Genomic DNA, 47,817 nt, shown 5'->3' with positions numbered 1-47,817 from the left:
CCTATAACCGGTGTGTGTCGGCAGCCGTTAGTGCTTCAGCACTTATGGATGCCCCACCCTGCGCCACGCGCAGGGTCTTGAGACCACATGCACAGGTTGAGATCGATGTTGTGCCTCGAACAACACAACTCCCTCTGGTGAGCATCACCAGAAACTACTTCTTCCCGATTGGTTGTGTTGACGAAGTCAACGCAACAACAAGTCATGCCTGATGACCATAGCGAGTCGGTCCCACCCCTTCCCATCCCGAACAGGACCGTGAAACGACTCCACGCCGATGATAGTGCGGATTCCCGTGTGAAAGTAGGTAATCGTCAGGCTCCCCAGCAGCAACAGAAACCCCACCCCGAAAAGGTGGGGTTTCTGCGTTTACGGCGCAGAAACGCGTATCTGGAAGCATCGCCACCGTGCGACTTTGCCCGACGCGCTCCGGTTCTTCCGCTGTCACTCCTTCCCGATCCGCAGCGCGTTCGCGTAACCCGTCAGCTCCAAATAAGCACGTCCGACGTCCGCGCCGTCGCGGCTCACCCGAACTGCACCTTCCCAATACACTGCGCCGGTCGATTGACGGGAATCGAGTTCCTGGTCGTCCATCAACGGATCGAGACGCCACGTAAGCGCGCCGGTTTTGACCGTCATCGAGACGGGATACAACGTGTTCGTGCGGGGCGAGCGCCATGTGCGAACCGGAGTGAAATCGACCTGATCGCGGCCGAACGTCGTCACCTGACCGTCGCGATTTCTGAGTGCCGCATGTGCCCATACCGCGTGTCCGTCGCGACTGCGGATCTTAAAAGCCATCAAGGCTGAACCATCCGTCAGATTGGCGCCGAGCCAATCCCATCCGACCGCGTCGGTATCGAGCAGCGTGCTCGACCATTCGTGATCGAGCCACGCCGCGCCGGTAACGGCCGTTTCGCCCGTCGATTTGCTGCCTGTCGCGACCGGTCGAACTACGCTGCCGGTCACGCGCAATTGCGGCTCGCTGTAGTAATAGCTTGCCTGCTCGGGCCGCGGACCTTTGCGGGAGTAGCCGCGTTCGCCCTGGAGCAAGGGCGCTTGTGTCGGTGTCAGAGAAAGATGTAGCGAGAAATTCCCAGCATCGACTTCAACGTCGTAGTGCCCGTCGCTGGCGCGGATGAGTTTCCATGCGTCGAGTTTGACGTCGGTATTGTCCGGCTTCGCATACGCCAGCCCGAAACCCTGGCGAGCAATGCGCTGATCGTGCGTCAGATGACCGAGTGCAGGATCGCTTAACGCGGCATGAGCAATGATCAATTGCGACGGTGCGAACGCACTCGGGTCCGCTGGGTCGTGACCGGTTGCCGAGCGAAAGAAGGTGATCTGGAAACCGAGCGGCTGATTGTCCGGTGTCATGAGCCAGCCTGTTGCGTACCACCACTCGGTGCGAAAAGCCGCGTGTGCGCCGGTGTCTTGCGGCAGCACGATCGGATGATCCAGCGCGACCGCTGCGAACTCGGGTGTTGCGGCGACCGCAGACGCGGTAGCCATCAAACCCATGCAAAGTAAAGCTGCATGAATCGTAGCGCTCAGTCGCCGTGCACTTGCCAAGCGGGGCAGCGCAGCCGATGACTTGCTTGGTATGCTGTGCGCCAGACAGGCGCGGCCGGCTCGATAAGAGCGCGCCGTCACTTGATACGTCGCTTGATACTTCGATCCATGCGCCGCGTCATACACCGATTCTCGTGCCATCTCACGCGACCACATGTCCATCACCAATCCTCCTTCACCGCGCGCACCGCATCCACCGATACAGCGCCTCGTCCCGCAATCACCGCCGTCGAACACGACGAAGCCAGCATCACCAATGCGACCGTGCCGAGCACGGTCCATGGAACGTGCAGCGACATGCTCCAGTGAAACGACTGCGGATTGACGACGAACACAAGGATCAGACTGATCGCGAATCCGAGAATGAAGCCCATCGCGATACCGCAAGCGGTGAGCATCCCGCCTTCGAGTGCGAGAATCGCGAGAACCTGCGAACGGGTCACGCCCACATGCCGCAGCATGCCGAACTCACGGGCCCGTGCGAGTGTCTGCGCAGAAAACGTCGCCGCGACGCCGAACAGGCCGATGACGATCGCCACCCCCTCGAGAAGATAAGTGACGGCAAAACTTCGATCGAAAATAACCAGCGTACGCGCGCGGATTTCTCCCGGTAGCGACAGGTTCAGCGATGCACCGAAGGGCAGCGCACGCAGGCCGGTAATCACGCGTTCGGCGCTCGTTCCCGGTTGAATGGTGACAGCCACATCCGTCGCGCCGGTGTCGGCAGTTAGGCGCCGGTAATCCGAAAGCCGTATCTGAATCGCGCCGGTCTGCCGCACGTAATCGCGCCATACGCCGGCTATAACGAACACGTGGCCGCGCTCGCCGAGCGGCAACTGCACGCGCTGGCCAAGCTTATATCCATACAGATCAACCATTGCTTCGGATACCCAAACAGGTGTCTCGCCCTCATGCGATGCGGAAGGAGGCAGCACCGCCCCGGTCATCTGCAGATTCGCGCCTGGATCGGCGGCGTCGATTTCACGCGCGAGCACGGCGACGTCGGGCCGTGCAGGGTCGAGCGTGAGATGCGAGGTGCGGGCAAACGCGGCGGTCTTGATGCCGGGCACGCTGCCCAGCAGAGTCTGTTCGTCGGGGCGCAAGCCGCCGGTGTCGCCGTTCGGTGCCACCCGAACGTACAGATCGGCCGAGAGCAGGTGACCCAACCAGTCTTCGACAGAAACACGGAAGCTGGCCACCATGATCGCCATCGCGACGATCAGCGCGAAGCTCGACAGCACGCCGCCCATCGCGATCGATGCATGGCCCGGCGCATTCGCGAGACGCGCCAACGCGAGTGTGCTGGCCGCGCCGGCGCGCCGCCGCGCGCCGAAAGCACGACTCGCCGCGCCGAATATGAACGCGGTCACACGCGGCATCAGCGCTATCCCGCCGACCAGTAACAGCGCAACGGCCAGATAGCCGCTGATAGGCGCATCGAACAACGGTGGCACCTGGGTGAGCACGCCGGCAACCAGCAGACATGTCAAAGCGGGCCACGGTGTAGCGAGCCGTGCCAGTGCGCCTTCTTCGGCGCCGGCTTTGAGTGCTGCCGCGGGCCGCGCATGCGCCGCCTCCACGGCGGGGGCAAGACTGCCTAATACCGACGCAGCGATGCCGAGCGTCAGAAATAGTGCGGTCGCCAGCGGTTCGAAACCGACGTGCGGTTGCACGCCGGGAAAGTAGCCGCCGCCCAGATCGCTGCCGAAAAAGTGCAACGCACCGCTCGCCAGCGCATAGCTGAGCGCGAGTCCGGACAGCGAACCGAGCAGGCCGAGCAGCGCACCTTCCATCAGGATCTGGCGCAACAACTGGCCGCGCGTCAGTCCAAGCACGCGCAGCATCGCGAACTGTGCACGGCGCCGCACGACACTCAGCGCCTGTGTCGAAAAGACAAGAAAGGCACCGGTGAAAAGCGCCACCAGCGCGAGCACGTTCATATTGATCCGATAAGCGCGCGACAGACGATCGGTGCGGCTTTCGGCATCGCGCGTCTCGGAGATCACCCACCGGCTGCCGAGCCGCGCTTGCAGGCCACGCTTGAAGCGTTCGCGATCGACGCCGCGTTCGAGTTGCACGTCGATGCGTGACAGCTTGCCCACCTTGCCGAACTTCCACTGAGCGGCAGCGATATCCATCACCGCGAGCCGCTGACCCGGCCGCGTTCTCACGAGACCGCCGGCCACGCGAAAGTGCACGATCGACGTGCCGCTTTGCAGCGCGATGTCATCGCCGATCTTCACCTTCAACCATTGCTGCGCCGCCGCCGAGAGAAACACCGTATCGGCCGCGAGCGTATCGAACGGCCGTTCCGGCGACGGCACGCCGATCAGGTCGGGTGCAATGCGGCTTGCTTCGAAGACGTCGATGCCGAGCACAGGCAGCGCAGCGCTCTGATCCGGCACGGTGACATCGAGAGCAAGTACGGGACTCGCCAGCGCTACACCAGGCTCGGTCGACAAGCGCGGATAGATGGACTCGTCGAATAAAGGCTGTGCACCGCGCACCTGCAGATCGGCCTCGCCCGAGAGGCTGCGAGCCGCCGCCGAGAATTCATTGAAGGCTGCGCTGTTGATCAATTGAACGGCGTAGCCAAGCGCGACGCCGAGCGCGATCGTTGCGATTGCAACCAGTGCGCGTCCTCGGTGACTGCGCCACTCGGCGCCCAACAGCCAACGCGCGAGCCTGCGATGACCTCGCATTCGCTGCAGCGGGTGTGGGTCAGCGTGCATCATCGGCTGAACGCGCAGTGGATCGAGAGTCGGGGGACGAACCGGAAAAGGCATTGCGTCCGGACGATGCGTGCAAACCGCCGTCGCTCAGAATCAGGATGCGGTCCGCCACCGCCGCGGCTGCCTCCGAGTGCGTGACCATGATGGTGGCCGCACCGGTTGCCTTGCTTTGCGCGCGGAACAGGCCGAGTACCTCGTGTGCGGTATCGGGATCGAGATTGCCGGTGGGTTCGTCGGCGAGAATCAGTTTCGGGCGATGCACGAGCGCCCGCGCAATGGCGACGCGTTGCAACTCGCCGCCCGACAGCTGCCGCGGAAAATCATCGCCACGGCCGCTCAAGCCGACGGCCGCGAGCATATCGAGCGCGCCGGCCGTGGGTAGCTCGTTTAGCAGCAGCGGCAGAGCGACATTCTGCGCAAGTGTCAAATGGGGCAGTACGTGAAACGCCTGGAACACGAAGCCCAGTTTTTGCCGGCGCAAACGCGTTGCCGCGTTGTCATCCAGACGCGAGACCACGCTGCCGTCGATGATCACGTCGCCGCTGTCCGCGCTGTCGAGCCCTGCAATGAGATTGAGCAGTGTCGATTTGCCGACGCCGGAGTCACCCATGATCGCGACGAATTCACCCGGCGCGAGCGTGAAATCGAGGTGCGCCAGCACGATTCGGCCGGCGCCGTAAGCCTTGCCAAGCTCGCGGCATTCGAGCGCGGGAACAACACCTTCATCACGAAGCACCATGCGGTATCCGATAAGTCTGGCTGGCGAGGGCGGCGTTCAATCGTGCGAAGAAACTACCGTGCTGCGCACGAGCGTCGGCCCCTGAACCGCCGAAGTATATTCGGGTTCTGTAAGGCTCGCAGGCATAGACCGCCATCGCCCGATACCCGTCTGAAAGCGGGCAGGTAAGTGGATCGCGCGGGTCTTTTCGGGTGCCCACTGACGCTTCTTTAGAGTGCCGGATCAAAAAAATTTCTGTTCGCGGGCACGCTAAATTTTTGCCGGTTGCTCGAAATCGGCCTTGATGGTGCGTCATGCACCCGCATGAACCATTCCAGTGTAATCATTGTGCGGAGGTGTTCGCGCAAGAGTCGCTAATCGCCCGCCAACTGCTTTCTTCTACATGCAAAAAACATGGAGCATATCCTGTTCGGATGAATTTGTGCGTCTGCACATTTTTCGGCGTTTCGCAAGGCCGCGCGTGGCAAGAATGCATTGCCAAAGGCGTTGCAGCATTGTTGCGCTGCAAAAGTATTCTTATCTTGGTAATCTCCCACCCTTGGTCATTCGACTGCGGGTAAACGTGAAGCGCGCAGCACCGCTTCAACGTCAATTTCAGCGAAATCCAGCCTACATATCCGTTTCAATGCTTTCGTTTTTGAAGGTGTTGAAGCGGCGTTTTGTATTTCAAGTTTTCAACCGAACACATGCCATTGCCTCCGCTTCTTAGCCTACTCATCTGGATCCCTATTGTCGCCGGCCTGGTGGTTTTGCGTGCCGGATCTGACGCGGCACGTAGTCGCACGCGATGGCTCGCGCTGATCGGCGCAGTCGCGGGTTTCCTGCCGGTGATTCCGCTCGTGTCGAATTTCCGCAACGACGTGACGTCGATGCAGTTCGTCGAGAACCTCCGCTGGTCGCCCACGTTCGATATCGCGTGGCATGTGGGGGTGGATGGGATTTCGCTGTGGCTCGTCGCGTTGACCGCGTTGACCACGATCATCATCGTGGTCGCTTCGTGGGAGTCGATCACCGAGCGCACCGCGCAGTACTTCGGCGCGTTCCTGATGCTGTCGGGTTTCATGCAGGGCGTGTTCACCTCGATGGACGGCATGCTGTTCTTCATCTCGTTCGAGGCGACGCTGATTCCGCTGTACCTGCTGATCGGTACGTGGGGCAATTCGAACCGCTCGTATGCGGCGGTGAAGTTTTTCTTCGTCTCGTTCCTCGGCTCGCTGATGATGCTGATGTCGATGCTGTACCTGTACAGCCAGACGCACAGCTTCGATCTCGCGCTGTGGCGTGAAACTCACCTCGGCACCTGGGCGCAGGTTTTGGTCTTCCTCGGCTTCCTTGCTGCGTTCGGTGTCAAGGTGCCGATGTGGCCGCTGCATACGTGGCTGCCGGACGTCCACCTCGACGGCCCGACCGGCGCCGCCGTGATGATCGGCATGCTCAAGCTGGGCGGTTACGGTCTGCTGCGCTTCGCGCTGCCGATCGCCCCGCAGGCCAGCCATTTCTTCGCGCCGATGATGATCACGCTGTCGCTGATCGCGGTGATCTATTCGAGCCTGCTGGCGCTCGTGCAGACCGACATGCGCCGCTTGCTCGCGTATTCGACGATTGCGCACATGGGTCTCGTGACGCTCGGCCTGTTCGTTTTCAACCGTATCGGCCAGGCCGGCGCAATCGTGCAGATGCTGTCGTACGGCGTGGTTTCCGGTGCGATGCTGCTATGCACGGGCATGCTCTACGACCGCACGAAGACCGCTTCGATCGCCGAATACGGCGGCGTCGCCAATACGATGCCGCGCTTCGCCGCGTTCGTGATGCTGTTCTCGATGGCCAATATCGGCCTGCCGGGCACCTCGGGTTTTGTCGGCGAGTTCATGGTGTTGATGGGCGCGATCCGTTTCAATTTCTGGATCGGCGCAATCGCGGCCTCCACGTTGGTCCTGAGCGCGGCCTACACGCTGTGGATGTACAAGCGCGTGATCTTCGGCGCGATTGCCAACGCACGCGTCGCGAAGCTGCAGGACCTCGGCAAGCGCGAGTTCGTGTTGCTCGGCGCGATGGCTTTGCTGGTGCTGGCCATCGGCATCAATCCGAAACCGTTCACCGATGCGATCGACCCGTCGGTCGGTACGCTGCTGGCTCAATCGGAGCGAAGCGCGCATCCTTCGGACTCCGCACCGGCTGACGGTGGCGAGCACCTGCAGGCGGCGGCGCCGGCAGCCGTCGCGGCACGCACGCCGGGCTGATCAAAACGAAGCGCGCCGCGGGTGCAGCATTCATCTCTCGGATACTGCCTTTGCTGACGCGTTTTTTCGCATCGGCACGCGTCCATTTTTGAGCATCTGACGCGGCGCAACCATTCAGGTCGCGCTGCGTTTTAGCGCTTATATAAAGGGACTTTCGTGATCCGGCGACTCCGCCGGTACGTTGCAATAGAGCATTGCAAACCCTCACGTGCGCACAGGCGTGCGGCAACGTGTCGCACGGTGTTGCGGTGTAATAGATCGTTGCTAAATCCAGTGTTTATATCCAGTTGACGACCCCTTATTATGCGATCGCTTATTAAGGGAGAGCGGTCGAATGACGTTCGTCGAAGTCGTAAAAGAAGGGCAATGGATATGAAAGGAAAGACTCTGCGAGGGTCGACAGGTTTCCTTTCCGCCGGCCTCATGTTGTTGCTCTCGGGTTGCAGCAACCTCGATATTTTGAATCCGAAGGGGAGTGTGGGTCTGGCGGAACGTGAGCTGATTGCCACGTCGACCTGGGCCATGCTGATCGTGGTCGTTCCGGTTATCGCGCTCACGCTGCTGTTCGCATGGCGCTATCGCGCTTCGAACAAGAACGCCGAATACCGTCCGGGCTGGGTGCATTCGACCGGTATCGAAATCGCCATCTGGACGATTCCGACGCTGATCATTCTGTTCCTCGCCGTGCTGACGTGGAAGAGCACGCATGAGCTCGATCCGTATAAGCCGCTCGAGTCGCAGGTGAAGCCGATCAACGTCGAAGTCGTCGCGCTCGACTGGAAGTGGCTCTTCATCTATCCGGACCTCGGCATTGCATCGGTGAACCAGCTGGCGTTCCCGGTCGGCACGCCGGTGAACTTCGTCATCACGTCCGACACGGTGATGAACTCATTCTTCATTCCGCAGCTCGGCGGCCAGATCTACGCAATGGCGGGTATGCAAACGCGTCTGCACCTGATGGCCGACGAAGCCGGCAACTACGCCGGCACCGCGGCGAATTTCAGCGGCAAGGGTTTCTCGGATATGAAGTTCCGCGCACTCGCCACGTCGCCTGAAGAGTTCAATGCGTGGGTCGCCAAAGTACGCGGCTCGTCCGACCGTCTCGACATGGACCGCTACCACGCGGTATCGGCGCCTACGGAGAAGGAGCCAGTGCGGTACTTCTCCTCGGTCGATCCGAAGCTCTTTCACAACATCATTGCCCGATACAACAACGGTAACGTCCTCGACAACATGAAAGACGCTAACTGTGCGCCTAAGGGTAAGGGGTAACGCATGTTCGGAAAACTTACGCTCGATGCGATTCCGTATCACGAGCCAATCATCGTCGGTGCGGGCATCTTCATGGCGCTCGTCGGGCTGGCCGTGCTCGGCACGGTTACATATCTCGGCAAATGGCGCTACCTGTGGACGGAATGGCTGACCTCTGTCGACCATAAGAAGCTCGGCATCATGTACATCATCGTTGCGATGATCATGCTGCTGCGCGGCTTCTCGGACGCGATCATGATGCGTCTGCAACAGGCGCTCGGCAACATGAGCCCAGGTTATCTGCCACCGCATCACTACGACCAGGTGTTCACGGCACACGGCGTCATCATGATTTTCTTCATGGCGATGGCGTTCATGATCGGCCTGATGAACCTGATTGTGCCGCTGCAGATCGGCGCGCGCGACGTTGCGTTCCCGTTCATTAACTCGTTGAGCTTCTGGATGACCGCGGTCAGCGCGATTCTGATCAACGTGTCGCTGGTGATCGGTGAGTTCGCGCAAACGGGCTGGCTGGCTTATCCGCCGCTGTCGGAATTGCAGTTCAGTCCGGGTGTTGGGGTCGACTATTACCTATGGAGTTTGCAGCTCTCCGGTATAGGCACCTTGCTCACCGGCGTGAACTTCTTCGCGACCATCGTGAAGATGCGCGCCCCGGGCATGACCTTCATGAAGATGCCGGTGTTCACGTGGACTGCGCTCTGCACCAACGTGCTGATCATGGCGTCGTTCCCGATCCTGACCGTGACGCTCGCGTTGCTCGGGCTGGACCGCTACCTCGGCATGCACTTCTTCACGAATGACGGGGGCGGCAACGCCATGCTGTACGTGAACATGATCTGGGCATGGGGTCACCCCGAGGTGTACATCCTGATCCTGCCGGCGTTCGGTATCTTCTCGGAAGTCGTGGCCACCTTCGCCAAGAAGCCGCTGTTCGGCTATAAGACGATGGTGTGGGCGACCTGCGCGATCATGGTGCTGTCGTTCCTCGTGTGGCTGCACCACTTCTTCACGATGGGTTCGGGCGCTGACGTCAACGCGTTCTTTGGTATCGCGACGATGGTGATTGCGATTCCGACCGGCGTGAAAGTGTTCAACTGGCTGTTCACTATCTACAAAGGCCGTCTGGAATTCACCACGCCCGTGCTGTGGACGATCGGCTTCATGATCACGTTCACGATCGGCGGTATGACCGGCGTGATGATGGCGATCCCGGGCGCGGACTTCGTGCTGCACAACAGCCTGTTCCTGATCGCGCACTTTCACAACGTGATCATCGGTGGCGTGCTGTTCGGTTATCTGGCCGGTTTCAACTACTGGTTCCCGAAAGCGTTTGGTTTCAAGCTGAACGAGAAACTCGGCAAGGCCGCGTTCTGGTTCTGGCTGGTCGGTTTCTATGTCGCGTTCATGCCGCTGTATGTGCTCGGCTTCATGGGCATGACGCGCCGTCTGAACCATTACGACAATCCGGCATGGCATCCGTGGCTGATTCTCGCTGCGTTCGGCGCAGGGCTGATCGCTATCGGCATTGCTTGCCAGCTGGCGCAGCTGTACGTCAGTATCCGCGACCGCAATCTGCCGCAAAATCGCGACGTCTCTGGCGATCCGTGGAACGGTCATACGCTGGAATGGGCGATGAGCTCGCCGCCGCCGGTGTACAACTTCGCGATTATCCCGACTGTGCGCAAGCTGGACGCGTTTACCGACATGAAGTCGCGTAAAACGCAGCAAACAGAGCCGGTGTATCGCGACATTCATATGCCGTCGAATACGTCAGCGGGTCTGTTGGTGGGGCTGTTCTCACTGGCGCTCGGCTTTGCCGGTGTATGGCACATCTGGTGGCTTGCGATCGTCGGCCTGGTCGGTGCAATCGGCACGGTGATCGTCTATAGCTTCCAGGATAACGACGGCTATTACATCCCGGCCGACACGGTTGCGTTGATTGAAGAAAAGCGCGCCGGCGCTGGTGCCCACATTGCGGTAGAGGTGGACTGATGCTACAGAAGACTATTGCGGTCCAACCGCATCTCGCGCCGGATCATGTGCCGTCGCAATCGGTATTCGGTTTCTGGCTGTACCTGATGACCGACTGCATCATCTTTGCCGCGCTGTTCGCCGTGTTCGCGGTGATGGGCCACCAGTTCGCGGGTGGTCCGAGCGGTAAGGATCTGTTCGAGATTCCGGGTGTCGCGCTCGAAACGTCGATGCTGCTGCTGAGCAGCATTACGTACGGCTTCGCGATGCTGGGCGCGCATAAGAACAGGAAGGGCGTGCTGCTGTTCTGGCTCGGCGTGACGTTCCTGCTGGGTCTTGCGTTCCTCGTGCTGGAAATGCGCGAGTTCTCGCACCTGATCGCAGTGGGCGCCGGCCCGAGCCGTAGCGCGTTCCTGTCGTCGTTCTTTACGCTGGTCGGCACGCACGGTTTGCACGTGACGTGCGGCCTGATCTGGATGACGGTGCTCGCGATTCAGGTGATGCGTCATCGCGATCTGACCGAACGCGACATGATTCGCCTGACGTGCCTGAGCCTTTTCTGGCACTTTCTGGACGTCGTGTGGATCGGCGTCTTCACCTTTGTCTATCTTGCGAGCGTGATCTAAATGGACCATAGCCATCACTCACACCTGGCGCACTCGGACGAAGGACACGGGGGTGAAAGTCACGGCAGCATCGGCAGCTATACGGCGGGTTTCATTCTCTCCGTCGTGTTGACCGCCGCGGCGTTCGGCCTCGTGCTGACCGGCACGTTGACGGGCGAAACCGCCTTGCTCGCGATCGCGGGCCTCGCGTTCGTGCAGATCGTTGTGCATCTGATTTTCTTCCTGCACATGAATGCGTCGTCGGCACAGCGCTGGAACGTCATGGCGTTCGGCTTTACGGTGCTCACGGCCGTGATTCTGATCGTCGGCTCGTTGTGGATCATGCATAACGTCAGCATGCACATGATGTCCCGCTAGGCGGAAAACGTCGCAGGTCGAGAGAAAACCCCGCAAGGTGAAAGTCTTGCGGGGTTTTTTTCATGCATTCCGAAGGCGCACTATCCGGACACAGCGCCGCCATTCGCGATTGACCCGCCTCGAAACACGCGTTAGCATCGTTTCCATGACCGCTTCTATCCATTCCCGTTCGCATTCTTTGCACGCATGCTGTTGCAGCCTGCCAAGGGGAGCTTGCGTCTAGCGAGTCGATCTGTACATGTTCGTATCCCTGAGGCCACCCGTCACAAGACCGGTGGCTTTTTTGTTTTGGTCCTTTCGTTCCAGCTTTCTTACACGCTTAACACCACAGGAATCCACATGCCGCTCGTCCTGTACGACACCTGGTCGCGCACCTTACGCGCTTTCACGCCGATTCAAGCGGACCACGTGGGCCTGTATTGCTGCGGGCCCACCGTGTACGACCACGCGCATATCGGTAACCTTCGAACGTACATTTTCGAAGACGTGCTGCGACGCGTGCTGGCGTTGAACGGCTACACCGTGCGGCATGTCGTCAATATCACTGACGTGGGTCATCTGGTCTCCGATGCCGATGAAGGCGAAGACAAAATGGAGAAGGGCAGCCGGCGCACCGGTGAATCGGCATGGGCGATCGCGGAACGCTATACAGCGGCTTTCATGAGCGACTGGCGCGCGCTGAACCTGCTCGAGCCCTCCCTGTGGTGTCGCGCGACCGATCACATCGCCGAACAGATCGACTTCATTGCCGAGCTCGAGCGTAACGGTTACACATACCGGACGGCCGACGGCATCTACTTCGACACGAGCAAGCAGGACGATTACGGTTTTCTCGCACGTCTCGATGTAGCGGGCCTACAGGCCGGAAAACGTGTTGCACTGGGAGAGAAGCAACAGGCGACGGATTTCGCGCTGTGGAAATTCAGTCCACCGGATACCCTGCGGCAAATGGAGTGGGATAGCCCATGGGGCCGGGGCTTTCCCGGTTGGCATATCGAATGCTCGGCAATGTCGGCGAAATACTTGAGCCCGTGGTTCGACATTCATTGCGGCGGAGAAGATCACATCGCCGTGCATCACAGTAATGAAATCGCACAGACTCAGGCACGCCATGGAACACGCCTGGCGAACTTCTGGATGCATGGCCATTTCCTCACACTGGACGCCGGCAAGATGTCGAAGTCGGGCGGCGACTTCGTGCGCTTGCAGACGTTGACCGAACGCGGCATCGATCCGCTTGCGTATCGTTACCTATGCCTGAGCGCGCATTACCGGAGCAGCTTGCGTTTCAATGTGGACGCACTGGACGCTGCGCAATCCGCGTTGGACCGTTTGCGCAGAGCTTATGTGCAATGGCCGGAAGGCGGCATGCCCGATGCGAATTGTGTCGATCGTTTCAAGGTCGAGGTCGATCAGGATCTGAATCTGCCGCGTGCGCTTGCCGTGCTGTGGGATGTGGTGAGAAGCGATCTTCCAGCGGCGACGCGGCGGGCGACAGTCGATTGCTTCGACGCTGTGCTCGGACTCCGGCTTGCCGACTGGAAGGAGGGCGTGACGTCGATTCCCGCCGATATCGCGCTTCTCGCCGATGAGCGTGAAAAAGCCCGCGCGGCCAAAGACTGGAACGAGGCCGACCGTCTGCGTGACCACTTAAGAGCCGCGGGCTGGCATGTTGAAGACAGTTCGAGTGGGCAGGTACTGCGTCGGCTCGATAAGGCGCAATAGCACTATCAGGGCGTGGCGGCGTTGCCTATTCCCATGCGCCGCCACGCAATGGGAGCAGGTTGGCTCTTCTGCTCCCACCTGCCCATGTTCGTGGCCTAAACCGGCACCACCCCCGGTTTATCATGCGAAGGCGGCTTGCCGAATGGCAAAAGGACGGGCCCACTACCCCAATCAACCGGCGGACACAGATCCCAGCCGCGCCGAATGACAATGGGCGGCATCATCCCGCCAGGGCAAACAGAAGGTGGTTCCCGCGTGAGGTAGGCGGTGCCGCCGAGTACGGACTGCAACGCTGGCTGGCCGAGTTCATCGGCGCAGGGCAAATCTTTGAGAACGAGCCCTTTCATGGTGGACCTCCGGTAAGTTTGGATTGGCAGCGAGCCCGGACATCGCCGCGCTCATTCGTTCCAATTGCACACACCATGCCATCCACCGCAAAGCGGCGTGCCGTCCACATGCGCCGATCTTGCGCGCGCAAGGTGGTTGGGATAGACCGACTCGCGACGTTGCGACGTCGGTGCGCTGCCAACAGCTACACCCGTTATGGCGAACGAGACTACCCCCCCCCTCGCGGCGGGATATCGCGTACCGATCGATCCTGTGTTCGAGTCACCGCGCGTGCCCTCAACCCCGCACGCCGCGCCATCCGGTGAGCAGGGCGGGCAATTCGGCCATGTCCCGAAAGACGTGAACCGCGCCCGCGCCATGCAAGGCAGTGGCACTGCTGTGGCTCAGTTCTTTCGGGCAATAGCCCAACACCGTGGCGCCGCTGGCCACACCTGCAGTCACGCCTGTGACGGTGTCATCCACGACCGCGCAACGTTGCGAGTTCACACCCAAGCCCGCTGCCGCGGCGAGGTAGACATCGGGATAGGGCTTGTTGCGCGGTGTTTCGTGGCCGCTGAAGATGCGCCCCTCGAAGCAGTCGAGAATGCCGGCCTTGGCCAGTTGTAATTCCACCTTGATGCGATCGGCGCCCGACGCAACGGCAATACGTCCGTCGAGTGTCGCGTAAAGCGCGCGCACGGCCGACGCCGCGCCATCAATCGCCACCAGCTCGCGATCGAGCGCCTCATTACGGCGCGTACGAAACTGCATGAGCCAATCCGTGGTAATTGCGAAGCCGGTGCGCGCTTCAATGAGTGCCGCTTCATCCTTGACGGCCTTGCCGACAAAAATGCGCATCGCCTCTTCGACGCTCAATTGCCAGCCCAACTCGCCGAGCATCTCGGTCAGCACGCAGTTGGTGATGGGTTCGGAGTCGACGAGCACGCCGTCGCAGTCGAAGAGTACGGCGTCGAAAGGGAAATCAGCCATCGGGCAGGGTACGGATAGAAGTCGCGGAACCGGCAAGGATAACTCACCGGCTCGCGTAGCGCCGCGCAAAGGCTATGTGACTGCCTCCTGTGAGAGTCAGGACCCTGCGGCCTTGTACCCGTCACTCAGCGTTTTCATAAACGCAATCGTCTGCTGATTAAGCTTCGAGGGTGCGAACATTACGTTTCTTATCTATTTCCGCCCGTTTCAATAACGTTTGCTGTCGTTCTGCTTTCGCGGGCCCGCAATGTGAAGGCGGTTCTGTCCGTCACGACTCGCAGGCCCCAGCTCGCTTCTTTCAATGCAAATCAAAGCGACGGATTTTTCCGGTTGCTGCGTTCAAGAAGAAACGGAGCCGCTTGTGGCTTCGGCTCTTATGGGAGAAACCAGCATGACATCGACCAAACCGGTCCGCCTTCTGACTTCCGTGCTTGCTGCAGCGATCACGTGCGCCGCCGCGTTGACGGCCGCGCCTGCCTTCGCGCAGGCGGTGATCGTCGCGCCGATGGCGCCGCCGCCGCCGCGCGTCGAAGTGATGCCGGCGCCGCGTGCAGGGTACGTCTGGGATCAGGGCCGCTGGCGTTGGGACCACGGCCGTTATGTGTGGGTGCCCGGCCACTGGCAACCGGTTCGCGTCGGTTATCGCTGGGTGCCGGGGCATTGGGTGCAGCGCGGCCCGAACTGGCGGTGGGTCGAAGGGCATTGGGCCTGAACGTTGAGTATATTGATTGCAATGCACGCCGCACTCCGTCCGGTGCGCGCCGTTCGAACCGGTGCGCGCACAACCAATCGATCCGCGCTACGCATCTTGCGCGCGCTGTGGAGCCGCATGCCTTGAGCGAACGCGATCCCGATGCGGAACTGCTGGAGGGGGTTGCCCGGCAAGACCCGGCCGCTGTCCGCTCGCTCGTCGCGCGCAAGCTGCCGCGTCTGCTCGCACTCGCCACGCGCATGCTGGGCGATCGCATGGAAGCGGAAGACGTGGCGCAGGAGGTTTTCGTGCGGATCTGGAAACAGGCTTCGCGCTGGCGGGAAGGCGAGGCGAAGGTCGATACGTGGGTGCATCGCGTCGCGCTCAATCTTTGCTATGACCGGTTGCGCGGCCGCCGCGAAGTCCCGCACGACGACCTGCCTGACGAGATCGACCCTGCCGCATTGCCCGACGCCACCCTCGAAGCGCGCGCCCAAGATGAGCGCGTGCGCGAGGCGCTCGCCGCATTGCCGGCACGACAGCGCGAGGCGCTGGTGCTCAATTATTACCAGGAGATGTCGAACATCGACGCTGCCGCCCTGATGGGCATCACGGTCGATGCCCTGGAAAGTCTGCTGGCACGTGCGCGCCGCAATCTGCGCGCCCAACTGGCCGGCAGCGGCCTTAGCAAGGACAAGTCATGACGCCCGAAAGATTCCATCAGATCGTCGAAGCCTACGGCGCCGATCCACGCCGCTGGCCGCAGCAGGAACGCGCAGCGGGAGAGGCGTGGGCCGCGGCACATCGTATCGAGGCCGGTACGGTGCTGGCGGACGCGGCCGGCATCGATGCGTGGCTGGCGGCCGATAAGGTCGATCCACCGAGCGCGGCGTTGCAGCAGCGCATCATCGGCAGCGCACCGGTACGGCGGCCCATCGTGCCGCGCCGGCGCTTGTGGTGGTCGGGCGCGGCGGTGGCAGGCGTCGGCCTGCTGGGCGGTGTGGCCGGCGCTTTTGCGGTGTCGTTCTTCGTTTTGACGGGGACGGTTCCGCCACTGCATGAGTTCTCTTATTTAACTTCGAGCTTCGGTGGGTCATCCGCCGATTGGAGCGGCGAATGAACGGCCGGTCATGGAAAATCGCGCTGGTGGCTTCGCTGGTGCTCAACGTGTTTCTGCTGGGCGCGATTGTCGGTGGTGCTTATCAATGGTTCGCGGCGCATGGCGCGATGACCCCCGCGCTGGCGCAGCAGCGCACGGCGCTGCGCTTTGCAGCCGAAACGCTGCCGGCCGAGCGTCAGAAAGCCTTCATTGACGGCTTGAAGAGTGCGCGCCGCGAGGGCCGGCAGTTTGCCCGCGAGGGCCGCGAAGGGCGCCACGAGGTGTTGCGTCTGCTAGCTGCGCCGCAGTTCGATCGCGCGGCACTGGATGCAGCGCTGGCCCGCACGCGTGAAGCCGACAGCAGTTTGCGCGCGCAAGTTGAAGGCAGCGTGGCCGATTTTGCGGCGACGCTGTCGCCCGAGGAGCGCGTCGAATTCGCCGACAGCCTGAAGCTGCGGGGCCAGTGGCGTGAACCGCAACAGGCCGCCAATGCGAACAAGGCGCCGCAGCCGGCCGCGTCGCTGCCGGCCGCGAGCGAAGCTTCGAGTGAATCTTCGGGCGAATAAAAAATTTCTGGGCGGGCGCGACGGATTTCATCGTGGCGGTCGTTTAAAGAAATATCCAACGCCGAAGAGGACGGTATGACCACCTCACCGAACATGAATGCCGCGGCGATTGCGCTGAACCGCTTCGGCCTTGGCGCGCGTGTCGACGACACGCCGCCCGCCGACCCTAAGGGGTGGCTGCTCGCGCAGTTCGAGCAGTATCAAGCGCGGCCTGCCGCATGGGCGAGCCAGCCTGATTCGGTGGCGCTATCCACCGAACTGGCGCGGCAGCGCATGCAACTGAACCAGCCGAACCGGCAGAGTCAGCAGAACGTCAGCGAAGGCGCGGCCGCCAGTCAGACGAATGCGCAGGCCAACACGCAAACCAACGGACGAACCAACACGCAAACCACCGGGCAAGGTGCAACAGAGACCACCGCCCAAACTGCTAAGCAAGCCGAACGAAAAGCGCTACGCGGCGAAATTCTCGACATGTACCGTTCCTCGGTGAACGCGCGTGTCGCCAGCGCGCTGACCACGCAGACGCCTTTCATCGAGCGGCTGGTTCATTTCTGGGCAAACCACTTCGCGGTATCCACGGAAAAACCCGGCGTCGCGGCACTGGCCGGCTCATTCGAAGCGGAAGCGATCCGCCCGCATGTGCTCGGCCGTTTCGAAGACATGCTGGTCGCGGTCGAGCGTCATCCCGCCATGCAGTTGTTTCTCGATCAGACGCGCTCGGTCGGACCGGACAGCGTGGCGGCCATGCGCGCCGCAGAGCGCAATCCGAACGTCAAACGCGGGCTGAATGAGAATCTGGCGCGCGAAATCATGGAACTGCACACGCTCGGCGTGCGCAGCGGCTATAACCAGGACGACGTCACCGAATTCGCCCGCGCGCTGACTGGCTGGAGTCTCGCCGGCAATCCCGGGAATCCTGGCAATGCGGGCAACCCGGGCCGGCTGGGTGCGCAGCCGAACGCCGCCCCAGGCACCTTTGTGTTTCGCGTCGCGCTGCACGAGCCGGGTTCGAGAACCATCATGGGCCGCCGCTATGACCAGCCGGGAGAAGAGCAGGCGCTGGCGATCCTGCACGACCTTGCGAGCGCGCCTGCGACGGCGCAGCACATCGGCGGCAAGCTCGCCCGTCACTTCGTCGCGGACAATCCGCCGCCTGAAGTGAGCGAGCGGCTGGCGAGCGCGTTCGAGCGCAGCGGCGGCGATCTGCCGACCGTGTACCGGACGCTGATCGACATGCCGCAGGCGTGGTCGCCGGTCGCCGTGAAGTTCAAGACGCCGTGGGAATGGACCATTTCTTCGATGCGCGGGCTCGGCTGGCAGGACCTAAGCAATATGCAGGCCGCGCCCATTCTTACGCAACTCGGCCAGCCGGTATGGCGTCCGGGCTCGCCCGCCGGTTACGACGACATTGCCGCGAGCTGGGCGGCGCCCGACGCGCTCGTGCGCCGGGTCGAAGTGGCGCAGCGCTTCGCGTCGCGCGTCGGCGACCGGCTCGATGCGCGCTCGCTCGGCCAGACCTTGCTGGCCGGCTCGCTCAGCGCGCCGACCGCCAAGGCTGTGTCGCGGGCCGACAGCGCGTCCATGGCGATTGCGCTGCTGCTGGTCTCGCCGGATTTTCAACGGAGATGAATGCCATGCTTTCACGCCGCAAGTTTCTGAGCATTGCCGCTGCAGGCGCGGGCGCGATTCTCGTGTCGCCGCAGATCGCTTTTGCACGCGTCGCAAGCGACCGCCGTTTCGTGTTCGTGATCCAGCGCGGCGCGGCCGACGGCCTGAACATCGTCGTGCCATACGCCGAGCCCGCCTACGCGACGCTGCGCGGTGCGCTTGCGATCGATGCCTCCAACGCGACCAGGCTCGACGGCACCTTCGCGCTGCATCCCTCGCTTGCACAAACCGCTGCGATGTATGCGAGTCATCAGGCGCTGTTCGTCCACGCGGTGGCGTCGCCATATCGCGACCGCTCGCACTTCGACGGGCAGAACGTGCTGGAGACCGGCGGCACGTCGCCGTATCAGATGAAGGACGGCTGGCTGAACCGGCTCGTCGCATCGATGCCCACCACGCGCGAGAACGCGATCGCCTTCGCGCCGACCGTGCCCATGGCGCTGCGCGGCAAGGCGGCGGTAACGTCGTACGCGCCCTCGGGGTTGCCGCAGGCGCCTGACGATTTGCTCATGCGGGTCTCGCAACTGTACGACCAGGATGCGCAATTGCGGCCGCTATGGGAATCGGCAATGACCGCGCGCGGCCTCGCTGGCGACGCCGGTGCGCGCCAGGACCCGGCGAGCCTCGGCAAGCTCGCCGCCGGTTTTCTGTCACGCGACGAAGGTCCGCGTATCGCGATGATCGAAACCGGTGGCTGGGACACGCATACGGCGCAGAACGCGCGTCTTGCGAATCAGTTGAAAGCGCTCGACACGATGCTCGCGTCGTTGCGCGACGGCATGGGTCCGTTGTGGACCAAGACCACCGTGGTGGTGGCAACCGAGTTCGGCAGAACCGCCGCCGCCAATGGCACGGGCGGCACCGATCATGGCACCGGCTCGGTGGCGATGGTGCTGGGCGGCTCGGTGGCGGGCGGACGCGTGCTTGCCGACTGGCCCGGCCTGAAACCGGGCGACCTTTACGAAGCGCGCGATCTCAAGCCGACCCTGTCGCTGGATGCCTTGATCGCCGGCGCCGCGAGCGAAAGCCTCGGACTCGATCCGCAGCGTACGGCCAGCACGCTGTTCGGGCAGACCGCGGGAATGCGGCCGATGACGGGGCTCGTGCGCGCATAGCAATGTCAGGACGACAAGCAGCGCCGCAAATTGGCACTTGCGGCGCTACTCATCGCAACCTGTCGTCATTTATCGATCGCGAGGCGCGATCAACCTCCGCCGCCGCCCTGCGTACCGAGCGTCAGCTTGTTGTTCACCGATTTCACACCGGCAACACTCTTTGCGATTTCCTCCGCTTGCGGGATCTGCGCACCATCGGGCACCGTTCCAGTCAACGTCACCGCGCCGCCGCGCGCCCGGACAAACACGTTCGACACATCAAAACCCTGTGCTTTTCCCAAAGCCTTGCGCACGTCCAGACCCAGCTTGCGGTCCATCTTCTTGACGACTTTAGGATTCTCGGTCGGCGCTGCCATGCTGCCCGACGCCATCGCGTCGCTCGACTGGGCATAGGAACTGGACACAGTCGCCACACACAATGCGATGCCGAGTGCCTTCAATAGATTGACTGTTTTCACGTTTTCTCCATTTCTCGAAAAGTTGATTTCGCATCGTTGCATGCAAAAAACCACGCGCCTGCGAGCACTTTTCCGCCCGCATGGAACACCCTGTCTTATAGAAGAGTGACGTTGTGAAGCTCCCAGCGCGCTTAAACAATACTCCAGCAAACGCGCGAGTGTTGAAAAAACTCAGTTGACCACCCAACGCCGGCCGCCCGTCGCACGATTCGCCTATCATGGCGGCTTCGATCATCAAAGGCGCACTGCAGATGTCTGATGGTGTACAGCAACAACTCCATGAACCATGCACGGATACCGCTGCATCGTCGATCGATTACGGCTTGTGGGCACTGACCTTCGGCTACGTGTTGAGCCAGTTTTTTCGCAGCTATATCGCTGTGATCTCCACTCAGCTGATCGGCGATTTCCGTTTCTCGCCGCAAATGTTCGGCTGGTTCGCGGGATCGTTCTTTCTCGTATTCGCCATCGCGCAACTGCCGGTCGGCGTCATGTTCGACCGCTATGGTGTGCGCGGACCCACCGCGCTTTTGATGGGCATCGGCGCCGCGTGCGCCGGCATCCTTTCGATGACGACGAGCGCAACCGTTGCGCTCGTCGCGCAAGCCGGCATCGGACTGGGTTGCGCGCCCATCTTCATGGGGCTGCTCAATTACGTACTGCATAGCGGCCACGGCACACGCAATGTGCGCGCCGTCACAACGGCGAGTGCAATCGGCATGGCGGGTGCATTGCTGGCCGCGTTTCCGCTGAGCCGGGCGACAGCCAGCTTCGGCTGGCGTCCGGTCATGGTCACCGCGGCGCTCGCCATGCTGTGCGCGACGCTTGGCGTCGTATGCTTCGTGCGCCGGCGCGATGCCGCCGCCCATGAGCAAAGCCTCGCTGCGCCGCAACACGCGGCAGGCGTGGTGAAACGGCGCACCGGTTTCTGGACCTTGATGCCGGCCTGTCTCGCGCTCTCGGTCGGTAGCACGTTTCGTACCTCATGGGGCGGCCCGTATCTTGCCGACATCTACGGCTTCGACGTCATCGCGCGCGGCAATGCAATGACCGTCACCAGTGTGATCGGGATCGCCGCGTCGTTCTGTATTCCCGTCGCCGTGCGGTTCTGCGCGCCCAAGCTGATTTCCTTGCTGTGGCTGATCGCCGGCGTGCTGGCGGCGCTCGTGCTCGCGGTGGGTCCGGACAGCAACTGGGTGGTCAGTGTCGCGTTGATATGCGTGTTGTTCTCGGTCGGCTCGATCCATCCGCTCGTGATGTCGCAAGCGCGCGCCATCATTGCGCCGCGCCGGCTCGGGCTCGGTTTGGGCCTGCTCAATAGCCTGGTTTTTCTGGGTGTGGCGCTGACCAGCAGTTGTTTCGGCTGGATCGCGGGTGCCGCAAAACAGGCGCATCTATCGAACGCGGGGATCTATTCGGCGCTGTTCGCCGTGACCGTGGTACCGCTTGCGATCGGCGCGGCCGTTTATTTTTTCAGCCCGGTGGTGGCTGCGCCGAAAGAAGAGGTCTGAGCGACTGTTTGCGTTTGTCTATAATTCCGCAGCCCGGATCACCCTTGATCCGGGCCACGGTTTGTCCTTCAGATGGTGCCGTTTCGCAGGAGCGCGTTTCATTTTGAGCAAAACCAATCATAGCCCGGTCGATAATCCGGTCGACGGTCCGAGCGCCAGCGAAGCCGCGCAAACACCCGTTGCATCCGCCAGGGGAAATACAGTCCTCGCGAGCCGGACGGCGCACGAAGCGCACAAGGATGACCGGCATTTCGTCACCGCACTCGCGCGCGGGCTCGAGGTGCTGGCGTGTTTTCGCTCGGGCGACAAATCGCTGAGCAATCAGGAACTCGCATTGCGTTGCAAGCTGCCGAAATCGACGGTATCGCGCCTGACTCATACGCTCACGCTGCTCGGCTATCTGATTCATCTGAAAGAGAGCGGCAAATATCGGCTTGGCACGGCTTCGCTTGCGCTGGGCAGCGCGATGCTGGCGCGGCTCGACGTGCGCAAGATCGCCCGGCCGGCGATGCAGGAATTGGCCGACATCTCCGGCGCCACGGTGTCGTTGGGTACGCGCGACCGGCTCTCGATGATCTACGTGGAAAACTGCCGGGGCTCGGTTGCGCTTGCGGTCACGCTTGAAGTCGGTTCGCGTATTCCGGTCGCCACGTCGGCGATTGGCCGCGCGTGGCTCGCGGCGATCCCTGAACATGATCGTCTCAGCTTCATGGAACAGGTGCGTGAACTCGATCACGTGACGTGGCCGAAAACCCGTCGCGGCATTGAGAATGCGCTCGAAGATTACCGCACGCTCGGTGTCACGACTTCGTTCGGCGAATGGCAGAAAGACGTGAACGGCATCGCACGCGCTTTCCAGCCGGGTGGTGAACTGCCGATCATGGCGATCAATGTCGGCGGCCCCTCATTCAAGCTCTCAAAGGAATTCCTTCTTGAAGAGGTGCGGCCACGCCTGATCGACGTGGTGACGCAGCTGGAAAGCGCGCTGTCGCATTGAGCGGCAACGCTTAGAACCACTGAGGCGCCATGCTGAGCGTCGTATCGTCGAGGCCGCGCAACGTGGCCAGCATCAGCGAGACGCGCGGCAATTCCCAACGGAAGAACCACTGGCACGCATGCAGCTTGCCGCGATAAAAGTCACCGTCGGCTTCGCTCTTTGCCCCAGGCAGCGCAGTGCTCGCAACGATCGCCTGCCGCAACCACGTCCATGCAAGCACGATATGGCCGAATGCTTCGAGAAAAGCATTCGCGTTGGCAAGCGCGCGTTCGCTTTCGCTGGCGAGCGTCGGCAATAAGGCTTCGACCGTACCGGTCAGTTCGCTCCATGCCTTGCTGAGCGAATCAGCATGCGCTTGCAGGCCCGGATGAACTCGCGCTGATTCAACGCTACGCTGTATTTCACGCCCCAACAGCTTGAGCGCGGCACCCTGTTTCATCACGACTTTGCGGCCGAGCAGATCGAGCGCCTGGATACCGTGCGTGCCTTCGTGAATCATGTTCAGGCGGTTGTCGCGGTAGAACTGCTCGACCGGATATTCACGCGTATAGCCGTAACCGCCGTGAATCTGGATCGCCAGACTATTCGCTTCGAGGCACCACTGCGACGGCCACGACTTCACCACTGGCGTCAGCATATCGAGCAGCAGGCCCGCTTCGGCGCGTGCGGTGTCGCTCTCGCCGGTGTTCTGTTCGTCGACGAGGCGCGCCGCGTACAGGCACAGCGCGTAGGCGCCTTCCACGTAGGCCTTTTGTGCGAGCAGCATGCGGCGCACGTCGGCGTGTTCGATCAGCGGCAATTGCGGATCGAGCGGGTTCTTGTTATCCGGGCGACGCCCTTGCGGCCGTTCGCGTGCGTAATCGAGCGAGGCCAGGTAGCCGCGGTAGCCGAGCATTACCGCGCCGAGGCCGACGCCGATGCGCGCCTCGTTCATCATGTGGAACATATAAGCGAGACCCTGATGCGGTTCGCCCACCAGTTCGCCGATGCATTCGCCGCGTTCGCCGAACGACAGCATCGTCGACGTGGTGCCGCGCCAGCCCATCTTGTGAATCAGCCCCGCGAGCGCGACGTCGTTGCGCGCGCCGAGGCTGCCGTCGTCGTTCACGTGGAACTTCGGCACGGTGAAGAGCGAGATGCCTTTGACGCCCGGCGGCCCGCCGGGAATGCGTGCCAGCACCAGGTGGACGATGTTCTCGCTCAGTTCGTGATCGCCGCCCGAAATAAAAATCTTGTTGCCGCGGATCGAATAGGTGCCGTCTTCGTTGGGCGTCGCACTGGTGACGAGATCCGAGAGGCTCGAGCCCGCTTGCGGCTCGGTCAGCGCCATTGTGCCGAACGCGCGGCCTTCGAATAACACCTGCAGATACTTGCGCTTTTGCGCGGCGCTGCCGAAACGTTCGATCACGTTCGCATTCGCCGTGGTCAGCATCGCGTAAGACGAGGTGGCGATGTTGGCGCTCTTGAAGAGCGACAGGCACGCAAAGGAAATCACCGAGGGCAACTGCATGCCGCCCCATTCGTAGTCTTTGCCTGCAGCGAGGAAACCGGCGGAGCGGAACGCGTCGAGCGCTTCCTTCACCTCGGCGGGCATCGTCACGCGTTGACCGTCGAATTGCGGCTCGTGTTCGTCCGAGAGGCGGTTGTGCGTCGCGAACTTTTCGGCGGCAACTGCGTGAGCGGTTTCGAGTGCCGCGTTGAAGGTCTCGCGGCTGTGGTCGGCATGGCGCGCGCGCTGCGTGAGCGTCTCGGCCTCGAGCACTTCGAACAGCTGGAATTCCAGATCACGCGAGTTGATGATCAGCGCATCTTGCATGGAGAAGACCCGTCTAAAGTGAGCCGCTATGCAGAACAACTACGCAACACGCGCAGAAACACGCGAAATCGCACGGCCGCGGCTCGATTAAGAAGTGCGGCATTCGGGTAAGTACCGATGAGCCGCCCATCGACGATGCGTGTCAGTTTAAAACAAAAGTGAATGAGCGTGCTTTTATTTACACGGCGAATTTCGGCACGTATGATGGTCGACAAATCTGGAATGAAAGTCTGCATTGCAGAACAAACTGGAGGAGCGTCGTAATGTCTGTGAAAGACCTGTTTCAACTGGACGGCAAGGTTGCACTGATCACCGGAGGCTCGCGCGGGCTAGGCCTGCAAATGGCCGAGGCGCTGGGAGAAATGGGCTGCCGCGTGGCGATCACCGCGCGCAAAGCCGACGAACTCGCCGAGGCGAAAACGCATCTGCAGAGCCGGGGTATCGAGGTGCAGACGGTGGTCAACGATCTGCAGCGCTTCGAGGGTATTCCCGGTCTCGTGGATGAAGTGCTCGGCGTGCATAGCCGCATCGACATTCTCGTGAACAACGCGGGCGCGACTTGGGGTGCACCCGCCGAGGACTATCCCGACGAAGCGTGGCACAAGGTGATGAACCTGAACGTCAACGCACCTTTTTTCGTTGCTCGCGAAGTCGGCAAGCGCAGCATGATCCCGCGCCGAGCCGGCAAGATCATCAACATCGCGTCGGTGGCGGGTCTGAAGGGTTCGCCGCCCGGCATGAACACGATTGCGTACAACACGTCCAAGGCCGCGGCGATCAATTTCACGCGGGCGCTCGCGGCGGAATGGGGCAAGTACAACATCAACGTCAACGCGATCTGCCCGGGCTTTTTCCCCTCGAAGATGTCGGCGGGGTTGCTCGACAAGCTCGAAGACACCATCGTCTCGCGCACGCCATTGCAGCGTCTCGGCGGCGACGAGGATCTCAAAGGACCGGTCGTGTTCCTCGCGAGTGAAGCGTCGCGTCACATCACAGGCCAGTATTTCGCGGTGGACGGCGGCTCGATCATTGTCTAACCAGCTTTGCATGGGACTGGAGTAAGTGCTCTGCATGGGACCAGAGTAGCGCGCTAAAGCGCTAACTCTGGTCGACAGCTAAAGCGCTAACTCCGACCGACAGGAGACGCCGCATGGATTTTCAGCACTCGGACAAGGTCAAGAGTTTGCAGCAACGCCTGAACGCTTTCATGGACGAGTACGTGTATCCGGCCGAGGCGGTTTTCGAAGCGCAGATGGACGCCGCGCGTGAATCCGGCAACCGGTGGCAGCCCGCGCCGGTGATCGAGGAATTGAAAGAGAAGGCGAAGGCCGCGGGTTTGTGGAACCTGTTCCTGCCCGAGTCGAAATACGGTGCGGGGCTCACCAACCTGGAATACGCGCCGCTGTGCGAAATCATGGGGCGCTCGCATATTGGTGCGGAGCCGTTCAACTGCTCGGCGCCGGACACCGGCAACATGGAAACGTTGGTGCGTTACGCCACGCCCGAGCAGCAACAGCAATGGCTGCTGCCGCTGCTCGACGGCACGATCCGCTCGGCCTTTGCGATGACGGAGCCGGAAGTGGCCTCGTCGGACGCGACCAATATCGAAGCGCGCATTGAACGCGACGGCGACGAATACATTCTGAACGGCCGAAAATGGTGGACCTCGGGGGCGAACGATCCGCGCTGCAAGGTGCTGATCTTCATGGGCAAGTCCAATCCGGATCACACGAACCGGCATCAGCAGCAGTCGATGATTCTGGTACCGATGGATACGCCGGGCGTGAAGGTGCTGCGTCATCTGCCGGTATTCGGTTATGACGACGCTCCGCACGGCCACGCCGAAATCTCCTTTGAAAACGTACGCGTGCCGGCCAGCAACATGCTGCTCGGCGAGGGGCGCGGCTTCGAGATCGCGCAAGGGCGGCTCGGACCGGGCCGCATCCATCACTGCATGCGCCTGATCGGGCGTGCTGAACGCGCACTTGAAGCTATGTGCCGCCGCTCGCTGGAACGTGTAGCGTTTGGCCGGCCGATTGCCGATCAGGGCGTCACGCGTGAACGGATCGCGAATGCACGCATCATGATCGACCAGACGCGTTTTCTGGTGCTGAACGCGGCGCACAAGATGGATACGGTCGGCAACAAGGACGCGCGTCAGGAGATCGCCATGATCAAGGTGGCCGCGCCCAGCATGGCGTGCCAGGTGATCGACTGGGCCATGCAGGTGCATGGTGGCGGCGCGGTCAGCAACGACTTCGGCCTCGCGCGAGCGTATGCGAGTTCGCGCACGTTGCGTTTTGCGGATGGACCCGACGAAGTGCACCGTAATGCCATCGCGAAGATGGAACTTGGGCGCCACCTTGGGCGTTCATGAAGCCCCTGGCACCTCTGACTCCCCGGACTCGCCGGGCTCGTTAGCCAGCACGAGCCAGGATTAACCAACCGCGTCCGTCACGCGGCGGATGTACGCGCAGCACGCACCATCAGTGTGAAACGCACAACGACAGCAAGGCAGGAGACGCCTATGAACGAACGCCATCACCCGAATTGGCCGCCGCAAGTGCCAAAGCATCTGACGCTGCCCGAAACCAACATTTTCTATAACGCCGAGGTGTCGGCGGCGCGCTTTCCGCATAAGCCGTTCATTGTCTTCTACGACACACCGGTCACGTTCGCCGAGTTCAAGGACGAAACCGAGCGCATGGCGGGATTTCTTCAGCAGGAATGCCACATCAAGGCGGGCGACCGCGTGCTGCTTTATATGCAGAACAGCCCGCAATGGATCATCGCTTACTACGGGATCCTGCGTGCGAACGCCGTCGTGGTGCCGGTCAATCCGATGAACATGAGCGGTGAACTGGCGCATTACGTAGAGGACAGCGGGGCGACCACGATCATCGCGCCGCAATGCCTGTTCGCGAACGTCGAACCGCTGATCGGAAACGCCCCCGGTCAGGGCATCGAACACGCAATCGTCGCGACGTATAGCGATTACGTGAAGCAGCCATCGCAGATTCCCGTGCCGGAATTCGTGGCGGCGCCGCGCAAGACCTTCAATATTCCTGGCGTCGTACCCTGGCGCGAGGTACTCGAACGGCGTATCGCGCCGGGTCCGCTCACCACCGGTCCAGACGATCTATGCGTGATGCCGTACACGTCCGGCACCACCGGCAAGCCGAAGGGCTGCATGCACACGCACCGCAGCGTGATGAGCACACTGCTTGGTGGCTGCGTCTGGTTCTCGGCGCCGTCGGACGGTGTGTATCTATCGATGTTGCCGTTCTTTCACGTGACCGGCATGCAAGGCGGCATGAACAGCGCGATCTTCTCCGGTGCAACGATTGTCGTGTTGCCGCGCTGGGATCGGGAAGCGGCGGCGCTATGCATGCAGAAATATCGCGTGACCGCGTGGCAGTCGATCACGGCGATGATGGTCGATTTTCTGTCGAACCCGAAGCTCGGCGAATACGATCTGTCGAGCCTGACAGGCGCACGCGGCGGCGGCGCGGCGATGCCGGACGCCATCGCCAGAAAGCTCAAGTCGTTGACAGGGCTCGATTACGTCGAAGGCTACGGCATGTCCGAGACGATTGCCGGCACGCACATCAATCCGCCGCATCGGCCCAAGCCGCAGTGTCTCGGCATCCCGGTGTTCGACGTGGACTCGCGCGTGATCGATCCGGTCACGCTGCAGGAACTCCCGCAAGGCGAAACCGGTGAGATCATCGTGAACGCGCCGCAGGTGATGCAAGGTTACTGGCGCAATCCCAAGGCGACTGAAGAAGCGTTTATCGAACTCGACGGCAAGCGTTTTCTGCGTACCGGCGACCTCGGTCATATCGACGAAGACGGCTATTTCTTTATGACCGACCGCCTCAAGCGCATGATCAACGCGTCGGGCTACAAGGTGTGGCCCGCTGAAGTCGAGGCGCTTATGTACCGGCATCCCGCGATTCACGAGGTGTGCGTGATCGGCGTGAAGGACGCGAAGCGCGGCGAAACCGTCAAGGCGCTGGTGGTGCCCGCTGCGGCGCATGCCGGCACGATCAGCGAGCAGGAGATCATCGACTGGTCTCATGAGCAGATGGCGGCTTATAAGGCGCCGCGCATTGTCGAGTTCGTGACGTCGCTGCCTAAGTCGGGCAGCGGCAAGATTCTGTGGCGCAAGTTGCAGGAAGATGATGCGGCGCGCACGGCCGCAGCCAATGAGGGCAATGGCAGCGGTGCCAGCAACAGCAGCAACGGCAGCACAGGAGGCGCCTCGTCATGACATGGCTCGAAGCGTTACTGGACGAACCGTTCGTCTGCATCACCGACATGCTCCGCCGCTTCGCGAAAGAACGCGTTGAGCACGCGGCGTTGATCTGCAACGGCGAGATCGTGACTTACGCCGCGCTGGACGCACGAGTCGATCGCTTTGCCGCCGCATTGCAGCGCGACGGCGTCAAGCCGTGCGACGCGATTGCGTTGTGCGCGGCCGCCTCGGTGGAATACGCCGTGGCGTTTCTCGGCGGCTTGCGGGCAGGGGCGGCAGTGGCGCCGCTCGCGCCGTCGTCGAGCGCGGCGAGTCTTGTCAGCATGATTGGCAACTCGGGCGCGCGGCTGCTGTTTCTCGACGCCGACGTCAAGCGTCTGCTCGAACCGGTGGCCGACGAGATCAACGCGATCTCCGTCGCGCTCGATGCGCACGCAGGCAGCACCGCGCTTGAGGCGTGGCTCGCGCCCAAGGGCGCAACGCCTGAAGTCGTGACGATCGATCCGGCGTGGCCGTTCAACATCATCTATTCGTCAGGCACCACGGGCACGCCGAAAGGCATCGTGCAGTCGCACGGCATGCGCTGGGCCTACGCGGTGCGCAGCATTCAGCGCGGCTATGGCCCTGAGGCCGCGACGCTGATCTCCACGCCGTTGTATTCGAACACGACGCTCGTGAGTTTCATGCCGACGCTGACATTCGGCGGCACAGTTGTGCTGATGCCGAAATTCGACGCCACGCGCTATCTCGAGCTGGCGCAACAGTACCGCGTCACGCACACGATGCTGGTGCCGGTTCAGTATCAGCGCCTGATGGCGCATCCGGACTTCGACAGTTACGACCTCTCCAGTTTCAAGGCCAAGTTCTGCACCAGCGCGCCGTTCGCGGCGAGCGTGAAGGCGGACGTGGTGCGCCGCTGGCCGGGCAAGCTCACTGAGTACTACGGCATGACCGAAGGCGGCGGCTCGTGCCAGTTGGAGGCCGACGAATTTCCCTCCAAGCTGCATACGGTCGGCAAACCGATGGAAGGCCACGATATTCGTCTGATCGACGAGCTCGGCAACGAGGTGGCGGCAGGAGAGGTTGGCGAAATCGTCGGCCATTCGCCCGCGATGATGACCGGCTACTACCGTCAGCCGGACAAGACTGCCGAGGCGGAGTGGTACGACCCGAGCGGCAAGCGCTTCATCCGCACGGGCGATATGGGGCGCTTCGATGCAGACGGTTTTTTGACGTTGCTCGATCGCAAGAAGGACATGATCATTTCGGGTGGCTTCAACGTTTATCCGAGCGACCTCGAGGCTGAACTGCGCTCGCATCCCGACGTAGCGGATGTGGCCGTGGTGGGCGCGCAGTCGGAGCAGTGGGGCGAGACACCGGTTGCGTTCGTGGTGCGCCGGGCAAATGCACCGATCGACGCCGACACGCTGCTTGCGTGGGTCAACGCGCGGCTGGGAAAAATGCAGCGGCTTTCCGCGCTGACTTTCATCGATACCTTGCCGCGCAGTCCGATTGGCAAGGTGCTGAAACGGGAATTGCGCGAGCAGTACTATCCCGCCGCGCGTTAACTCGGTGAACCTCGCGGTGTAGCAATGCGCCACGACACCTGACTGAATACACCAACTCGCAATGGGGCAAATGGGAGAAGGCATGGACAATTTTGAAGGCAAGGTCGCGGTGATCACCGGCGCCGGCTCCGGATTCGGCCGTGAGCTCGCGCGGCTCGGCACGAAGCTGGGCATGCGCCTCGTACTCGCCGACGTGCAGCAGGACGCACTCGACGAAACGTTCGCCGAGGTAAGCGCAGCCGGCGCGCAGGCTATCGCGCGCCGTGTCGACGTCGCGAAGGCCGAGGAAATCGACGCACTGGCGCGCGCCACGCTCGACGCCTACGGCAGCGTGCATCTGGTGTTCAACAACGCGGGCGTGGGCGGCAGCGGCGGGCTCGTGTGGGAGAACACTGAGCGCGACTGGCAATGGCTGCTCGGCGTCAACCTGTGGGGCGTGATCCACGGCGTGCGGGTTTTCACGCCGCTTATGCTCGACGCCGCCAAACGCGATCCGAACTATCGCGGGCACATCGTCAATACGGCGTCGATGGCGGGCATGCTCAATCCGCCCATGATGGGTCCGTACAACGTGTCGAAACATGCGGTGGTGTCGCTGACCGAGTCGCTGTATCAGGATCTTCCGCTGGTCACGCAGCAGGTGGCGTGCTCGGTGCTGTGTCCGTACTTCGTGCCGACGGGGATTGCAAAGGCGCATCGCAACCGGCCGTCCGAACTGGCCAACGATACGCCGCCGACCTTGTCGCAACGTGTATCGCGCGCGATGAGCGAGAAGGCGGTGAGTTCGGGGAAGGTGAGTGCGCAAGAGGTCGCGGGGATGGTGTTCGATGCGATCCGCGAAGAGCAGTTCTATATCTTCTCGCATCCGCATGCGCTAGGTGCCGTGAAAACGCGCGCTGAAGATATCGTTACGCCGCGTAATCCGACCGATCCGTTTGCCGAGCGGCCTGAAGTGCGTGTGCAGATTATCGAAGCGTTGAAGGGGTAATCCGATCTGGAATGCATGAAGCGCCGTGGAAAACCACGGCGCTTTTTTTACGCCTATATCACGTCGTCACTTCGCCGCAGCCGGTTGCCATGACGAGCAAGACGCCGCACAATGCATCTCCCGCGGGGGATCGTGAAGGTACTGAGACGACCGCGCTATCCAGTGGACGTGATTCTGCTGTGTGTGCGATGGTACGTGGCGTATTCGCTGATGACGGGAAGACGCCCTTTCATGACGAAACTTATCGCCTCTTCAATCTTATCGCGACAAAAAACCATAATGGGGTGTCCTACGCGTGCTTACGAGATTGTCAGCTCAGGTCGATCGGACTCCGTTCGTCTCCCCGGCGTTGCAGTGCCTGCGTGGTATCGCTTTTGCCTCCTGGCGCTGCCTGTTTGCGTGCCGGCGCATGCGGATGTGACGCTACCCAGTTCGAACGGTCAGACCGTCGCGCTCGACACCCGCTATCCCGGTGAGTCCGTCTTCCTGCTGCCACAGGGCGGGTCGATCGTCAACACTGGCGCCGCCGTAACCGGCGGCAACGCTCAGAACTGGCAGTTCACCAACCTCGGCACCTTGCAGGGCGGGTCGCCTACGACTGCCACAGCGGCACTCAAGCTCGGCGGCGCCAGCGCAAGGGCCGACCGGGTGGACAACTACGGCGTGATCGAGTCGCTAGCGATCCAGCAGAACGGACCTTCGGGCGTACAGTTCACCAACGGCGGAACCGTCTATAACTACGCCGGAGGCACCATTTCAGGTCCCGACGGCGTGCATACCGACCATGCGTCCATGGCGGTCTACAACGACGGACAGATCGTCGGCACAGTGAGTTCAGGCGTCTACACGGGGCGCGGCGCACTGGTCGACAACTCGTCGACGGGCACGATCAGCGGTAAGTATGGCGTTGTCTCGAACGGCGCGTATAACGTGACCGTGACGAATGCCGGACTCATTTCAGCCAGCAACTATGCATTGTGGTTCTTCGGCAGCGGACTCTATTCGGTCATCAATGAGGCGTCGGGTGTGATCCAGGGCGGTGGCAGCAAAGCGCCGACCATGGACTTCGAGGGCGCAGCGCAAAGCCAACTGCTCAACTACGGCACGATCCGCAACATAAGCGGTGCGGTCATGCAGTCGAAGGCCGACGACAACGTGATGATCAACGCCGGCACCCTTCAGGCGGGAGCGAGCCGCGGTCCCGCCATCGACCTGACCGGCGACGGCAACCGCGTGTACAACCTCGGCACGATAACAGGGGCGGCCACGGCCGTGCAGTTCGACGGCGACGACAACACGATGATTCTCGGCACGCATGCCGAGTTTCCCGAGATATCGCTCGTGGTGAATGGCCCCGGGTCGGTGCTCGGAGGCGACCTCGTCAGCAACGGTGCGGGCAACGCCGTCCTGTTGACGGATACCGGCAGCACGGGCGTCGCCATCAAAGGATTCGACTCGCTCACGATGCAGGGCGTCGACTGGACGCTGTCGGGGCCAGTCAACCTCACCGGAGCGGCAGCGGACGCGCTGTCGGTCCAGCAGGGCGTACTTCGATTGACAGGCATCCTCACGAACCCGGGCGGCACAGAGGTGGACCCGGGCGCCACGCTTCTCGTCGGCGACGCCGCGCACCGTGCCGCGACACTCTCGAGCGTCGGCGGCGTGACGGTCGACGGAACGCTGGGAGGATATGGGATCGTGAATGCAAACGTGCTCAATCGCGGTATGCTCACGGCAGCGGATGCGGCACCGCAGTTGCAGGGGCAAGGCCTCGGTGCGCTCACGCTCATCGGCCAGATCCAGAATGATGGCACCATCGATCTGCGCGGCGCCGTGCCGGGGAATCAGCTCCACGTCCTCGGTAACTACGGTGGGCAGGGCACGTTGCGCCTGAACACGCAGCTCGGGGCAGACGGGTCGCCGACGGACCGGCTCGTTATCGACGGCGCGAACGGCGGAGCCGCCGTCACCGGCAACACGGCCATCCGCATTACGAATGCCGGAGGCCTGGGCGCGCTCACGCAGACCGGCATCCGCGTGGTGGCGCTGACGAACGGCGCAACGTCGACCTCGACCGCCTTTGCGCTCGCAGGTCGTGTGGTTGCCGGTCTCTATGAGTATGAAATCAGCCAGGATGCCGCCAGCGGGCAGTGGTATTTAAGCTCCTCGGTGCAACCGACGCCAACACCAACACCAACGCCGACACCAACACCAACGCCGACACCAACACCAACGCCGACACCAACACCAACGCCGACACCAACGCCGACACCGACACCAACACCGACGCCAACACCGACGCCAACACCGACGCCAACACCGACCCCACCGACTCCGACGCCAGTGCCTCGCTACCGGCCGGAGATCGGCGTCTATCTGGCGAATGTCTATGCTTCGGCGACCTTGTTCAATCACGAGCTGCACGATCGTCTCGGCGATACGACCGGCGACTATCAGTCGACCCAGTCCCAGTCCGCCTTCGGTTCGAGCGCGTGGGCGAGAGTCGAGGGCGCGGGCGGGCACGCGAGCTTCGCGGACGGCCGGGGCGACATGCACAACACGCGATGGCTGCTGCACATGGGCACCGACGTCGGTGCATGGCCGCTGACGGGGAACGGCGACCGATTACATATGGGCGTGATGGCCGCGTATGGGCACGTCGATACCAGCGCGACGGCCGCCGACAATCCGAACCGCGCGTCCGGCAGCGTGGACAGTTACGCGGCGGGGATCTACGGCACCTGGTTTCAGGACGACGTCCAGCGCCTGAGGACGTACGTCGATAGCTGGTTGATGTATGGCTGGCAGAACAGCAGCGTGAGCGGCGAAGGACTGCCTACACAGTCCTATCATTCGCAGATCGCCGCCACGTCACTTGAAAGCGGCTATGCATTCGGACCCGTCGGCCGTTACGGCGTCGTGGTAACGCCGCTGGCGCAGGTCATCTGGAACGGCTACTTCGACCATACCGTGTTCGAATCCGCGACCGGAACGACAGTCGATTTCGTCAGCCCGAACGGGTTGACGATGCGGCTCGGCATGCGTGTCAATGGCACGATCGACACGTCAGCGACGACGAGACTGCAACCGTTCATCGAAGCCGTCTGGCGCTATGAATACGGGCAGTCGGAGCTGGCGATGAACGGGCGCACTGTGTCGGCGGACGGGGCGAAGAACCTCGCGGAGGTCAACGTTGGTCTGAACGGCCGGTTCGATGCGCGCTGGCGCACGTGGTTGAAGGTCGGGGCGCAACTGGGCGGGAACGGGAAAGGCGTGAACGGTGGGTTGGGGCTGCGGTATGAGTATTAGCATCCCCGTATATCACGTCATCACTTCGCCACTGCCAGCGAACTCAATCCCGCTGACTTCAACTGTCCACCCTGAACCACCGCCGCCAGCGGATTGCCGATCACGAAGCCACCGTGGTCGTCAACGCCGGTCACGCTTTGCGGATTGGCCTGCGGCGGCAGCGCCTTCACGGCCTTATCGAACTGATTGCGGATCGCGGTGGCGTCGCTGACGCTGCCGGCCAGCTTCATCGCGAGTGCCGTTGCGTAGACCGCGGTGTAGTTCAGCGATACCTCCTGGCTCGGATCACGGCCGCCGTGGCTCTTGCGGAAGCGCTCCACAAACGCTTTAGCGTTCGGCGTCTCATCGTTGGCCAACGGCAATACCCCGATCGCACCGTTCAGCGGTGCATAGCCGCCGGTGACCTTGGCCACTTCGTCGAGCTTGGCCTGGTCCATCACGATAAAGCCACCTTTGAAGCCCAACTCGCGTGCCTGCTGCGCAATCAGGCCGGTCGGCTCGGACGGCCCACCGATAAACATCACGTCGGGTTTGGCAGCCAGCACGCGGCTCACGCCGCTGTAGAAATCGGTGGCGCGGTTATACGACATCGAGTTGTCCGCGACGATCGTGCCGCCGGCCGCTTCCCACGCGGGTTTGAATGCGGCGACCCAGACCTTGCCGTAGTCGGTATCGGTGGCGGCGAGCGCAACCTTCTTGCCGTACGTCGCCATTTCGTACTTGATGAACGAGTTCAGATACGACGTGAACGCGGGCGGAATGCGCACCGTGAGCTTGTTGCCGCGCTCGCTGATCTGCGGCACGCTGGTGTATGAGAGCAGCAGCAATTTCTGTTGCTCGTTGCTGGTCTGCACCGCGAAGCCGCCGCCCGAATGCGGTACAAGCACCACGGCGGCCTGCTGTTCCTGCGCGAGACGCCGTGCGTTGATCGCGGTTTCGGCGGGGTTGTATTTGTCGTCGAGCGGCACGATCTCGAGCTTGATCTTCTTGCCGGCCACTTCGATGCCGGCCTGATTGACGTCGGCGGCCGCCATCTGCATACCGTCGAGCACCTCCTGGCCGTACTTCGCCGCGCCGCCGCTCAACGGACCGGAGTAGCCGATATGCACCACCTGCTGCGCCATCGCGGCGCCCGCGCCCAGCAGCGCAGTCGTGGTGACAGCCGCAACCACTCCAGCGCGTCCGCACAAGCGTTTGATCGTCATATGTGTCTCCTTTGGGATTGTTCGGATGGGCCGACGCTTATGGCCATGTTCGTGTTCATGCGTCAAACCGTGCGTCAATTGCGTTCAGCCGCCGACATAAGCGCGCCGGATCGCTTCGTTGTTCATCAGACTCGCGTGATTGCCTTCGAGCACGATGCGGCCGTTCTCGATCACGTAGGCGCGGTGCGCGATTTTCAGTGCGGCGAACGCGTTCTGTTCGGCGAGCAGCACCGTCGTGCCCGCGCGGTTGATCTGCTGGATCACATCGAACACCTGCTTGACCACCAGCGGCGCGAGACCGAGCGACGGTTCGTCGAGCAGCAGCACCTTGGGCCGGGCCATCATCGCGCGGCCGATCGCGACCATCTGCTGCTGCCCGCCGGATAGCGAGCCAGCCGGATGGTCCTTGCGTTCGGCGAGAAGCGGGAATAGTGCGAACACCTGGTCGAGATTGCGCTGATTGCCGGTCTTGTCGCCGCGATGCACATAGGCGCCGAGCGTGAGGTTCTTCAGCACCGACATGCCGGGGAACAGCTTGCGGCCCTCCGGGCACTGAATCACGCCGCTGCGTACGATCTGTGCGGGCGTCATGCCGAGCAGCTCGCGCGTTCCCAGGCGCAAGCTGCCGCTCGCGGCGCGCCGCAGGCCGCTCGTCGCGAGGAAGATGGAACTCTTGCCCGCACCGTTGGCGCCGAGCAGCACGACAAGTTCGCCGTCGTCCGCGTGGAGATCGATGCCGTCCAGCGCGCGGAAGCTGCCGTAATCGAGCGAGACGTTCTCAAATTTCAGCATGCTCGCTCCCGAGATAGGCGTCGATCACGGCCGGGTTCGCGCGAATCTCGGCAGGCGTGCCCTCAGCGATTTTCTCGCCATAGTTCAGCACCATGATGCGGTCGGCGAGCTTCATGATCATGTTCATCTTGTGCTCCACAAGGCACACCGTCACGCCGTGTTTCACCAGCTTGCGGATCAGTTCGGCGAGGCCTTCGGTCTCTTCGGGATTCACGCCGCCCGCCGGTTCGTCCAGCAACATCAGGCTCGGTTCAGTGGCAAGCGCGAGCGCCACGGCGGCGCGTTTGCGCTCTTCCTGCGAGATGTCGCCGGCCATCCGCTCCGCGATCGCCGACAAGCCGACAAAGTCCAAAGCCTCGCGCGCCTTTTCGCGGCAAATGCGTTCTTCCTGCTTGAGCCGCGTCGAATGTGTCAGCACGTCCCACAGCCCCGAGCGCGTGCGCAACCGGTGGCCGACGATCAGGTTGTCGAGCACGCTGGCCCGGTCGAACAGAGCGGTGGATTGAAAGGTGCGCGCGACACCGAGGCGCGCCATCTGATCGGCGCCCAGCTTTGTCACATCCTGGCCTTTGAAGCGGATGCGTCCAGAACTAGGCAGATGGGTGCCGCTGATCAGATTGAAGAAGGTGGTTTTACCCGCACCGTTCGGCCCGATGATCGCGTTGATCTTGCCGGCTTCGATATGCGTGCTCACGTTGTCCACCGCGACGAGGCCGCCGAAGTGTTTGCTGAGCGAGTCTATTTCAAGCATGACCGTCTCCGCGCGCGGGTTGCGACTGACGCGCGACAATGCCGTTTTTCGGCGTGGCAAGTTTCGCGTACCGGTTTCTTCTCGCCATGTACAAACCGACGATACCGTTCGGCAGAAAGATCACCAGCAGAATCAGGATCGGGCCGAACACGACGAAGCGGTACTCCTGCAAAAACTGCAGATACTGCGTGAGCCATGGGATGGCGAGCGCGCCGAGCAGCGGGCCGGCGAGGGTGCCGATGCCGCCTACCAGCATGTACATAGTCATGTCGAAGGTATGCTCGACGCCCGCGAGATCCGGTCCGAGAAAACGCACGGAGCCGGCATAGAGGCCACCCGCGAGCCCCGCATAGACAACTGACAGCACGAAGGCCAGCACCTTGTTGCGCATCAGGTTGATGCCGAGCGACTGCGCGAGGCCATCGCTATTGCGGATCGCCATGAAGGTCCGGCCGAGCAGCCAGTTGACGATGCGATGCATCAGCCACACACCGAGCACCAGAAACGCGAACACCAGGTAATAGAGTGGCCGCGGATTTTCAAAGGACACGATGCCGAAGCCGGAAGGCGCCGGGATGCCCACGATGTCCGAGACGCCGTGCGTGAGGCTGTCCCATTTCTCGATCACGAGAAACATGATGTAGCCCACGCACAGCGTGAAAATAGAAAAGTAATGGCCGCGCAGACGCAGCGATACGAGACCGACCAGCGCGCCCAGTATCGCGACGACCACGCCCGAGGCAATAAACGCGAGCCAGAACGGCACCTGATGGTCGACCGTGAGAATGCCCACCGTGTACGCGCCCACCGCCATGAAGCTGCCGTGTGCGAGATTGAACTGTCCCGTATAGCCGGTAATCAGATTCAGCCCTACAGTGGCCAGCGCGAAAATGTAGGCGGTGGACATCACGGTGAGCATGTAGTCGTTGGTGGCCAGAAACGGGAACACGAGACCGAGCGCGAACAGCAGCGTCCACCCAAGCTTGCCCTCGAATAATTTCAAGACTGATTTCACGATGCGCGCAGTTCCCTGGTGAACAGCCCTTGAGGACGAACCGACAGAACCACCACCAGCAGCACGAAGGCGATGATGTCCTTGTAGTCGGTCGAAATGTAGAAGGCGCCGAAGCTCTCCGCCATGCCGATGATCAGCCCGCCCACGATCGCGCCCGGCACGCTGCCCATGCCGCCGAGAATGATGATCACGAAGGCCTTCAGGATCACCAGTTGGCCCATCGCCGGATAGACGAGGTTGATCGGCGCGTACAGCGTGGCCGCCACGGCGGCGAGAAGGCCCGAGATGCCGAAGGTCAGCATCGTCACCTTGTTGGCGTCGATGCCCATCAGCGAGGCACCTTCGCGGTCCTGCGCCATCGCGATGATGCTTGAGCCGATCACGGTGTATTTGAGGAAGAGTTGCAGCAGCACCACCAACGCGAACGCGGCGCCGATGATCAGCAAGCGCTGCAGCGGCGCGGTCACGCCACCCAGATCGAGGACCCCGGCGTAGGGTGTGGCCATGCGATGAAAGTCCGCGCCCCAGATCGCTTGCGCACCGGCTTCGAGAAACAGCAGCAGGCCGATCGCGGCGATCATCGGATGTAATTCGGACGATTTGCGCAGCGGATGGAACACCAGCCGCTCGGCAAGGATCGCCAGTACCGCGACCGCGAGGCCGGAGCCGATCATGGCGAGCCAGTAGTTCCAGCCGAGCCGGCTCATCAGGTAGAACGAGACGAACGCGCCGACCATGTAGAACGCGCCGTGGGCGAAATTCGGCACCGCGAGAATGCCGTAGACCAGCGTGAGTCCGAGCGCGACGAGGCTGTAGATGCCGCCCAGCGTCAACCCGTTGAGAAGCTGCTGCAAAAACATTTCCACGCTTTTACACCCTCCAACGGGGCGCACGGCGCAATCGTCACACCAGGCTTCTGGGGACGCATCGCCGCACGCCTGACTACGGACGGGACAACAGCCGCCGCTCGAATCCGGCGACCGTTATCGACGGCTATCGACGATTGTTGACGGTTTGAAACACGCACGCACCGGCGCATCGGCGCAAACTACAAAAACTGATGAGCGGCTGCTGGAGAGAAATTTGGCACGGGCGTTCGCTTTGCGTCAATAGGGTTTTCCATTTGATTGTTCTGCATTGCAGATTATTAGGGAAGTCACTTAGAATGCGCGCACTCCAGGCAGGCACGTTTGACGCGCCCCGCGCTTATCGCACAAAAGCCGCGCCGTTACTTGCATTCGGCATAGATCGAGGGTGTGTCGATCGCGCTCGCAAGCAGCGTCGGTGAAAATGGAAAGTCGGCTTGACTTCACTTTGAACGCCCCAGTATTCTGCAATGCAGAAATTAGTCCACCGCTAACGCACTCCACACATCTCGGCACGAGTGCTTCGCAATGCGGCCGTCAACATGATGTTCGTCGCTTTCTCAAGGTGCCCCGCCCATGAACCCCGCACTCGATATTCCCAGCGTTCGTCCGATGGTGTCTCCGGAAGAGTGGCAGGTCCGCGTCGACCTTGCCGCTGCGTACCGGCTGGTGGCTTTGTTCGGTTGGGACGACCTGGTGTTCACGCATATTTCGGCGCGTGTGCCGGGCCACGAGCACCAGTTTCTGATCAACCCGTATGGCCTGTTCTTTGAGGAAATCACTGCATCGAGTCTGGTCAAGGTGGACCATGAGGGACAGCCCGTCATGCCGACCCCGTTCGACGTGAATCCTGCCGGCTTCGTGATTCATAGCGCCGTGCACGAAGCACGGCCCAACGTGAATTGCGTGCTGCACACGCATACGGCCTATGGCGTTGCGGTCGCCGCGCAGGAGGATGGATTGCTGCCGTTGTCGCAGCAATCCGGCTTCGTGCTGACGAACCTCGCTTACCACGACTATGAAGGTGTCGCGCTGCGCGATGCCGAAAAGGCGACACTGGTCGCCGATCTCGGCGACGCCAATTACATGATGCTGCGCAATCACGGACTGTTGACCTGCGGACGGTCCGTCGCCGAAGCGTTTCAGGCGATGTATCTGTTCGAAACGTCATGCCGTATCCAGATCCTCGCGCAAGCAGGCGGCAAGTTGATCGAAGTGCCGCAATCGATCATCGAAACGATGGGTGAGCAGGCGCGTCAAGTCAGCAAAGGCAAGGGCGCCGATCTGGTGTGGCCTGGCCTGCTGCGGCGTTTGGCGCGGCGTAATCCTGGCTACGATCTGTAGGGCGCAATTCCGCATGATCCGGCGCACCGCCCGCGCGGCACGCCGGATCATACCTTCCGCACCGGCTAGAACAGGTGCCGCATACCGACGTTCACGCCGGCCGTTGTACCAGTGGCTTCGTTCAGTGCGTTGTTGACGGATAGTCCGGTGTGCATCGCGCCGTGGTTGGTAACGAAGCCTGCTTGCCCATACACCACGGTGGCCTTCGACAGCGAATACTCAAGCCCGGTGGACGCGAGTATCGAATTGTTCGACGAGTGATTCCCGTCGCGCGTGACCCACACGCCCGCGTCGACATTCAGCGCCGGTGTGATGCGATAGCTGGCGCCGCCTGAATAGACGCGATCGTTGAACGAACCTGCCACTTTGTACTGCACGTATGAAGCCTTCACGGTCAGGCTGTTGAAAATGTAGCTGGCGCCGATGGCACGGCCGTCGAATGCGACCACGCTCGGAATCGCGATCGATGCAGCACTGCCACCGGCGTTGCCGCTGTAGAGCGCGGCGTCGACGGTCAGCGTGCCGAGGTGGTAACGCAGGCTCGCCGAGTACTGGCGGCCCGCCTGAAAATTCCCGGCTGTGCCGCCTAGTGCCATCATCGCGCTGGCTTGCAAGCCAGCGATTTCCGGTGACGTGTACGAAATGCCGTTCGGGTTGAACAGGCCGGTCACATAGACGTTATTGAGGTAGGTGATGAGGCCGCTGCCGAAGTACGACATCTCGCGTGGATCGAAGTCGTACACCGCGAGGAAGAAGGGCGAGAACTGCAAGCCGGCCTTCACCGTACCGTAGCGGCTGTCCACGCCGACCCATGCCTGCCGCCCGAATTCGTTGCCGTTCGAATTGCCGAACGAGCCGTTGGCAATGCTGATGCCGCTTTCGAGTTCGAAGATCGCGCGCATGCTGCCGCCGAGATCTTCGGCACCACGCATGCCGAAGCGAGAACCCGAGAGCCCGCTGTCGGTGAACGAGTATTGATGGCCGGCGCTCTGGCCGGTTGCCGGGTTAAGTGATTTGCTGGTGTAGAGGAGGGAGCCGTCGACGATGCCGTACAACGTGACGCTGCTTTGCGCGTGGGCGCTTTGGACGGCGCCTAGTGCGCAGGCACCTGCTAATCCAAGAATGGCTCCAACCCGACTGCGATGACTTGCCGGCATGCTCCGTGTCTCCTTGTTTATTGGAATCGATTGAACTGGCGAAGTAATGCGAGTGCTACAAGGTTCTGGCGATCTGTTGCGCGATGCGATTTCAATGGGCGATACAACGCCTTCCCAATCTGGTAAGGGATGCGAAATAATGGGTCTGCTGGTGGGCGCCTTGGGTCCGGTTGCCTGCTAGGTTGTCTCCTGATCGCTGGGGCGGCTCGGCGCTGCTATGAACTCAATGATCGCGTGCTTGCGCACAGGATGCAGGTGCAATTTGGCACGACCGTTCGTTCTGTGTCAACGGGGGAAATCGCTCGTTTGGACTGCAATGCAGGCCAAAATAGGGAAAACACCTGGCGCTGCGGGTGTGCTTGATTTGCGCCGTAAGGCTATGTAATAGAAGGAAGTTGCCGGAACTATCCGGTTTGAATTGCCGGCCGGTCGCAAGATATTGATGTTCTGCATCGCAGAACTACGGGAAGGCCGACTTAACGCGCACCAAGCGTCTCGATCAGCATGTCGACGAATGCCTTGACCCGCGCCGTCATTTGCAACTGTTGCGGGTACACCGCGTAAATATCGGCACCTGGCGTGCGGTATTCCGGCAGGACATGGATCAGGCGGCCATCGGCGAGATACTCCGCAATATCCCATTCGGCCCGCATCAGAATGCCGTGGCCGTCCAGTGCCCACTTCACGGCGATCTCGCCGTCATTGGTGGTGAGGTTGCCGCGCACGCGAACTGTCTCGGTCTTTTCGGTCGAACCGCGTCCGCTGGTCAGACGCCATAGCCCGTAGCCGTCGCCGCCTTGACGAATGCCAATGCAGTTGTGTTGCGATAGCTCGGCCGGACTGCGTGGCGCGCGGTGTTTGGCGAAATACGCAGGCGATGCGCAAAGCAGCCGCCGATTGGACGCGACCCGGCGCGCAATCACGCGAGCATCCGGAGGTTCGCCGAAGCGCACGCACACGTCGAAGGCGTCGTCGCTGATCGGCGGTGGGTCGACGGAGAGCTGCAACTGCACGTCCACCTCGGGAAAGCGCCGCACAAACCGGGAAATCAGCGGCGCCACGTGACTGCGGCCGAAGCCGAGGGTCGCGTTCACGCGCAGCAGGCCTTTCGGCGTCGCTTGCGAGCCGCCGAGCAATTGGGCTAGGTCGTCCATTTCGCTCAGAATGCGCCGCGCCCGGGTCAGATAGAGTTCGCCCTCCGGCGTGAGGCTCATGCGCCGCGTTGTGCGATTGACGAGCGACACGCCCGCCCGCGATTCCATTTGCGCCAGATGCTTGCTCACGGCCGCGGTGCTCAACCCGAGTTCGCGCGCAGCCGCTGTCAGGCTGCCGCTTGCGGCGAGCGTGGAGAAGAAGGCGAGGTCGTCCGGCTGTATCGACGAGGTCATATTGAGTGGGCCAATGAGCAGACCGATGAGTCGCCCATTATTAACTTCAGGTTAAGGATGCTTTGAGTCTAGCAGCGTTTTCGCGAGCGTTCTCCGTTCTAGGATGCAGCCATACGTTCAACATCATGGAGACGCCAGTGAAGACCTACCGCATCGCAACCATTCCCGGCGACGGCATCGGCAAGGAAGTCGTGCCCGCGGGCCAACGGGTTCTCGAAGCCATCGCTGCGCGAAGCGACGCCTTCCAGTTCGAGTTCGAGAATTTCGATTGGGGCGGCGATTTCTATCGCCAGCACGGTGTGATGATGCCGGCCGATGGGCTGGATGCCATCCGCAGCAAAGATGCGATTCTGTTCGGCTCGGCGGGCGACCCGCATATTCCCGATCACGTGACGCTATGGGGTCTGCGCCTGAAGATCTGTCAGGGTTTCGATCAGTACGCGAACGTGCGTCCCACCCGCATCCTTCCCGGTATCGACGCGCCGTTAAAGCGCTGTGGGCCGAAGGATCTCGACTGGGTCATCGTTCGCGAGAACTCGGAGGGTGAGTACTCCGGCGTAGGCGGGCGCGCGCACCAGGGCCATCCGATCGAAGTGGCAACGGACGTTTCGATGATGACCCGCGCGGGCGTCGAGCGCATTCTTCGATTCGCGTTCCGCCTCGCACAGTCGCGGCCGCGCAAGCTGCTGACGGTGATCACCAAGAGCAATGCGCAACGCCACGCGATGGTGATGTGGGACGAGATTGCTCTCGAAGTCTCGAAGGCGTTTCCCGACGTCAAATGGGACAAGGAACTCGTCGACGCCGCCACCGCGCGCATGGTCAACCGACCCGCCACGCTCGACACGATCGTCGCGACGAACCTTCACGCGGACATTCTCAGCGATCTGGCAGCGGCACTGGCCGGCAGCCTCGGCATCGCGCCGACCGCGAATCTCGACCCCGAGCGCCGCTATCCCTCGATGTTCGAACCGATTCACGGCTCCGCTTTCGACATCATGGGCAAGGGGCTCGCCAATCCGGTCGGCACGTTCTGGTCGGTTGTGATGATGCTCGAGCATCTTGGCGAGGCGGGCGCTACGCAGCAATTGATGAACGCGATCGAACGCATTACGGCTGACCCGGCGCTGCACACTGGCGACCTCGGCGGCACGGCTACAACGGCGCAGGTGACCGATGCGGTTTGCGCGATCCTCGCAGCGGAACCGGCGGCGGAGTCCAAGGCAGCCTGAACTCGCGACACGCAATACGTAACGTGCAACACGTAACGCGCGCATTAGACAAAAATAACGCCCGGACGAATACGTCACGGGCGATTTAAAGAATGGAGACTGGCGTGGCCAATGAATTGCAAGCCAGGGTGGTTCGCAAGCTGACGTGGCGCATTTTGCCCTTCGTCATGCTGCTTTACTTCGTCAGCTTTCTCGATCGTGTGAACGTCGGCTTCGCCGCACTCACGATGAACAAGGACCTCGGCCTCTCGCCGACCATGTTCGGCCTGGGTGGCGGCATCTTCTTTCTTGGGTACTTTCTGTTCGAAGTGCCCTCGAACCTCATTCTGAACAAGGTCGGTGCGCGCATCTGGATTGCACGCGTCATGGTGACGTGGGGGCTGGTGTCGGCGGCTTCCGCGTTCGTGGTTGGGCCGAATTCGTTCTATACGCTGCGCTTTTTGCTCGGTGTGGCCGAAGCCGGTTTCTTTCCCGGCATCATTCTCTATCTCAGCCAGTGGTTTCCCGCACGGCAACGTGCAGTCGCAGCCGCGGCGTTCATGGCGGCCGCACCTTTGTCGACGGCAATCGGGTCGCCCATTTCAGGCGCCATCATGCAGATGCCGGCCCTGTTCGGATTTAAAGACTGGCAATGGCTGTTCATCATTGAAGCGATTCCTGCCGTCGTTCTCGGGTTCGTGGTGTTGAAAGCACTCACCGATTCACCAGAAAAGGCGACGTGGCTTGCAGCAGATGAGAAAGCGTGGCTCGTCGCGACCTTACGTGAAGAACGAGCGGGACGTGAATCGCAGGCAGGCCATGCGGCAGGTGCGCTCGCCGCGCTGCGCGACCCACGCGTGTGGATCATGTCGATGATTTACTTCGGCACATCTGCGGGCCTTTATACACTCGGGCTATGGGCGCCGCTGATCATTCGTCAATTCGGCTTTAGCGCCCTCGGCACGGGCGCATTGAATGCGATTCCCAGCGTGCTGGCTGTGCTCGGCATGGTGATGTGGGCGCGCCATTCGGATCACACCGGCGAGCGCACGTGGCATGTGGTGATTCCGTGCGTTGCGGCAGGCGTCGGGCTCGCATGGGCAGGCTTCGCGGATACCGTCGTTGCGGTGGTGCTCGCGCTGATCCTCGTGAACGTGGGCATTAGCGCGGCCAAGGCGCCGCTGTGGGCCATGCCGAGTACCTTTCTCTCAGGCGCCGGCGCAGCGGCCGGTATCGCCATGATCAACTCGATCGGCAATCTCGGTGGTTTCGTCGGCCCGTTTGCAATTGGCTGGCTGAAGAGCGTGACGGGGGGATATGCTGCAGGACTCTATGTGGTGGCGGCGAGTCTCGCGGTATCCGCCACGCTCGCTTTGGCTATCGGCCGGCGAGGATATCGGGCGGCTCCTGCGCCGCAATGATCTCGCTGGTGTCTGGTCGGTTTTCTGATTGAAGATGTGCCTCGCTCTCCCGCGCTGATTTTTTTCCGCTGACTTGCTACGAGTAATGGAAAACGCAGGGACAGCGCGGAAGTGCAGGGCATCATCGCGCGTATTCAATGATTGAACACTCCCGAGTTCTTGCCCGTGAAATGCATCGTCGAAGATTGCGAAAAGCTTGTCGCAGGCGCGCCGTAACCCGAACTGTCGCCGGAGCCCGACATCTTGTGCGAAGGTTGCTGATATTGCGTACCCGGCTGATTGTTCTGCGTGTCGTGCATCGAGACGGTGGGCGCTGGTGTTGTGTCGTTCATCGGCGTGTTCATTTTCTGGGCAAACGACAGGGTCGGGATGGCGACGATCGAAGCGATGAGCATGATGTGTTTGAGTGCTTTCAAGATGGTTCTCCAATAGTGTGATGGTGTCGCGCCGACCATTCCGGTCGATGCGTGTCCACAGAATAAGCAGCTTTCCTTAACTTCTCCTTAGGGGCGTTCAAAACAATTTCCTTCCGTATTTCGAAGTGCTGAAAATGCAGGACGATAGTGGCCAGAACCTGTGCCTGACGAGGACACGCATAAGCCTGTCTTAAGAGAAAATCGTGCAGAGCCGAATGGGGATGAGAACCGTTGGCGTTCTCGCTAAAGATGCGTTTTAGGGGTTTTATGACTTCCGTGCCTGAATCGATTACGCTTCGTTGTTAGCTACCCGATATGCAGGCACGTCACCATGGCATCCAAGCACGAAGTCAAGCGGTACAGAGCCAATCTCTCCGATGAGCTCCATAGCGCCGCGCTCTATGAAACGCTCGCGAAAGTCGAGAAGGACGACACGCGTAAGCAGGTCTACAGTGACCTCGCGAAGTCAGAGCACGATCATGCGCAGGTATGGGCCGATAAGCTGAGAGCTAACGGCATCCAGCCGAAGGGCACCGGCCAGGCCGTGAAGACGCGCCTGATGAAAGCACTGGTACGCATGTTCGGCGCAGGTTTCGTGCTACCCACGCTCGCTGCGGCCGAATACGCCGACCGTAACAAATACCACGGGCAGCCGGACGCGGGCCGTATGTCGGCCGACGAGCATCACCATGCGGCGGTAGTCCAGACCCTGGCCCACGGCGGCGGCGACCCGGACCTGTCGCAAGGCGCGCGCATCGCCGCAGCGGAGACGTGGCATAAGGGCGTTTCGTCGGGTAACGATCTGCGCGCGGCCGTGCTCGGTGCGAACGACGGCCTCGTTTCGAACTTCTGCCTGATCATGGGCGTGGCCGGCGCGGGAACCGGCAACAAGGCGATCCTGCTCACGGGGCTCGCCGGCCTGATCGCCGGCGCGTGTTCGATGGCGCTGGGTGAATGGCTGTCGGTGACCAATGCGCGCGAGCTCGCCAGTACCCAGATTGCTAAAGAAGCGGAAGAACTGGAGGTGTCGCCGGAAGCCGAAGAACACGAGCTGGCGCTGATCTATCGCGCCAAGGGTCTTGATGCCGTCGAGGCGAAACGGGTGGCGTCGCAGATGATGCGTGACAAGGACAAGGCGCTCGATACCTTGACGCGTGAGGAACTCGGACTCGATCCCGCCGAGTTGGGCGGCAATCCTTGGTCTGCTGCGGGGGTCTCGTTTTGCCTGTTCTCGGTCGGCGCGATTTTTCCGGTGATGCCGTTTCTGTGGACGCACGGGCTTAATGCGATCGTGCAATGCGTCGTATTTAGCATGCTTGCGCTCGCATCCATTGGGGTCTTTACTTCGCTATTCAATGGGCGCAGCGCGGGGTTCTCCGCAACGCGGCAGGTCGTTATCGGTCTCGTTGCCGCGGGGTTCACGTTCGGGGTCGGGAAGCTGTTGGGGGTATCGATTTCCTGATGAACGCGATCGTGTTGCGCTGATTCCCGCTTATTCTTTCAGTTCATTTACCCTGGCGGCATAAAGCATTACGGTTTGTTTTCAGTTTGCCTGCCGGCGGCTACAGTCAGCTACTTTCGTCGATGTGATTCTTACATCGATGCGTTTTTTAATTAATAAGTAATCCTATGAGTGTGTGCCGCTTGCAGTAGCGG

The 47,817-nt window shown here is 61.7% G+C and carries 39 protein-coding genes and 1 rRNA gene; 25 read left to right on the top strand and 15 right to left on the bottom strand.

The annotated features are described in order from the left end of the window. Nucleotides 1-207 precede the first annotated feature (207 nt). Nucleotides 208-320: ribosomal RNA gene (gene rrf / locus GNZ13_RS18845) — 5S ribosomal RNA — on the top strand. 124 nt (nucleotides 321-444) lie between these two features. Here the strand turns inward: rrf and GNZ13_RS18840 are convergent. From GNZ13_RS18840 to GNZ13_RS18830, 3 genes are all read right to left on the bottom strand, one after another. Beyond that, complete coding sequence (locus GNZ13_RS18840; RefSeq protein WP_172167052.1) at nucleotides 445-1,521, bottom strand: lipocalin-like domain-containing protein; 1,077 nt, start codon at nucleotides 1,519-1,521, stop codon at nucleotides 445-447. 212 nt (nucleotides 1,522-1,733) lie between these two features. Further along, entirely contained in the window at nucleotides 1,734-4,304 is a 2,571-nt protein-coding gene (locus GNZ13_RS18835; RefSeq protein ID WP_172167059.1) for an FtsX-like permease family protein, read from the bottom strand. Next, entirely contained in the window at nucleotides 4,294-5,043 is a 750-nt protein-coding gene (locus GNZ13_RS18830; RefSeq protein ID WP_172167050.1) for an ABC transporter ATP-binding protein, read from the bottom strand. Before GNZ13_RS18830 ends, GNZ13_RS18835 begins: the two co-directional genes overlap by 11 nt. Nucleotides 5,044-5,729: 686 nt before the next feature. Between GNZ13_RS18830 and GNZ13_RS18825 the strand changes: the two genes are divergently transcribed. The 6 genes from GNZ13_RS18825 to cysS all read left to right on the top strand — a co-directional run bounded on the left by GNZ13_RS18825 (nucleotide 5,730) and on the right by cysS (nucleotide 13,234). Continuing rightward, entirely contained in the window at nucleotides 5,730-7,283 is a 1,554-nt protein-coding gene (locus GNZ13_RS18825; RefSeq protein WP_172167048.1) for an NADH-quinone oxidoreductase subunit M, read from the top strand. A gap of 372 nt (nucleotides 7,284-7,655) precedes the next feature. Further along, a complete protein-coding gene (gene cyoA, locus GNZ13_RS18820; RefSeq protein WP_172167046.1) occupies nucleotides 7,656-8,555 on the top strand; it encodes a ubiquinol oxidase subunit II in 900 nt (299 codons plus the stop codon). A gap of 3 nt (nucleotides 8,556-8,558) precedes the next feature. Then, nucleotides 8,559-10,547: a cytochrome o ubiquinol oxidase subunit I gene (cyoB, locus tag GNZ13_RS18815; RefSeq protein ID WP_172167044.1), complete on the top strand. Its 1,989-nt coding sequence runs from the start codon at nucleotides 8,559-8,561 to the stop codon at nucleotides 10,545-10,547. Next, nucleotides 10,547-11,152, top strand: coding sequence for a cytochrome o ubiquinol oxidase subunit III (gene cyoC, locus GNZ13_RS18810; RefSeq protein WP_172167042.1), 606 nt, complete (start codon nucleotides 10,547-10,549; stop codon nucleotides 11,150-11,152). Before cyoB ends, cyoC begins: the two co-directional genes overlap by 1 nt. Next, a complete protein-coding gene (gene cyoD, locus GNZ13_RS18805; RefSeq protein WP_172167040.1) occupies nucleotides 11,153-11,509 on the top strand; it encodes a cytochrome o ubiquinol oxidase subunit IV in 357 nt (118 codons plus the stop codon). A gap of 339 nt (nucleotides 11,510-11,848) precedes the next feature. After that, entirely contained in the window at nucleotides 11,849-13,234 is a 1,386-nt protein-coding gene (gene cysS, locus GNZ13_RS18800; protein ID WP_172167038.1) for a cysteine--tRNA ligase, read from the top strand. 95 nt (nucleotides 13,235-13,329) lie between these two features. Here cysS and GNZ13_RS51565 read toward each other — a convergent pair whose 3' ends face one another. Then, complete coding sequence (locus GNZ13_RS51565) at nucleotides 13,330-13,581, bottom strand: hypothetical protein (RefSeq protein WP_216674919.1); 252 nt, start codon at nucleotides 13,579-13,581, stop codon at nucleotides 13,330-13,332. Nucleotides 13,582-13,858: 277 nt separating this feature from the next. Next, nucleotides 13,859-14,551, bottom strand: coding sequence for an HAD family hydrolase (locus tag GNZ13_RS18795; protein ID WP_172167036.1), 693 nt, complete (start codon nucleotides 14,549-14,551; stop codon nucleotides 13,859-13,861). Between the two features lie 391 nt (nucleotides 14,552-14,942). Between GNZ13_RS18795 and GNZ13_RS18790 the strand changes: the two genes are divergently transcribed. The 6 genes from GNZ13_RS18790 to GNZ13_RS18765 all read left to right on the top strand — a co-directional run bounded on the left by GNZ13_RS18790 (nucleotide 14,943) and on the right by GNZ13_RS18765 (nucleotide 19,690). Further along, nucleotides 14,943-15,263 (top strand): YXWGXW repeat-containing protein, encoded by a 321-nt coding sequence (locus GNZ13_RS18790; RefSeq protein WP_171927196.1) that lies wholly within the window; start codon nucleotides 14,943-14,945, stop codon nucleotides 15,261-15,263. Between the two features lie 122 nt (nucleotides 15,264-15,385). Continuing rightward, complete coding sequence (locus GNZ13_RS18785; protein WP_216674918.1) at nucleotides 15,386-15,946, top strand: RNA polymerase sigma factor; 561 nt, start codon at nucleotides 15,386-15,388, stop codon at nucleotides 15,944-15,946. Further along, entirely contained in the window at nucleotides 15,943-16,362 is a 420-nt protein-coding gene (locus tag GNZ13_RS18780) for a hypothetical protein (RefSeq protein ID WP_172167034.1), read from the top strand. The genes GNZ13_RS18785 and GNZ13_RS18780 overlap by 4 nt, the downstream gene beginning before the upstream one ends. After that, nucleotides 16,359-16,907, top strand: coding sequence for a periplasmic heavy metal sensor (locus GNZ13_RS18775; RefSeq protein ID WP_172167032.1), 549 nt, complete (start codon nucleotides 16,359-16,361; stop codon nucleotides 16,905-16,907). Before GNZ13_RS18780 ends, GNZ13_RS18775 begins: the two co-directional genes overlap by 4 nt. 75 nt (nucleotides 16,908-16,982) lie before the next feature. Next, nucleotides 16,983-18,536, top strand: a complete 1,554-nt coding sequence (locus GNZ13_RS18770; protein WP_172167031.1) for a DUF1800 domain-containing protein — start codon at nucleotides 16,983-16,985, stop codon at nucleotides 18,534-18,536. A gap of 5 nt (nucleotides 18,537-18,541) precedes the next feature. After that, nucleotides 18,542-19,690 carry a DUF1501 domain-containing protein gene (locus GNZ13_RS18765; protein WP_172167029.1) on the top strand — a complete coding sequence of 383 codons (1,149 nt, stop codon included), beginning with the start codon at nucleotides 18,542-18,544 and terminating at the stop codon, nucleotides 19,688-19,690. An 89-nt stretch (nucleotides 19,691-19,779) separates the two neighbouring features. Here GNZ13_RS18765 and GNZ13_RS18760 read toward each other — a convergent pair whose 3' ends face one another. Further along, nucleotides 19,780-20,148, bottom strand: a complete 369-nt coding sequence (locus GNZ13_RS18760) for a BON domain-containing protein (protein WP_172167027.1) — start codon at nucleotides 20,146-20,148, stop codon at nucleotides 19,780-19,782. Nucleotides 20,149-20,399: 251 nt separating this feature from the next. Between GNZ13_RS18760 and GNZ13_RS18755 the strand changes: the two genes are divergently transcribed. Both GNZ13_RS18755 and GNZ13_RS18750 read left to right on the top strand, forming a co-directional pair. Next, nucleotides 20,400-21,659 (top strand): MFS transporter, encoded by a 1,260-nt coding sequence (locus GNZ13_RS18755; protein WP_172167025.1) that lies wholly within the window; start codon nucleotides 20,400-20,402, stop codon nucleotides 21,657-21,659. Nucleotides 21,660-21,762: 103 nt separating this feature from the next. After that, on the top strand, nucleotides 21,763-22,656 hold the full coding sequence (locus GNZ13_RS18750; protein WP_172167023.1) for an IclR family transcriptional regulator: 894 nt from the start codon (nucleotides 21,763-21,765) through the stop codon (nucleotides 22,654-22,656). Between the two features lie 10 nt (nucleotides 22,657-22,666). Here GNZ13_RS18750 and GNZ13_RS18745 read toward each other — a convergent pair whose 3' ends face one another. Next, nucleotides 22,667-24,472: an acyl-CoA dehydrogenase gene (locus GNZ13_RS18745; protein WP_172167021.1), complete on the bottom strand. Its 1,806-nt coding sequence runs from the start codon at nucleotides 24,470-24,472 to the stop codon at nucleotides 22,667-22,669. A gap of 263 nt (nucleotides 24,473-24,735) precedes the next feature. Here GNZ13_RS18745 and GNZ13_RS18740 point away from each other — a divergent pair, with 263 nt between their 5' ends. The 6 genes from GNZ13_RS18740 to GNZ13_RS53845 all read left to right on the top strand — a co-directional run bounded on the left by GNZ13_RS18740 (nucleotide 24,736) and on the right by GNZ13_RS53845 (nucleotide 34,595). Continuing rightward, on the top strand, nucleotides 24,736-25,509 hold the full coding sequence (locus GNZ13_RS18740) for an SDR family oxidoreductase (RefSeq protein ID WP_172167020.1): 774 nt from the start codon (nucleotides 24,736-24,738) through the stop codon (nucleotides 25,507-25,509). Between the two features lie 113 nt (nucleotides 25,510-25,622). Next, nucleotides 25,623-26,849, top strand: a complete 1,227-nt coding sequence (locus GNZ13_RS18735) for an acyl-CoA dehydrogenase family protein (protein WP_172167018.1) — start codon at nucleotides 25,623-25,625, stop codon at nucleotides 26,847-26,849. 150 nt (nucleotides 26,850-26,999) lie between these two features. Then, nucleotides 27,000-28,745, top strand: coding sequence for a long-chain fatty acid--CoA ligase (locus GNZ13_RS18730; RefSeq protein WP_172167016.1), 1,746 nt, complete (start codon nucleotides 27,000-27,002; stop codon nucleotides 28,743-28,745). Beyond that, entirely contained in the window at nucleotides 28,742-30,298 is a 1,557-nt protein-coding gene (locus GNZ13_RS18725) for a class I adenylate-forming enzyme family protein (RefSeq protein WP_172167015.1), read from the top strand. Before GNZ13_RS18730 ends, GNZ13_RS18725 begins: the two co-directional genes overlap by 4 nt. An 82-nt stretch (nucleotides 30,299-30,380) precedes the next feature. Then, complete coding sequence (locus tag GNZ13_RS18720) at nucleotides 30,381-31,286, top strand: SDR family oxidoreductase (RefSeq protein WP_172167013.1); 906 nt, start codon at nucleotides 30,381-30,383, stop codon at nucleotides 31,284-31,286. Nucleotides 31,287-31,703: 417 nt separating this feature from the next. Further along, nucleotides 31,704-34,595 carry an autotransporter family protein gene (locus GNZ13_RS53845; RefSeq protein ID WP_216674916.1) on the top strand — a complete coding sequence of 964 codons (2,892 nt, stop codon included), beginning with the start codon at nucleotides 31,704-31,706 and terminating at the stop codon, nucleotides 34,593-34,595. A 20-nt stretch (nucleotides 34,596-34,615) separates the two neighbouring features. Here GNZ13_RS53845 and GNZ13_RS18705 read toward each other — a convergent pair whose 3' ends face one another. The 5 genes from GNZ13_RS18705 to GNZ13_RS18685 form a co-directional block, all read right to left on the bottom strand. Beyond that, nucleotides 34,616-35,800 (bottom strand): ABC transporter substrate-binding protein, encoded by a 1,185-nt coding sequence (locus GNZ13_RS18705; RefSeq protein ID WP_172167011.1) that lies wholly within the window; start codon nucleotides 35,798-35,800, stop codon nucleotides 34,616-34,618. A gap of 84 nt (nucleotides 35,801-35,884) precedes the next feature. After that, nucleotides 35,885-36,592 carry an ABC transporter ATP-binding protein gene (locus GNZ13_RS18700; RefSeq protein ID WP_172167009.1) on the bottom strand — a complete coding sequence of 236 codons (708 nt, stop codon included), beginning with the start codon at nucleotides 36,590-36,592 and terminating at the stop codon, nucleotides 35,885-35,887. After that, entirely contained in the window at nucleotides 36,579-37,343 is a 765-nt protein-coding gene (locus GNZ13_RS18695; protein WP_172167007.1) for an ABC transporter ATP-binding protein, read from the bottom strand. Before GNZ13_RS18695 ends, GNZ13_RS18700 begins: the two co-directional genes overlap by 14 nt. Then, nucleotides 37,336-38,346, bottom strand: coding sequence for a branched-chain amino acid ABC transporter permease (locus GNZ13_RS18690; RefSeq protein ID WP_172167055.1), 1,011 nt, complete (start codon nucleotides 38,344-38,346; stop codon nucleotides 37,336-37,338). Before GNZ13_RS18690 ends, GNZ13_RS18695 begins: the two co-directional genes overlap by 8 nt. Before the next feature lie 8 nt (nucleotides 38,347-38,354). Further along, nucleotides 38,355-39,224, bottom strand: coding sequence for a branched-chain amino acid ABC transporter permease (locus GNZ13_RS18685; RefSeq protein WP_172167005.1), 870 nt, complete (start codon nucleotides 39,222-39,224; stop codon nucleotides 38,355-38,357). A 576-nt stretch (nucleotides 39,225-39,800) separates the two neighbouring features. Here GNZ13_RS18685 and GNZ13_RS18680 point away from each other — a divergent pair. Next, nucleotides 39,801-40,568, top strand: a complete 768-nt coding sequence (locus GNZ13_RS18680; RefSeq protein ID WP_172167003.1) for a class II aldolase/adducin family protein — start codon at nucleotides 39,801-39,803, stop codon at nucleotides 40,566-40,568. A gap of 65 nt (nucleotides 40,569-40,633) precedes the next feature. Here GNZ13_RS18680 and GNZ13_RS18675 read toward each other — a convergent pair whose 3' ends face one another. Beyond that, complete coding sequence (locus GNZ13_RS18675; protein ID WP_172167001.1) at nucleotides 40,634-41,725, bottom strand: porin; 1,092 nt, start codon at nucleotides 41,723-41,725, stop codon at nucleotides 40,634-40,636. A 476-nt stretch (nucleotides 41,726-42,201) separates the two neighbouring features. Further along, a complete protein-coding gene (locus tag GNZ13_RS18670; protein WP_172166999.1) occupies nucleotides 42,202-43,113 on the bottom strand; it encodes a LysR family transcriptional regulator in 912 nt (303 codons plus the stop codon). Nucleotides 43,114-43,250: 137 nt separating this feature from the next. On the opposite strand from GNZ13_RS18670, the gene GNZ13_RS18665 reads away from it, so the two are divergent. Both GNZ13_RS18665 and GNZ13_RS18660 read left to right on the top strand, forming a co-directional pair. Continuing rightward, complete coding sequence (locus GNZ13_RS18665) at nucleotides 43,251-44,345, top strand: tartrate dehydrogenase (protein ID WP_172166997.1); 1,095 nt, start codon at nucleotides 43,251-43,253, stop codon at nucleotides 44,343-44,345. A 104-nt stretch (nucleotides 44,346-44,449) separates the two neighbouring features. Continuing rightward, the gene (locus GNZ13_RS18660; protein WP_172166995.1) at nucleotides 44,450-45,745 is read left to right on the top strand and encodes an MFS transporter; all 1,296 of its coding nucleotides are present in this window, start codon (nucleotides 44,450-44,452) and stop codon (nucleotides 45,743-45,745) included. A 134-nt stretch (nucleotides 45,746-45,879) separates the two neighbouring features. Here GNZ13_RS18660 and GNZ13_RS18655 read toward each other — a convergent pair whose 3' ends face one another. Further along, a complete protein-coding gene (locus GNZ13_RS18655; protein ID WP_172166994.1) occupies nucleotides 45,880-46,161 on the bottom strand; it encodes a hypothetical protein in 282 nt (93 codons plus the stop codon). A gap of 331 nt (nucleotides 46,162-46,492) precedes the next feature. Here GNZ13_RS18655 and GNZ13_RS18650 point away from each other — a divergent pair, with 331 nt between their 5' ends. Continuing rightward, entirely contained in the window at nucleotides 46,493-47,623 is a 1,131-nt protein-coding gene (locus tag GNZ13_RS18650) for a VIT1/CCC1 transporter family protein (RefSeq protein ID WP_172166992.1), read from the top strand. Nucleotides 47,624-47,817 lie beyond the last annotated feature (194 nt).

The organism is Paraburkholderia elongata (assembly GCF_013177735.1).
GTDB lineage: Bacteria > Pseudomonadota > Gammaproteobacteria > Burkholderiales > Burkholderiaceae > Paraburkholderia > Paraburkholderia elongata.
The sequence above is the reverse complement of the archived record's forward strand: the minus strand, read 5'-3'. Positions and strand labels throughout refer to the sequence as shown.

Coding starts and splice junctions, on each gene's coding strand:
- GNZ13_RS18775 (WP_172167032.1), top strand. CDS start 16,359: ATGAACGGCCGGTCATGGAAAATCGCGCTGGTGGCTTCGCTGGTGCTC.
- GNZ13_RS18650 (WP_172166992.1), top strand. CDS start 46,493: ATGGCATCCAAGCACGAAGTCAAGCGGTACAGAGCCAATCTCTCCGAT.
- GNZ13_RS18830 (WP_172167050.1), bottom strand. CDS start 5,043: ATGGTGCTTCGTGATGAAGGTGTTGTTCCCGCGCTCGAATGCCGCGAG.
- GNZ13_RS18790 (WP_171927196.1), top strand. CDS start 14,943: ATGACATCGACCAAACCGGTCCGCCTTCTGACTTCCGTGCTTGCTGCA.
- cyoD (WP_172167040.1), top strand. CDS start 11,153: ATGGACCATAGCCATCACTCACACCTGGCGCACTCGGACGAAGGACAC.
- GNZ13_RS18745 (WP_172167021.1), bottom strand. CDS start 24,472: ATGCAAGATGCGCTGATCATCAACTCGCGTGATCTGGAATTCCAGCTG.
- GNZ13_RS18740 (WP_172167020.1), top strand. CDS start 24,736: ATGTCTGTGAAAGACCTGTTTCAACTGGACGGCAAGGTTGCACTGATC.
- GNZ13_RS18730 (WP_172167016.1), top strand. CDS start 27,000: ATGAACGAACGCCATCACCCGAATTGGCCGCCGCAAGTGCCAAAGCAT.
- GNZ13_RS18835 (WP_172167059.1), bottom strand. CDS start 4,304: ATGCACGCTGACCCACACCCGCTGCAGCGAATGCGAGGTCATCGCAGG.
- GNZ13_RS18840 (WP_172167052.1), bottom strand. CDS start 1,521: ATGGGTTTGATGGCTACCGCGTCTGCGGTCGCCGCAACACCCGAGTTC.
- cyoB (WP_172167044.1), top strand. CDS start 8,559: ATGTTCGGAAAACTTACGCTCGATGCGATTCCGTATCACGAGCCAATC.
- GNZ13_RS18705 (WP_172167011.1), bottom strand. CDS start 35,800: ATGACGATCAAACGCTTGTGCGGACGCGCTGGAGTGGTTGCGGCTGTC.
- GNZ13_RS51565 (WP_216674919.1), bottom strand. CDS start 13,581: ATGAAAGGGCTCGTTCTCAAAGATTTGCCCTGCGCCGATGAACTCGGC.
- GNZ13_RS18725 (WP_172167015.1), top strand. CDS start 28,742: ATGACATGGCTCGAAGCGTTACTGGACGAACCGTTCGTCTGCATCACC.
- cyoA (WP_172167046.1), top strand. CDS start 7,656: ATGAAAGGAAAGACTCTGCGAGGGTCGACAGGTTTCCTTTCCGCCGGC.
- GNZ13_RS18700 (WP_172167009.1), bottom strand. CDS start 36,592: ATGCTGAAATTTGAGAACGTCTCGCTCGATTACGGCAGCTTCCGCGCG.
- GNZ13_RS18695 (WP_172167007.1), bottom strand. CDS start 37,343: ATGCTTGAAATAGACTCGCTCAGCAAACACTTCGGCGGCCTCGTCGCG.
- GNZ13_RS18825 (WP_172167048.1), top strand. CDS start 5,730: ATGCCATTGCCTCCGCTTCTTAGCCTACTCATCTGGATCCCTATTGTC.
- GNZ13_RS18720 (WP_172167013.1), top strand. CDS start 30,381: ATGGACAATTTTGAAGGCAAGGTCGCGGTGATCACCGGCGCCGGCTCC.
- GNZ13_RS18795 (WP_172167036.1), bottom strand. CDS start 14,551: ATGGCTGATTTCCCTTTCGACGCCGTACTCTTCGACTGCGACGGCGTG.
- cyoC (WP_172167042.1), top strand. CDS start 10,547: ATGCTACAGAAGACTATTGCGGTCCAACCGCATCTCGCGCCGGATCAT.
- GNZ13_RS18765 (WP_172167029.1), top strand. CDS start 18,542: ATGCTTTCACGCCGCAAGTTTCTGAGCATTGCCGCTGCAGGCGCGGGC.
- GNZ13_RS18675 (WP_172167001.1), bottom strand. CDS start 41,725: ATGCCGGCAAGTCATCGCAGTCGGGTTGGAGCCATTCTTGGATTAGCA.
- GNZ13_RS18755 (WP_172167025.1), top strand. CDS start 20,400: ATGTCTGATGGTGTACAGCAACAACTCCATGAACCATGCACGGATACC.
- GNZ13_RS18780 (WP_172167034.1), top strand. CDS start 15,943: ATGACGCCCGAAAGATTCCATCAGATCGTCGAAGCCTACGGCGCCGAT.
- GNZ13_RS18670 (WP_172166999.1), bottom strand. CDS start 43,113: ATGACCTCGTCGATACAGCCGGACGACCTCGCCTTCTTCTCCACGCTC.
- GNZ13_RS18770 (WP_172167031.1), top strand. CDS start 16,983: ATGACCACCTCACCGAACATGAATGCCGCGGCGATTGCGCTGAACCGC.
- GNZ13_RS18735 (WP_172167018.1), top strand. CDS start 25,623: ATGGATTTTCAGCACTCGGACAAGGTCAAGAGTTTGCAGCAACGCCTG.
- cysS (WP_172167038.1), top strand. CDS start 11,849: ATGCCGCTCGTCCTGTACGACACCTGGTCGCGCACCTTACGCGCTTTC.
- GNZ13_RS18680 (WP_172167003.1), top strand. CDS start 39,801: ATGAACCCCGCACTCGATATTCCCAGCGTTCGTCCGATGGTGTCTCCG.